Origin of the sequence: Nesterenkonia cremea, assembly GCF_014642675.1 — a bacterium.
Lineage (GTDB): Bacteria > Actinomycetota > Actinomycetes > Actinomycetales > Micrococcaceae > Nesterenkonia > Nesterenkonia cremea.
In genome coordinates this window covers 57,188-114,023 of the sequence record NZ_BMIS01000006.1, presented here as the reverse complement: position 1 = coordinate 114,023, position 56,836 = coordinate 57,188, and the positions used below count along the sequence as shown (strand labels likewise).

53 protein-coding genes, 1 tRNA gene and 1 pseudogene (2 of these 55 cut by a window edge) are annotated in these 56,836 nt (G+C 67.6%); 19 read left to right on the top strand and 36 right to left on the bottom strand.

All coding sequences use genetic code 11. The features are described 5' to 3' along the window. Together rpoB and IEW85_RS08110 are read right to left on the bottom strand one after the other, a co-directional pair. Positions 1-1,860 carry the 5' portion of a DNA-directed RNA polymerase subunit beta gene (rpoB, locus tag IEW85_RS08115; RefSeq protein WP_188684503.1) on the bottom strand. The gene continues 1,644 nt to the left of window position 1, outside the view, so only the first 1,860 of its 3,504 coding nucleotides appear in the window; its start codon is at positions 1,858-1,860; the stop codon falls past the left edge of the window. Positions 1,861-2,083: 223 nt separating this feature from the next. Further along, entirely contained in the window at positions 2,084-2,734 is a 651-nt protein-coding gene (locus tag IEW85_RS08110; protein WP_188684501.1) for a TetR/AcrR family transcriptional regulator, read from the bottom strand. A 192-nt stretch (positions 2,735-2,926) separates the two neighbouring features. Here IEW85_RS08110 and IEW85_RS08105 point away from each other — a divergent pair, with 192 nt between their 5' ends. Beyond that, complete coding sequence (locus IEW85_RS08105; protein ID WP_188684687.1) at positions 2,927-5,218, top strand: beta-glucosidase family protein; 2,292 nt, start codon at positions 2,927-2,929, stop codon at positions 5,216-5,218. 67 nt (positions 5,219-5,285) lie between these two features. Here IEW85_RS08105 and IEW85_RS08100 read toward each other — a convergent pair whose 3' ends face one another. The 3 genes from IEW85_RS08100 to IEW85_RS08090 are packed head-to-tail and all read right to left on the bottom strand — an operon-like array spanning position 5,286 to position 8,993. After that, positions 5,286-6,176 (bottom strand): sugar ABC transporter permease, encoded by an 891-nt coding sequence (locus IEW85_RS08100; RefSeq protein ID WP_188684499.1) that lies wholly within the window; start codon positions 6,174-6,176, stop codon positions 5,286-5,288. Next, entirely contained in the window at positions 6,176-7,798 is a 1,623-nt protein-coding gene (locus tag IEW85_RS08095) for an ABC transporter permease subunit (protein ID WP_188684497.1), read from the bottom strand. The genes IEW85_RS08100 and IEW85_RS08095 overlap by 1 nt, the downstream gene beginning before the upstream one ends. After that, positions 7,791-8,993 (bottom strand): sugar ABC transporter substrate-binding protein, encoded by a 1,203-nt coding sequence (locus IEW85_RS08090; RefSeq protein WP_188684495.1) that lies wholly within the window; start codon positions 8,991-8,993, stop codon positions 7,791-7,793. The genes IEW85_RS08095 and IEW85_RS08090 overlap by 8 nt, the downstream gene beginning before the upstream one ends. Before the next feature lie 158 nt (positions 8,994-9,151). Between IEW85_RS08090 and IEW85_RS08085 the strand changes: the two genes are divergently transcribed. Together IEW85_RS08085 and IEW85_RS08080 are read left to right on the top strand one after the other, a co-directional pair. Next, positions 9,152-10,180 carry a LacI family DNA-binding transcriptional regulator gene (locus IEW85_RS08085; protein ID WP_188684493.1) on the top strand — a complete coding sequence of 343 codons (1,029 nt, stop codon included), beginning with the start codon at positions 9,152-9,154 and terminating at the stop codon, positions 10,178-10,180. A gap of 33 nt (positions 10,181-10,213) precedes the next feature. Beyond that, positions 10,214-12,016 (top strand): glycoside hydrolase family 13 protein, encoded by a 1,803-nt coding sequence (locus IEW85_RS08080; RefSeq protein ID WP_188684491.1) that lies wholly within the window; start codon positions 10,214-10,216, stop codon positions 12,014-12,016. A 111-nt stretch (positions 12,017-12,127) separates the two neighbouring features. Here the strand turns inward: IEW85_RS08080 and IEW85_RS08075 are convergent. The 8 genes and pseudogenes from IEW85_RS08075 to IEW85_RS08040 all read right to left on the bottom strand — a co-directional run. Further along, positions 12,128-12,409, bottom strand: a pseudogene (locus IEW85_RS08075) (response regulator transcription factor); the annotation flags it as partial. Positions 12,410-12,479: 70 nt separating this feature from the next. Further along, positions 12,480-13,694, bottom strand: a complete 1,215-nt coding sequence (locus tag IEW85_RS08070) for an XdhC family protein (RefSeq protein ID WP_188684489.1) — start codon at positions 13,692-13,694, stop codon at positions 12,480-12,482. 26 nt (positions 13,695-13,720) lie between these two features. Beyond that, positions 13,721-15,013: a benzoate/H(+) symporter BenE family transporter gene (locus IEW85_RS08065; RefSeq protein ID WP_188684487.1), complete on the bottom strand. Its 1,293-nt coding sequence runs from the start codon at positions 15,011-15,013 to the stop codon at positions 13,721-13,723. Between the two features lie 43 nt (positions 15,014-15,056). Continuing rightward, positions 15,057-16,622 (bottom strand): class I adenylate-forming enzyme family protein, encoded by a 1,566-nt coding sequence (locus IEW85_RS08060; RefSeq protein WP_188684485.1) that lies wholly within the window; start codon positions 16,620-16,622, stop codon positions 15,057-15,059. A 1-nt stretch (position 16,623) separates the two neighbouring features. Continuing rightward, positions 16,624-17,784, bottom strand: coding sequence for a xanthine dehydrogenase family Fe-S subunit (locus IEW85_RS08055; protein WP_229658901.1), 1,161 nt, complete (start codon positions 17,782-17,784; stop codon positions 16,624-16,626). A gap of 89 nt (positions 17,785-17,873) precedes the next feature. Further along, a complete protein-coding gene (locus IEW85_RS08050; RefSeq protein ID WP_188684481.1) occupies positions 17,874-18,773 on the bottom strand; it encodes an FAD binding domain-containing protein in 900 nt (299 codons plus the stop codon). A gap of 1 nt (position 18,774) precedes the next feature. Continuing rightward, entirely contained in the window at positions 18,775-19,554 is a 780-nt protein-coding gene (locus tag IEW85_RS08045) for an enoyl-CoA hydratase/isomerase family protein (RefSeq protein ID WP_188684479.1), read from the bottom strand. Between the two features lie 42 nt (positions 19,555-19,596). Next, positions 19,597-22,029 (bottom strand): xanthine dehydrogenase family protein molybdopterin-binding subunit, encoded by a 2,433-nt coding sequence (locus IEW85_RS08040; protein WP_188684477.1) that lies wholly within the window; start codon positions 22,027-22,029, stop codon positions 19,597-19,599. Positions 22,030-22,206: 177 nt separating this feature from the next. On the opposite strand from IEW85_RS08040, the gene IEW85_RS08035 reads away from it, so the two are divergent. Both IEW85_RS08035 and IEW85_RS08030 read left to right on the top strand, forming a co-directional pair. After that, positions 22,207-22,737, top strand: a complete 531-nt coding sequence (locus tag IEW85_RS08035; RefSeq protein WP_229658900.1) for a PadR family transcriptional regulator — start codon at positions 22,207-22,209, stop codon at positions 22,735-22,737. 4 nt (positions 22,738-22,741) lie between these two features. Next, a complete protein-coding gene (locus IEW85_RS08030; RefSeq protein ID WP_188684473.1) occupies positions 22,742-23,473 on the top strand; it encodes an alpha/beta fold hydrolase in 732 nt (243 codons plus the stop codon). A gap of 69 nt (positions 23,474-23,542) precedes the next feature. Here IEW85_RS08030 and IEW85_RS08025 read toward each other — a convergent pair whose 3' ends face one another. Continuing rightward, a complete protein-coding gene (locus tag IEW85_RS08025) occupies positions 23,543-24,217 on the bottom strand; it encodes a LuxR C-terminal-related transcriptional regulator (protein WP_188684471.1) in 675 nt (224 codons plus the stop codon). Further along, complete coding sequence (locus tag IEW85_RS08020) at positions 24,214-25,608, bottom strand: ATP-binding protein (protein ID WP_188684469.1); 1,395 nt, start codon at positions 25,606-25,608, stop codon at positions 24,214-24,216. Before IEW85_RS08020 ends, IEW85_RS08025 begins: the two co-directional genes overlap by 4 nt. Positions 25,609-25,744: 136 nt before the next feature. Between IEW85_RS08020 and IEW85_RS08015 the strand changes: the two genes are divergently transcribed. Together IEW85_RS08015 and IEW85_RS08010 are read left to right on the top strand one after the other, a co-directional pair. Beyond that, the gene (locus tag IEW85_RS08015; RefSeq protein WP_188684467.1) at positions 25,745-27,262 is read left to right on the top strand and encodes a PspC domain-containing protein; all 1,518 of its coding nucleotides are present in this window, start codon (positions 25,745-25,747) and stop codon (positions 27,260-27,262) included. After that, the gene (locus IEW85_RS08010; RefSeq protein WP_188684465.1) at positions 27,259-27,753 is read left to right on the top strand and encodes a hypothetical protein; all 495 of its coding nucleotides are present in this window, start codon (positions 27,259-27,261) and stop codon (positions 27,751-27,753) included. The genes IEW85_RS08015 and IEW85_RS08010 overlap by 4 nt, the downstream gene beginning before the upstream one ends. 92 nt (positions 27,754-27,845) lie before the next feature. Here the strand turns inward: IEW85_RS08010 and IEW85_RS08005 are convergent, their stop codons facing one another. From IEW85_RS08005 to IEW85_RS07970, 8 genes are all read right to left on the bottom strand, one after another. After that, positions 27,846-27,989 carry a hypothetical protein gene (locus IEW85_RS08005; protein WP_188684463.1) on the bottom strand — a complete coding sequence of 48 codons (144 nt, stop codon included), beginning with the start codon at positions 27,987-27,989 and terminating at the stop codon, positions 27,846-27,848. Between the two features lie 165 nt (positions 27,990-28,154). Next, positions 28,155-28,541 (bottom strand): 50S ribosomal protein L7/L12, encoded by a 387-nt coding sequence (gene rplL, locus IEW85_RS08000; protein ID WP_188684461.1) that lies wholly within the window; start codon positions 28,539-28,541, stop codon positions 28,155-28,157. A gap of 58 nt (positions 28,542-28,599) precedes the next feature. Beyond that, complete coding sequence (gene rplJ / locus IEW85_RS07995; RefSeq protein WP_188684459.1) at positions 28,600-29,121, bottom strand: 50S ribosomal protein L10; 522 nt, start codon at positions 29,119-29,121, stop codon at positions 28,600-28,602. A gap of 537 nt (positions 29,122-29,658) precedes the next feature. Further along, positions 29,659-30,363: a 50S ribosomal protein L1 gene (rplA, locus tag IEW85_RS07990; RefSeq protein WP_188684457.1), complete on the bottom strand. Its 705-nt coding sequence runs from the start codon at positions 30,361-30,363 to the stop codon at positions 29,659-29,661. Positions 30,364-30,462: 99 nt separating this feature from the next. After that, positions 30,463-30,894, bottom strand: a complete 432-nt coding sequence (gene rplK / locus IEW85_RS07985; protein WP_188684455.1) for a 50S ribosomal protein L11 — start codon at positions 30,892-30,894, stop codon at positions 30,463-30,465. Between the two features lie 161 nt (positions 30,895-31,055). Continuing rightward, positions 31,056-31,763 carry a transcription termination/antitermination protein NusG gene (nusG, locus tag IEW85_RS07980; RefSeq protein ID WP_229658899.1) on the bottom strand — a complete coding sequence of 236 codons (708 nt, stop codon included), beginning with the start codon at positions 31,761-31,763 and terminating at the stop codon, positions 31,056-31,058. A gap of 48 nt (positions 31,764-31,811) precedes the next feature. Then, on the bottom strand, positions 31,812-32,240 hold the full coding sequence (gene secE / locus IEW85_RS14630; protein WP_188684453.1) for a preprotein translocase subunit SecE: 429 nt from the start codon (positions 32,238-32,240) through the stop codon (positions 31,812-31,814). 60 nt (positions 32,241-32,300) lie between these two features. Then, a tRNA-Trp gene (locus IEW85_RS07970) sits at positions 32,301-32,373 on the bottom strand. A 183-nt stretch (positions 32,374-32,556) separates the two neighbouring features. Here IEW85_RS07970 and IEW85_RS07965 point away from each other — a divergent pair. Together IEW85_RS07965 and IEW85_RS07960 are read left to right on the top strand one after the other, a co-directional pair. After that, positions 32,557-33,789 carry a pyridoxal phosphate-dependent aminotransferase gene (locus IEW85_RS07965; RefSeq protein WP_229658898.1) on the top strand — a complete coding sequence of 411 codons (1,233 nt, stop codon included), beginning with the start codon at positions 32,557-32,559 and terminating at the stop codon, positions 33,787-33,789. Between the two features lie 87 nt (positions 33,790-33,876). Beyond that, positions 33,877-34,908, top strand: coding sequence for a 6-phosphofructokinase (locus tag IEW85_RS07960; RefSeq protein WP_188684683.1), 1,032 nt, complete (start codon positions 33,877-33,879; stop codon positions 34,906-34,908). Between the two features lie 259 nt (positions 34,909-35,167). Here IEW85_RS07960 and ygfZ read toward each other — a convergent pair whose 3' ends face one another. Genes ygfZ through IEW85_RS07945 form a run of 4 tightly spaced genes read right to left on the bottom strand, consistent with a single transcriptional unit; the run spans position 35,168 to position 38,061 of the window. Then, positions 35,168-36,421: a CAF17-like 4Fe-4S cluster assembly/insertion protein YgfZ gene (ygfZ, locus tag IEW85_RS07955; protein ID WP_229658897.1), complete on the bottom strand. Its 1,254-nt coding sequence runs from the start codon at positions 36,419-36,421 to the stop codon at positions 35,168-35,170. Between the two features lie 38 nt (positions 36,422-36,459). Then, on the bottom strand, positions 36,460-37,056 hold the full coding sequence (locus IEW85_RS07950; RefSeq protein WP_188684449.1) for a nitrobindin family protein: 597 nt from the start codon (positions 37,054-37,056) through the stop codon (positions 36,460-36,462). 6 nt (positions 37,057-37,062) lie between these two features. Beyond that, positions 37,063-37,197: a hypothetical protein gene (locus IEW85_RS14565; protein ID WP_268234664.1), complete on the bottom strand. Its 135-nt coding sequence runs from the start codon at positions 37,195-37,197 to the stop codon at positions 37,063-37,065. A gap of 18 nt (positions 37,198-37,215) precedes the next feature. After that, positions 37,216-38,061 carry a hypothetical protein gene (locus IEW85_RS07945; protein ID WP_188684447.1) on the bottom strand — a complete coding sequence of 282 codons (846 nt, stop codon included), beginning with the start codon at positions 38,059-38,061 and terminating at the stop codon, positions 37,216-37,218. 354 nt (positions 38,062-38,415) lie between these two features. On the opposite strand from IEW85_RS07945, the gene IEW85_RS07940 reads away from it, so the two are divergent. The 9 genes from IEW85_RS07940 to IEW85_RS14350 all read left to right on the top strand — a co-directional run bounded on the left by IEW85_RS07940 (position 38,416) and on the right by IEW85_RS14350 (position 46,655). Further along, positions 38,416-39,132, top strand: a complete 717-nt coding sequence (locus tag IEW85_RS07940) for a winged helix-turn-helix domain-containing protein (protein ID WP_188684445.1) — start codon at positions 38,416-38,418, stop codon at positions 39,130-39,132. Between the two features lie 57 nt (positions 39,133-39,189). Next, positions 39,190-40,272, top strand: a complete 1,083-nt coding sequence (gene mshD / locus IEW85_RS07935; RefSeq protein WP_188684443.1) for a mycothiol synthase — start codon at positions 39,190-39,192, stop codon at positions 40,270-40,272. A 72-nt stretch (positions 40,273-40,344) separates the two neighbouring features. After that, positions 40,345-41,382, top strand: coding sequence for an NUDIX hydrolase (locus IEW85_RS07930; RefSeq protein WP_229658896.1), 1,038 nt, complete (start codon positions 40,345-40,347; stop codon positions 41,380-41,382). A 155-nt stretch (positions 41,383-41,537) separates the two neighbouring features. Then, positions 41,538-42,353, top strand: a complete 816-nt coding sequence (locus IEW85_RS07925) for a thymidylate synthase (protein WP_268234663.1) — start codon at positions 41,538-41,540, stop codon at positions 42,351-42,353. A 34-nt stretch (positions 42,354-42,387) separates the two neighbouring features. Next, entirely contained in the window at positions 42,388-42,933 is a 546-nt protein-coding gene (locus tag IEW85_RS07920) for a dihydrofolate reductase (protein ID WP_229658895.1), read from the top strand. After that, on the top strand, positions 42,930-43,229 hold the full coding sequence (locus tag IEW85_RS07915; protein ID WP_188684441.1) for an NF038396 family protein: 300 nt from the start codon (positions 42,930-42,932) through the stop codon (positions 43,227-43,229). The genes IEW85_RS07920 and IEW85_RS07915 overlap by 4 nt, the downstream gene beginning before the upstream one ends. A gap of 118 nt (positions 43,230-43,347) precedes the next feature. Beyond that, positions 43,348-44,511, top strand: coding sequence for an aspartate-semialdehyde dehydrogenase (gene asd / locus IEW85_RS07910; protein WP_188684439.1), 1,164 nt, complete (start codon positions 43,348-43,350; stop codon positions 44,509-44,511). Between the two features lie 297 nt (positions 44,512-44,808). After that, entirely contained in the window at positions 44,809-46,518 is a 1,710-nt protein-coding gene (locus IEW85_RS07905; protein ID WP_188684437.1) for a sodium:solute symporter family protein, read from the top strand. A gap of 5 nt (positions 46,519-46,523) precedes the next feature. Next, positions 46,524-46,655 carry a putative transporter small subunit gene (locus IEW85_RS14350; protein WP_229658894.1) on the top strand — a complete coding sequence of 44 codons (132 nt, stop codon included), beginning with the start codon at positions 46,524-46,526 and terminating at the stop codon, positions 46,653-46,655. A gap of 167 nt (positions 46,656-46,822) precedes the next feature. Here the strand turns inward: IEW85_RS14350 and IEW85_RS07900 are convergent, their stop codons facing one another. From IEW85_RS07900 to IEW85_RS07865, 8 genes are all read right to left on the bottom strand, one after another. Continuing rightward, entirely contained in the window at positions 46,823-47,860 is a 1,038-nt protein-coding gene (locus IEW85_RS07900; protein ID WP_188684435.1) for an aldo/keto reductase, read from the bottom strand. Positions 47,861-47,925: 65 nt separating this feature from the next. Further along, a complete protein-coding gene (locus IEW85_RS07895; protein ID WP_188684433.1) occupies positions 47,926-49,032 on the bottom strand; it encodes a UDP-N-acetylmuramate dehydrogenase in 1,107 nt (368 codons plus the stop codon). Further along, on the bottom strand, positions 49,032-49,532 hold the full coding sequence (locus tag IEW85_RS07890) for a MaoC family dehydratase (protein ID WP_229658893.1): 501 nt from the start codon (positions 49,530-49,532) through the stop codon (positions 49,032-49,034). The genes IEW85_RS07895 and IEW85_RS07890 overlap by 1 nt, the downstream gene beginning before the upstream one ends. Next, positions 49,529-49,996 carry an FAS1-like dehydratase domain-containing protein gene (locus tag IEW85_RS07885; RefSeq protein WP_188684430.1) on the bottom strand — a complete coding sequence of 156 codons (468 nt, stop codon included), beginning with the start codon at positions 49,994-49,996 and terminating at the stop codon, positions 49,529-49,531. Before IEW85_RS07885 ends, IEW85_RS07890 begins: the two co-directional genes overlap by 4 nt. Positions 49,997-49,998: 2 nt before the next feature. Continuing rightward, the gene (locus tag IEW85_RS07880) at positions 49,999-50,325 is read right to left on the bottom strand and encodes a hypothetical protein (RefSeq protein ID WP_188684428.1); all 327 of its coding nucleotides are present in this window, start codon (positions 50,323-50,325) and stop codon (positions 49,999-50,001) included. A gap of 11 nt (positions 50,326-50,336) precedes the next feature. After that, positions 50,337-51,914, bottom strand: a complete 1,578-nt coding sequence (gene glpK, locus IEW85_RS07875) for a glycerol kinase GlpK (protein WP_188684426.1) — start codon at positions 51,912-51,914, stop codon at positions 50,337-50,339. Between the two features lie 69 nt (positions 51,915-51,983). Continuing rightward, entirely contained in the window at positions 51,984-52,712 is a 729-nt protein-coding gene (locus IEW85_RS07870) for an MIP/aquaporin family protein (RefSeq protein ID WP_188684424.1), read from the bottom strand. A gap of 66 nt (positions 52,713-52,778) precedes the next feature. Beyond that, positions 52,779-54,584, bottom strand: coding sequence for a glycerol-3-phosphate dehydrogenase/oxidase (locus IEW85_RS07865; protein ID WP_188684422.1), 1,806 nt, complete (start codon positions 54,582-54,584; stop codon positions 52,779-52,781). A 110-nt stretch (positions 54,585-54,694) separates the two neighbouring features. Between IEW85_RS07865 and IEW85_RS07860 the strand changes: the two genes are divergently transcribed. Beyond that, the gene (locus tag IEW85_RS07860; protein ID WP_188684420.1) at positions 54,695-55,660 is read left to right on the top strand and encodes a sugar-binding transcriptional regulator; all 966 of its coding nucleotides are present in this window, start codon (positions 54,695-54,697) and stop codon (positions 55,658-55,660) included. Positions 55,661-55,707: 47 nt separating this feature from the next. Here the strand turns inward: IEW85_RS07860 and IEW85_RS07855 are convergent, their stop codons facing one another. Continuing rightward, positions 55,708-56,836: the 3' portion of a uroporphyrinogen-III synthase gene (locus tag IEW85_RS07855; RefSeq protein WP_188684418.1), read on the bottom strand. It continues 50 nt past the right edge of the window; 1,129 of the gene's 1,179 nt are visible here — the last part of the coding sequence; the start codon falls outside the window, past its right edge; its stop codon occupies positions 55,708-55,710.

Genomic DNA, 56,836 nt, shown 5'->3' with positions numbered 1-56,836 from the left:
CACGGGGGACTCGGACTCCAGCAGCGGCACTGCCTGACGCTGCATGTTCGCGCCCATGAGTGCACGGTTGGCGTCGTCGTGCTCGAGGAACGGGATCAGGGCAGTCGCCGCCGACACCATCTGGCGCGGGGAGACGTCCATGTAGTCGATCTCCTCGGCGACGGTGAGCACGGGCTCACCCTCACCGCCGCGCTGACGGCACAGCACGGTCTCCTCGACGAAGCTGCCGTCCTCGTTCAGCGGCGCGTTGGCCTGAGCGATCTGGGCGGCCAGCTCGTCGTCGGCGGTGAGGTACTCGATCTCCTCAGTGACCTTGCCGTCGACGACCTTGCGATAGGGGGTCTCGATGAAGCCGAAGGCGTTGATGCGTCCATAGGTCGCCAGCGAGCCGATCAGACCGATGTTCGGACCCTCAGGGGTCTCGATCGGGCACATACGCCCGTAGTGCGACGGGTGGACGTCTCGGACCTCCATGCCGGCGCGGTCACGGGAGAGACCGCCCGGGCCCAGCGCGGAGAGACGGCGCTTATGCGTCAGGCCGGCCAGCGGGTTGTTCTGGTCCATGAACTGGGACAGCTGGGAGGTTCCGAAGAACTCCTTGATGCTGGCCACCACGGGACGGATGTTGATCAGAGTCTGCGGGGTGATGGCCTCCACGTCCTGGGTGGTCATGCGCTCACGCACGACGCGCTCCATACGGGACAGACCGGTGCGGACCTGGTTCTCGATCAGCTCGCCCACGGCGCGGATGCGGCGGTTGCCGAAGTGATCGATGTCGTCCACGTTGATGGACAGCTCGATCTCCTCGCCGTCGCGCACGCCCTTGATGGTCTCCTCGCCTGCGTGCAGAGCGCACAGGTAGTGGATCATCGCGGTGATGTCCTCTTCGGTGAGGACGGAGGCGTCGGAGTCGGTGAAGTCCTTGTCCACGCCCAGCTTGCGGTTCAGCTTGTAGCGGCCGACCTTGGCGAGGTCGTAGCGCTTGGGGGTGAAGTACAGACCCTTCAGCAGCTGCTCGGCGGCCTCGACCGTCGGCGGCTCGCCCGGACGCAGCTTGCGGTAGATGTCCAACAGGGCGTCGTCCTGGGACTCGAAGGTGTCCTTCTCCAGGGTGGCGCGGATGGAGTCGTAGGTGCCGAACTCCTCCAGGATCCGGGACTCGGTCCAGCCCAGAGCCTTCAGCAGCGCGGTGACCGGCTGCTTGCGCTTACGGTCCAGACGCACCCCGACCTGATCGCGCTTATCGATCTCCAGCTCGAACCATGCACCTCGGGAAGGGATGACCTTGGCGGTGTAGATGTCCTTGTCGCTGGTCTTGTCAGGGCTGCGCTCGAAGTAGGCGCCCGGGGAGCGGACCAGCTGGGAGACGACCACACGCTCAGTGCCGTTGATGATGAAGGTGCCGCGGTCGGTCATGAGCGGGAAATCGCCCATGAAGACCGTCTGCTGCTTGATCTCACCGGTGTTGTGGTTCATGAACTCGGCCTTGACGTACAGCGGAGCGGCGTAGGTGGTGTCCCGCTCCTTGCACTCCGAGACCGGCATCTTCGGGTCGGCGAACTCCGGCTCCGAGAAGCTCAGGGACATCGTGCCCTGAAAGTCCTCGATGGGGGACATCTCCTCGAAGATGTCAGCCAGGCCGGAGGTGTCGGCGACGCCCTTGACGCCCTTCTGGCGCGCCTCCTCGACACGGGCGGCCCAGCGCTCGTTGCCGACGAGGCGGTCGAAGGAGTCGATCTGCAGAGCCAGCAGCTCCGGGACATCGAGGGGCTCGTGGATCTTTGCGAATGAGAGTCGGCCGGCGTATTCAGCAGTACGGGCCGAAGCAGCGGTTTGAGTTGAGGTGCTCGAGGCGACCAAGAGGGATCCTTCCACAGACCTTCGTAGCTTCCGTAGGAAATGCGCTCACACCAGGATGCCCACCGCTATTTGAAGGCACGAAAGTAGAGGGGAAGCGCAAAGGTACAGACTATACGAGAGCCGGCGATCTTAGCAAGCCCTGGGCTGCCTGTGAAAGACGACACGACGAGAGTACACGATCCTGGCCCCGCTGAGCATGCTCGCCGCGGGCGCGAGGCGCTCATCAGGCCTGCTGCCGCAGCTGCTCGACATAGCCGGCGACCAGCCCGGCCATGTCCACCGCGGGATCGTGCAGCCACTGCGCCTGGGCGCCGTCGGCCAAGGCCATCAGCGTCCGCGCCACCGCCTCCGGGTCCAGGTCAGCAGGCATCCGACCCTGCCGCTGCTCGGCGCTGATCGCCTGGACCAGACCCTGGCGCACCCGCTGCTGACGCTGCCGGAAATACTCCGCGGCCACATGGGAGGAGTCAGCCGCCTCCGCCTGCAGCCGCACGTAGAGATGCACCAGCCCGGGGACCACAGCGTTGCGGCGGATGATGTTCAGGAAGCGATCGACGCCGATGTCCTCCTGCCGCCCAGCCGGGGCTCCCCCAGCCTCGCCTTCGTCAGACCCAGCCTCCTCTTCTCCAGGCCCAGCTTCGCCGACTTCAGCCAGGCCGGCGTCCACCTCATCGCGGGCGCGCAGGACCTCCACGAAGAGCTCCTCCTTGGTGCCGAAGTGGTGCAGCAGCCCGGCCTGGCTGAGCCCCACCCGCTCGGCCAGCTCCCGCACGGAGGCGCTGGAGTAGCCGGTGCGGACGATGACCTCCAGAGCGGTGCGCAGAATCTCGCGCCGCCTGCTCAGCCCTTTGGCATAGGGACCCCGTCTCGCCATGCCGAGGAGTCTATCCAGGCCTCTTGTCCATGAAAACCGAGTGACATACAGTTTTCGCTGAGAGGGCCGTACGGACTCCGTTCCGCCGGCTCCCCATCCACGCCGACGACGCCGACGGAGGACCTCGTGTCTGCTGACCCCACTTCCGCTGAGAACCGCTCCCCCGACTTCGCATCCGCCGATCCCGCCGAGATGGTGGCCGGCCTGAGCCTTGAGCAGAAGGCCGACCTGGTCACTGGGGACACCTTCTGGACCACGGCAGGCATCCCCCGGTCGGGCAGGGCCCCAGAGATCCCTTCGATCATGCTGGCCGACGGCCCCCACGGGCTGCGCAGACAGGTCGCAGCCGCCGACCACCTGGGCCTGGAGCAGAGCGTGCCGGCCACCTGCTTTCCGCCGGCCGTGGCGCTGGGCTCCGCCTTCGACCGTGACCTCGCCCACCGCGTGGGCGCAGCCATCGCATCGGAGGCGCGCGCCGAAGGGGTCGGCGTCGTGCTGGGCCCGGGGCTGAACATCAAGCGTTCCCCGCTGTGCGGACGGAACTTCGAGTATCTCTCCGAGGATCCGCTGGTCTCCGGGGAGATGGCCGCTGCACTCACTCAGGGGATCCAGAGCCGCGGTGTCGGCGCCTCGCTGAAGCATTTCGCGGCGAACAATCAGGAGCATGACCGGATGCGCAGCTCCAGCGATGTGGATGCCCGGCCGCTGCGGGAGATCTATCTGCGCGGCTTCGAGCGAGCAGTGAAGCAGGCGCGGCCGTGGACGGTGATGAGCGCCTATAACCGGATCAACGGGGTCTCAGCCTCGGAGAACCGCTGGCTGCTCACCGAGGTGCTGCGCGAGGACTGGAGCTTCGAGGGACTGGTGGTCTCCGACTGGTTCGCCGTGGCCGACCGCGCACAAGCGCTGCAGGCAGGCCTGGACCTGGAGATGCCCACCACCGGCGGAGTGAGCCAGCAGCATGTGCTGGAGGCGGTGCGCTCCGGCGAGCTGGAGGAGACGGCACTGGACGACTGCGCGGAGCGCGTCATTCGGCTGATCCAGCAGGTGCTGCGCGGGGCTGAGGCCGGGGCTGAAGCCGACGACGCCGGTTCCCCCGCCTCCGCCGACGCCGCTGCGAGCGCAGGCGCCCACCACGAGTTGGCCCGGGAGGCCGCCGCGCGCTCCGCTGTGCTGCTGAAGAACGAGGGGCAGCTGCTGCCGCTGCACCCGCAGAGCTCCGTGGCGGTGATCGGCGAGTTCGCGCGCCGTCCGCGGTTCCAGGGAGCGGGCAGCTCGCAGATCAATCCGATCCGCGTGGAGGACGCCTACAGCGCCATCGCTGAGGTTGCCGAGGGCCCGGTGAGCTTCGCCCCCGGCTTCGCCCTCCCCGGGGAGGAGCCCGACGGCAGCCCAGAGGAATCCGACCCAGCCGGGCTCCGCGAGGAGGCCGCGGAGGCGGCGTCCAGCGCCGACGTCGCCGTCGTCTTCCTGGGGCTGCCCGCGGAGGAGGAGTCCGAGGGCTTCGACCGGGCGCACCTCGATCTTCCTGCCGAACAGCTGGAGCTGTTGGACGCGGTGCTCGCCGCGAATCCCAGCACCGCGGTGGTGCTCTCCCATGGCGGCGTCGTGGCGCTGCCCTTCGCCCACCGCGTTCCGGCCATTCTGGATGCCTGGCTGCTGGGCCAGGCCGGCGGGTCAGCCACGGCTGATCTGCTCTTCGGCGCGGCGAACCCCTCCGGCCGGCTGACCGAGACCATTCCGCTGCGCCTGGCGGACACTCCCGCCTATCTGGACTTCCCCGGGGAGCACGGGCACGTGCGCTACGGCGAAGGCATCTTCGTGGGCTACCGCTGGTATGACGCCCGGCAGATGGAGGTGGCCTTCCCGTTCGGGCACGGACTGAGCTACACCCAGTTCGAGTACGCGGATCTGCAGGTCGAGGCCGACGACGCCGGACTGCAGCTGCGCGTCACGGTCACCAACACCGGCGAGCGCAGCGGCCGGGAGGTCGTCCAGGCCTACGCGAGCCGCCCGGAGTCCTCGGTGGCGCGGCCTCCGCGGGAGCTGAAGGCCTTCGCCTCAGTGGAGCTCGCTGCGGGGGAGTCTCAGGCTGTGGAGCTGAGCGTCCCGCGGCAGGACCTCGCCCACTGGGACATCCGCCTGGAGGACTGGGCGGTGGAGGGCGGCCGCCATGTGGTGGCGGTGGGCGCCAGCTCCCGGGATCTGCGCCTGGAGACCTCCGTGGAGCTTCCCGAGGATGAGATCGCGCTGCCGCTGAGCGAGGAGTCCACCTTGGACGATGCCCTGGCCCATCCGGTCACCGGCCCGATGATCCGTTCCCAGCTGGAGCAGGCAGCAGGCGCCGACACCTCCGTCTTCAGCGCCGAGGGGACGCTGCGGATGATGAAGTCCTTCCCGCTGGGCCGGATCAGCAGCTTCGGCAACTCCGGGCTGGACGCCCAGAAGGCCCAGGAGCTCATCGCCCTGACCCAGAAGGACTGAACGTGCCGGCCTCGGGCCAGATGGGCTGAGTTCCGGAGGCCGAGTCCGACGACGCCGGCCGCTGCCCTCAGCCCTTCACCGCACCGGCGGTCAACCCTCCGACGATGTACCGCTGCAGCGCCAGGAAGAGGATCAGCACCGGAGCCGCTGAAATCACCGCCCCTGCCGCGAACAGCCCCCAGTTGGCGTCGAGCTCACCCGCCACCCAGCTGTAGAGGCCCACGGCCAGGGTCCAGCGCTCCTCGGAGACCAGGATCAGCCGGGCCAGCACGAAGTCGGAGAAGGTCGCGATGAAGGCCAGCAGCCCGACCACGGCGAGCACGGGCCGCACCAGGGGCAGGATGATCGTCCAGTAGATCTGGGCATGGCTCGCGCCGTCAATCCTGGCCGCCTCGTCCAGATCCCGGGGGATGGTGTTGAAGAATCCGTAGATCAGGAAGGTGTTCACGCCCAGCGCTCCGCCGAGGTAGACGAAGATCAGCGCCAGCTGACTGTTGAGCCCCAGCACCGGGACCACCTCGCGCAGCCCCAGGACCAGGATGAAGATCGCCACGAAGGCCAGCACCTGCGGGAACATCTGCAGCACCAGCAGCGTGGCCAGCCCCGCGCGCCGCCCGGTGAAGCGGAAGCGGGAGAAGGCATAGGCCGCGGCCGCACCCATGAGCACCGTCCCGACGGCGGTCACCAGCCCGATCACCAACGTGTTGACCACCCAGGTCCAGAAGTACGTGTCCCCCAGTCCTGCGTAGTGGCTGAAGGTGATGGTGCGGAAGAGCTCGTTGGAACCGGTCAGGGTTCCGCGCTCGGCCAGGGAGGCGGAGACGATGTAGATGATCGGGAAGACCGCGACGGCCGAGGCGATCACCGCCACCAGATGGCGCCAGCCCAGCTCCGCGAACCAGCGTGCGACGCCGCTGCGGCCCGATCGCCCGTGAGCAGACAGTGTGTTCTCAGACATCAGTTGATCTCCTCCAGGGATCGGGTCCGGCGGAAGCTGATCACCGCGATGACCGTGACGATCAGGAAGATCACCAGCGACATCGCTGCGGCCAGGCCGTAGTCGGTGGCCTGCCCGCTGGCCAGCCCCGAGATCTTGAAGACCATGGTGATCAGGATGTCGGTGTGGCCCACCGGAGCCTCCACGCCCTCCATCCGCGGACCACCCCCGGTGAGCATGTAGACCAGGTTGAAGTTGTTGAAGTTGAAGGCGAAGGTCGCGATGAGCAGAGGCGCGGTGGGGACCATCAGCATGGGCAGGGTGACCGACCACCAGCGGCGCAGCGCCCCGGCGCCGTCGATGGACGCCGCCTCCAGGGTGTCCTTGGGGATGGACTGCAGGGCGCCCATGCAGACCAGGAACATATAGGGGAAGCCCAGCCACGTGTTGACCAGGATGACGGAGAGCTTGGCCAGCCAGGGATCGGTCAGCCAGGGGATCGAGGCCCCGCCCAGCAGCACCTCGTTGATGAAGCCGAAGCGTTCGTTGAGCATGCCGGCGAACAGCAGCGCGGAGAGGAAGCCGGGGAAGGCATAGGGCAGGATCACCAGCACCCGGTAGATCCTCCGACCCCGCAGCCGCTCGTGCTGGAAGGCGATGGCCAGGAACATGCCCACCAGGTAGGTCAGCACCACCGAGGCCAGGGCGAAGACGAAGGTCCAGGCCAGCACCTCGAAGAACGGCCCGGCGGTCTGGGTGTCGGCGATGCCGGTGACGAAGTTGTCGAAGCCGACGAACACCCGCCATCCCACGGCCAGCTCCGTGCCGTCCTCGGCGGCGAAGAGCCCCTCCTCCGTGGGCGAGTAGACCGTCCCGTCCTCCACATGGGTCAGGGTCTCGGCCTCCTCGTCATAGACCAGGGTCTGCTCATAGACATGGGCGGTGCGCCCGTCCTGGGTCAGCAGCGCTCCCTCGGCCTCATCCTCGCCGAAGGGCACCCGCAGCTCCGCTATCTCGGTCTGCCGGTCCAGGACCTCCTCGCGGTCCAGCACCTGGTAGCCGGGCACAGAGGTGACCTGATCGCCGTCGACCTCGGCGCCCTCCGCCGGCCGCAGCGGCTGCTCGGCGGTGCCCACCAGCACGTCGGAGTCCACGACGACGGCGAAGCCCAGCTCCTCCTCGCCCAGCAGTCCGCCGTCCTCGCCCTCCGGCAGCACGACGGCGACCGGGTAGGACTCGCTGCCCTCCACCCGCTGTTCGTTCTGGGCCACGAGCTGATCGGCCGCGTCCTGCTGGGAGCCGATATGCCCGGTGCCGTAGTTGGTGAAGGCGATGCCGGCGGTGTAGAGGACCACGAAGACCTGATAGACCAGCAAGAACGCGAAGCCGGGGAGGATGTACTTCAGCGGCAGGGCCCGCCGGGAGAAGTAGACCCAGTCGGCCGCGACCAGCAGGACCGCCATCCCGGCCAGGATCCCCCAGCTCTGGGCCTGGGCCGCAGAGAGGATGATCATCACGCCGACGGCGTTGATGACCGCCATGACGGCCAGCTTCACCCAGAAGCCGCGGCCGTAGCCGGCATGTGACGTCCCTGCTGTCTGCCTCACTGCTGTCCCCTCAGTCGTCGGGCTGCGCTCAGTCATCGAGCTGCGATTGGATGGTGTCCACGGTCTGCTCCCATGTCACGGCCGGGTCCTGGCTGCGCCCGTCCACGATCTGCGCATGGGCCACGCCCCAGTAGTCGAAGACGATGGCCATCTCCGGGATCCCGGGCATGGGCAGGCCCTCAGCGCCCACCTGGGCGAATCCGTCCATCCGCGGGTCCTCTGCGGCGACCTCGGCCGCGGAGAGCAGCGCAGGCGTGCGCCCGCCGGCCTCGAACATGGACACCTGCGCCTCATGGCTGGCCAGATAGTCGGTCACCAGTTCGGTGGCCAGCAGCGGACTCTCCGTCTGGGAGGAGATGTAGAAGCCCTGAGCCCCGACGAACGGCACGGCCTCCTGGTCCCCGGGGCGCGGGATGGGCTCCACGGCCACGTCCAGGTGCTCCACCTCCGGCAGCGCCCACGGCCCGGAGATCAGGTACGGGGACTCCCCGTTGGCGAAGGCCTCCTGGGCGATGTCGAAGGTGACCGTGGTGTCCAGCACCCCGGCCTCGCCCTGGGTCTGAAGCCACTCGGCGAACTCCGCCCCGGGCTCCCCGCCCATGGCCATCTGCGGCTCATAGCTGCCGTCCTCGGTACGCTCGAAGACCTCCGCGCCGAAGGAGGTCTGCATGGGGTACATGTTGTAGGGATCGCCCTCGGTGTCCATCTGCAGCAGGATCGGGTAGTCGGCGTCGAGCTCCTCCCCCACCTCCACGGCCTCGTCCCAGGTCTCGGGGGTCACGTCGGTCATCTCTGTGTTGCGGATCAGCGCTAGATTCTCGATCGCATAGGGGACCGCCCAGATCTGGCCCTCATAGGTGAAGGCCTCCAAGGAGACCGGCTCCATCTCCTCAGTCATCTCCCCGGGTTCGATCGGGCTGATCACCCCGTTGAGGGCCAGCTCGCCCAGCCAGTCATTGGCCCCCACGGTGATGTCGGGGCCCTCCCCGGTGGGGACCTGGGAGATGAAGTCGTTGCGGATCTCCTCATAGTTGCGCAGCACGATCTCCACCTCGACCCCGGTGTCCGCGGTGAACTGCTCGACGGCGCGGGTCACCGGCTCCTGGCGGTCGTCATCCACCCAGACGGTCAGGCTGCGGCTCTGGTCCTCCAGCGCCACACCGTCCCCAGCACAGCTGGAGAGGGCGAGCAGCGCAGCGGCGGCGGATGCGGCGACGATTCCTCGTTGCATCAGGACTCCCGGAGTCGAGGGCGGTCAGGTCGATCGGCGCAGTGGCGCTGATCACATTGAGCCGACCATAGCACCGCCCGGAATCCTTGTGCAAAATTTTTCAGAAACTTTCGTGCAACGTGTGCAGCCTCTAAGCTGATCCCGACCGAAGGAGATCTATGCGCCTCACCGACATCGCCGCACGGGCAGGTGTCTCCACCGCCACCGTCTCCCGCGTGCTCAACGGGCGCCCCGGCGTCGGGGAGGAGACCAGAGCTGCGGTGATGACCGCCGTGGAGGAGCTGGGCTACACCCGCGCGGAGGCCGGACGGCCGCGCCACCGCCCCACCGGGCTGATCGGCTTGATCGTGGGAGAGATGTCCAACCCGATCTTCCCCGCCTTCGCCCAGGGGATCGAGCATGCCGCGGCAGGAGCCGGCTATACCCAGCTGCTGTGCACCGGCTCCCCCGGCGGGATCAGCGAGCACGACTATCTGGACATGCTCCAGCGTCACCAGGTGGACGGGATCGTCATCGTCTCCGGACAGCATTCGGACACCGAGGCCGACCTGAGCCGCTACCGGCAGCTGGACGACCTGAGCATCCCGCTGGTGGTCATCAACGGAACCCAGGAGGAGATCCGGGTACCGGCGCTCTCCACCGACGAGCACGCCGCCATGGACCTGGCCGTACGGCACCTGGCCACCCAGGGGCACCGGCGGATCGGGCTGGCCACCGGGCCCACCCAGTTCGTGCCCACCCTGCGCAAGATCGAAGGCTTCCAGACCGCCGTCGCGCGCCACCTGCCCCAGGATCCCGACGGCGGGGAGCTGGCGAACTCGCTGTTCACCCTGGAAGGCGGCGTCGCCGCGGGAGGCGACCTGATCCAGCGGGGCTGCACCGCCGTGGTCTGCGGCTCCGACGTCATGGCCCTGGGAGTGATCCGGGCGGCCCGCTCCGCCGGGCTTCAGGTGCCCCGGGACCTCTCCGTGATGGGCTTCGACGACTCCGGCATGGTCGCCTTCACCGACCCCCCGCTGACCACGCTGCGCCAACCGGTGGACGCGCTATGCCGCTCCGCCATGGCCACCCTGCTGCGGCAGATCCAGAACAGCCCAGCTGAGGCGCCGCAGCCCGCCGCCGCAGAGCTGCTCTTCGAACCAGAGCTGGTGGTGCGCGGCTCCACCGCTGCGGCCCCCACCGACTGAGACCCGTACCGACCCCTCACCCACAGGAGCGATATGTCCCCCCTGCCCGACGCTGACCAGCACCTCCACCTCCAGGCACCCGAGCAGACCGAATGGTGGCGCCATGCGGTGATCTACCAGATCTACCCGCGCTCCTTCGCCGACGCCGACGGCGACGGTATGGGCGACCTGCCCGGCATCACCTCCCGCCTGGACCACCTAGCGGAGCTGGGCGTGGACGCCGTCTGGATCTCCCCCTTCTACCGCTCCCCGCAGAAGGACGCCGGCTACGACGTGGCCGACTACCGGGACATCGATCCGCTCTTCGGCACCCTGGAGGACGCCGATGCGCTGATCGCCGAGGCCCACCGCCTGGGCATCCGCGTGGTGGTGGACCTGGTGCCCAACCACACCTCTGACCAGCACGGATGGTTCCGGGCCGCCCTGGCCGCCGGACCCGGCAGCCCGGAGCGGGACCGATACATGTTCCGTGAGGGCAAGGGTCCCGGCGGAGACCAGCCGCCCAACGACTGGGAATCCATCTTCGGCGGAGCGGCCTGGACCCGGGTCCGCGAGCGCGAGGACGCCCCGGGCTCCGCCTGGGCCGAGGACGGCCAGTGGTACCTGCACCTCTTCGACACCTCCCAGCCAGACCTGAACTGGGAGAACCCCGAGGTCCGCGGCGAGTTCGACAGCATCCTGCGCTTCTGGCTGGACCGCGGCGTGGACGGCTTCCGGGTGGACGTCGCCCACGGCATGGTCAAGGCTGAGGGGCTGCCGGACTGGTCAGGCCATGTGGAGATGGTCGCCGGCACCGAGGAGACCCCCGGCGGCGATGCGGCCCGGCCCCCCGGGGACAACCCGGGCATGCCGCCCTACTTCGACCAGGACGGCGTCCACGAGATCTACCGGCACTGGCGCACCATCCTGGACGAGTATGAGGGCCAACGGATTCTGGTGGCCGAGGCATGGGTGGATCCGCTGGAGCGGCTGGCCCGCTACGTCCGCTCCGATGAGATGCACCAGGCCTTCAACTTCGCCTTCCTGACCCAGCCCTGGGAAGCCTCCGCGCTGCGCGCGACCATCGCCGAGTCCTATGCGGTCAACGATTCGGTGGACGCTCCGACCACCTGGGTGCTCTCCAACCACGACGTCGTCCGGCACGCCTCCCGGCTGGGCTTCGCCGAGGGTGCCGCCTCCGGCCCGAACAAGGGCATCGGCCCGCAGGATCCCCAGCCGGACCGGGAGCTCGGACTGCGCCGGGCCCGTGCGGCGTCGCTGCTGATGCTGGGACTGCCCGGCTCCGCCTACCTCTACCAGGGCGACGAGCTGGCGCTGCCCGAACACACCACGCTGCCCGCCGAATCCCGCGAGGACCCCACCTTCCACCGGACCGGCGGCGAAGAGCGCGGCCGCGACGGCTGCCGGGTCCCCATCCCATGGGAGGCGGGGACCCCGGCCTATGGCTTCTCCCCCACCGGAGAGTCCTGGCTGCCCCAGCCCGATGATTGGGACGCCTATGCGGTGAGCTCCCAGCGCGGCGACGCCGGCTCCACGCTGGAGCTGCACCGTCAGGCGCTGCGGCTGCGCCGGGAGTACGGCCTGGGGACCGCTTCCCTGGCCGATGAGCCTCAGCTGGCCGGTGCCGGAGGTGTGCTGGCTCTGGTGAGCAGCGACCCAGCCGGCGAGCGCCCCGACGTGCTGCTGCTGACCATCACCGGCACCGAACCGGTGGAGCTGCCGGCGGGCTGGTCCGTGGTGCTGAGCTCCGCGGCAGATGCTGCGGCCGGGAGCAGCAGCGGCACGGACGGCGTCGTGGTCCCTGCGGACACCACCGTGTGGGCCGTGCGCGGCTGAGCTGCGCCCCAGGGCACGCCACCGCCTGCCCGATGTGTTGAGGTCCCGGGAACTCCCTCCCTGAGAGGGTCAGATCCCGGGACCTCAACACATCTGGGGCCGTTCAGAGCATCAGACGATCCGCCGGCGCTCCGCCCAGCGGGTCAGCTCATGCCGCGAGGACAGCTGCAGCTTCCGCAGCCCCTTGGCGACATGGGTCTCCACCGTCTTGATCGAGATGAACAGCTCGGAGGCGATCTCCCGGTAGGTGTAGCCCCGGGCGATCAGCCGCATGACCTCTACCTCCCGGGCGGAGAGCCGGTCCAGCTCCTCATCCCGCACATCCTCGGCCAGCCCGGAGGTGCCGCAGGCGTCCAGCACGAAGCCGGCCAGCCGGGGAGAGAAGACGGCGTCGCGGCGTGATGAGGCTGTGGAAATTTTAGCTGAGCGCGTCAGCGCTCGGGGGACGGCGCATCCACACCGGCTATCCCTTGAGTTCTGACACCTCTGCGGAACGATGGATGGGACCGTGGCGCTCCCGCAGGGGCAGCCCGCTGCCGCCGCGGCGGGAGGCGACGATCTCGGCGGCGATGCTGACCGCCGTCTCCGCCGGTGTGCGCCCGCCCAGGTCCAAGCCGATGGGGCTGGAGAGGCGCTCAAGCTGCTCCTCCCTCAGACCGGCCTCCCCGAGACGCCGCAGCCGTTCCTCATGGGTGCGCCGAGAACCCATGACGCCGATGTATCCCAGCGGCGGCCCGGACAACGCCTCCTGCAGGACGGGGACATCGAACTTGGCCTCGTGGGTGAGCACGCAGAGGACGGTGCTGCCATCGATCCGGCCGGCCTCCTTCTCCTGCCGGAGGTATTCGTCCGGCCACTGCACCACGACCTCCTCGGCGTGAGGGAAGCGTTCCGCCGTGGCGAAGACCGGCCGGGCGTCGCAGACGGTGACACAGTAGCCGAGGAAGGCTCCGATCTCGGCGACCGCGGCGGCGAAGTCGATGGCTCCGAAGATGATCATCCGGTCCCGCGGGGCGAAGGAGGAGACGAAGATGCGCTGCCCAGGCCCCTGCCGCTCCCCCGCCGGACTGTATTCCAGAATGCCGCTGCGGCCGGCCTCCAAGAGAGCCCGTGCGTCCTGGAGGACGGCATGCTCGGCCCTCTCATCCTCCCAACCGAAGGAGAAAGCAGGGGCGAGCCCCCCAGAGACGGGGTTCCCCGGGGAGGAAGCGCCCAGAGCCTCGCAGCCGGGACCGGGGTCCTCCGGACGCAGCACGGCCCGCCTGCCCCGCTGGGCGGCGTCCGGGTGGTCGACGACAGTCGCCACCGCTACCGGCCGCCCGGCCTCCATATCAGCGAGGACGCCGCCCAGCTCCGGGAACTCCCGTGGAGAGACCCGCTCCACAAAAATCTCCAGTGTGCCGCCGCAGGTGAGCCCGACGGAGAAGGCGTCGTCGTCGCTGACTCCGTAGCGCTCCAGCCGCGGAGCACCCGTCTCCAGGACTTCCCGGCCGGTCTCGTAGAGAGCGCCCTCCACACAGCCGCCGGAGACGGAGCCCACCACCTCCCCCTGTGCGGTGACCAACATGGAGGCGCCGGGGTCCCGCGGGGCGGAGCGGAAGGTGGAGACCACCGTGGCCAGGGCGACGGGCTCTCCCGCCCCCCAGGCGTCACGGAGCCGACTGGCGAGTTCACGCATGGATGTCCTCTCAGGGTGCGGACGGATCAGGCGCTTCCGGCCTCTTCCTCCTCGCGGCGTGCCCGGAAGTCCCGTGGCTCCAGGAGCAGGGAGGCCAGCACGCCGCCGATCAGCGCCCAGAAGGGGGCGGAGATGTTGAACATCGCAATACCGCTCATGGCGATGACGAGGGCGAAGAAGGCCCCGAGCTGAAACCGAGCTTCAGAGAAGCTCGCCCTGAAGGACCTGACCAACACTCCAATCATCGCCAGGCCGGCCACCATGGCGGTCAGCTCAGCGGGCATCACCGTGACCAGAGCCACCGTCACTCCGGCGAAGATGCCGAAGAGCGCGAACAGTACTCCGTTGACCACAGTGGCGGCATAACGTCCGGAGCGCTCCTCACCAGCCTGGTCGGAGGAGCAGATGGCCGTCATCGGCCCGGCGATGTTGGCGTTGTGCCCGCCGAAGAGCGGTGCGAGGATCCCGCCGACCCCGCTGATGATGGTCATGACGTTGAAGGGAGGCTTGTACCTCTCGGCCATGAGAACTCCCATGGCTTGTGCATTCTCCGCACCGATGACCAGCAGGGCCAGCGGAATCGCGACGGCGAGCATGGCGCCCAGGTCGAAGGAGGGCGCGACCAGCTCCGGAGCGGTGAGACCCAGCCCGCCCTCAAGGCTGCCGAAGCTGCCCATCACGCCCGCGGCGATGAGCCCCAGGACCAGCGCGCCGAGCACCCCGGGAACCTTCGGGAGGAAACGGCTGAGCAGGACGAAGCCGAGCAGAGCCGCGCCGGCGACGGCAGGCGCAGCAGCCGCGGAGTTCACGATGTCCACGCCGAAGCGGATGAGGGCACCGGCTATCATCGCCATCACGATGGGGAATGGAATCCAATGGGCCACCTTACGCACCAGGCCGGTCACCCCGACCAGCAGCACGATCAGCCCCGCCATGAGGAAGGCGCCAACCATCTCGGGGAAGGTGAAGTTGGGAAGCGCGGCGGTGACCAGAGCCGCTCCGGGGATGGAGAAGGCACCGGTGATCGGCTGCTTGTAGTGCAGCGCCATGATGATGGAGATGAGGCCGCCGAAGACATAGATCCCGAAGATCCATGAGGCGATCAGCCCGGCGCTGAGGCCGGCCTCGTTGGCGCCGTTGATGACGATGAGGGCTGGGCCGGTGCAGCCGAAGATCGTTGCGATGAGGCCGGCGCCGATGGTCGCCGAGTTGAGATTCCCCGGGAGATCGCGGAGGCCGGATCGGAAACCTGGCCCCCGCTCCAGGAGATGCTTCTCTTCTACGGTCTCTGCTCTCTGAGGGGTGTCGGGTACAGCCATGATGGCCACCTTCTTCGGTTCAAGTGATGAGACTTCCTGAGCGTCACGATGGATTGCTGTTCCGGGACTCGTACTCTCCGGCTTCCCCGGCCACAAGCTTGCGGCGGAGAATCTTACCCACGGGGGACTTGGGGATGGCATTGACGATGTGGACTCGCTTGGGCCGTTTATAAGGGGAGAGCGGGGCCTCGGTGCCGGCCCATTCCCTGATCTCTTCAGCCAGGGCGGCAGCATCCTTGGTCTCGTCATGGAGCACGACGAACGCGGTGACCGCCTGGCCCCACTTCTCGTCCTGCAGGCCGACGACCGTCACCTCGGCGATCTCCGGATGGTGGGAGAGCACGTCCTCCACCTCTACGGGGTGGACGTTCTCTCCGCCGGTGATGATCATGTCGTCGACCCGGCCATCCACCCAGAGATCGCCGTCCTCGTCGAGATGGCCGAGGTCCCCGGTGTGGTACCAGCCGCTGCGCAGGGATTTGGCATCGGCATCGGGCCGCTTCCAGTACCCCTGGAAGGACTCGTCAGACTCCAGCGAGGCGACGATCTCCCCGACCTCGCCGACGGGCAGCTGGCGATGCCCGGACTCCGTCTGTGGGTCCACGACCATCAGCCGCGAGTGCAGCCCGGCCCGACCCGCGCAGCCAGGTTTACGGGTGGCGTCCTCCTCGATGGAGAAGGTATAGATCTCGCTGGAGCCGTAATGGTTGACGAAGACCTCCGGCTTCAGCTCCGCGATGAGCTTTTCGCACAGGGCGGAGGTCATCGGAGCCCCGGCGAAGGCCAGCTTCTTCACGGTAGAGGAGATGCGGCCGAGCTCCCCGGTCTGCGCCAGCGCCCAATAGGCGGTGGGGACCAGGTAGAGGGCGCTGATCCCCTCGGAGACGATGAGCTCCAGAGCCCGGCGCGCCTCATAGGCCGGCAGCTCCACGAACTTCCCTCCGATGACCACCATGGACAGCAGCGAGCGCAGCCCCATGGTGTGATACATGGGCATCGCCCCCAGCGTGGCCTCTCCGTAGGCGTATTGACACTGCATGATATGAGCCACGGAGGCCGCATACTCGTTGCGCTGGGTGCGCGGGACACCCTTGGGCTTGCCGGTGGTGCCGGAGGTGTAGAGCATCACGCTGGGATCGGATTCCTCCACTGCGATGCCGGGGGCGGAGGAATCGGCCTGAGCCACCAGCGTCTCGAACTCCTTCGCCCCCTCCACCGGTGACGAGCCGGCATGGAGCACGCGGGGGCTGTACCGGCTCTGTCCCAGGGCCGCTTGTGCCACTTTCCTGGCATGATCATCGGTGATCACCAGCGAGGGTTCGGCGTCGTCGAGGCAATAGGCCAATTCCGGCGGGGAGAGCCGGATGTTCAGCGGCGTGGACATCACTCCGAGCTTCTGCAGCGCCAGGTGGGTGGAGGCCATGACCTCCGTATTGGCCAGGAAGGTGGCGACGCGGTCTCCGCGCCGGATCCCGGCGGAGCTGAGCGCATTGGCGATCTGGTTGGTGCGCCCGTCCCACTCCTGATAGGTCATTCGGCGCTCTCCGGCGAACCCGGTGCGCTCCGGGAAGCGGGCTGCCGTCCATTCCAAGGTGCGGCCTAACTGCATGTCATCTCCTTCTCAGGCGGCCCACCAGCGCCTTCGCGCGGGTGGACATCAGGCGGGTGAACATTGCGACAGAGCTGGGCGCTTGGGTGTCGGTCGGTTCCTCCCCTCGAGCCGTGGCATCGAGGGCCCTGGTGAACTGGGCGAACATGTCGGCGCTGACGTCTCCGGCCAGCGAGCGGCCCATCTGGGCGATCTTCCCGACCATGAACAGGTCGGCGTCCGCGCTGAGCAGGCTGCCTCCCTCGTGCGGCTGCGCGGAGAGGGCGACGCCGGCCTGCACACTGCCTCCGGCGGCGTCCTCGGCCTGGGCCAGCGCCCGGATGGAGCGGTTCTCCTCACTGCGTTCGGTGACATGGATGTCTCCGATGAAGGAGAGTTTCACCGGCCCCAGGGCGACTCTGATGCGTCCCAGATACCGGTCCTCACCGAAATCTTCGATGAGCTCAGCCCCTGGCAGGCACCGGGCCACACGGTCTGTGTCCTGCAGCACCTCCCAGATCTCCTCCGGGGTGGCGCGGATATGCTCCTCCACACCGACTGTGACCGTGGGTTCGGAGCTGGGGAGGGTGATCTCTGCCGGTGCGCGGTGCTGCAGATCCTCTTCAGCCGTCGATCCGGGACCTCCGGCGGTGGTGCGGGGCAACAGCTGCGCGGTGCCGCAGTTCCGGGGTGCCGGAGCACCTTCAGGGTGTTGCTCGGCGACGTCGGAGACCGCGTCCATGATGTGCCGGTAGCCCGTGCAGCGGCAGAGCACCCCGGACATCTTCTCCGGCAGCTCCTCCTTCGGCACCCCAGGCTCATGGTCGAGGAGCTCATAGGCGCTCATCAGCATGCCGGGGGTGCAGAATCCGCACTGCAGGGCATGGTGGCGGCTGAACGAGTCCTGCAGCGGGTGGAGGTCGTCTGGCGTGCCGAGGCCCTCCACCGTCATGATCTCTGCACCCTCGAGCTGGCAGGCCAGCAGCAGACAGGCGCGTGCGGCGTCGCCGTCGACGATGACGGTGCACATCCCGCAGACCCCGTGCTCGCACCCGATGTGGGTGCCGGTCAGGGAGAGGTGGTCGCGCAGGGCGTCGGAGAGCGTCACCCGGGGTGCGACGTCCACCTCGGCCGGCCGGCCGTTGACCGTGAAGGAGACCCGGACGGTCTCCTCGGCCTCCACGCGCAGGGTCTCCTCTCCTGCACTGCCCCGGCCGTTCCGTAAGCCCTTCAGGGGGTTTTTCAGTGTCCTTCTGAGTGTGGCGCTCCGGCTCATCTCTTCGCTCTCCTCCTGCTGTCGGCGCAGGCCCGCACCAGCGCCCGGGTGCCGAGGACCCGGATGAGGCGCCGGCGGTAGTCCTGCGAGGCATGCGCGTCTCCGGCGGTGACCACGTCCTCCGCCATCTCGCTGACTGCCTCGGTCATAACTGCGGTGAGGGCCTTCTCGTCCTGGCCGTGCCGGCTGACCGCCTCGGCCAGCGGCCCGGTAAAGTCCTGAGAACGGGCGCGGTCCGCGACGCCGAAGCCGACCAGCTGGGCCTCGACGACCCCTCCCCCGTCCAGGCGGACCCGCGCGGCGGCCCCGGCCAGGGCGAAATCCCCATGGCGCCGGGCCATCTCCCCGAAGCCGAATCCCTCGCCTGCCCGCGGTGCCGGGAAGCGGACCGCGGTGACCAGCTCTGTTCCGCCGAGCACAGTGGACATGGCTCCGGTGAAGAAGTCCGCCGCCGGGACCTCTCTGCTGCCCCGCGAGCCGGTGACGGTGAGCACGGCACCAAGGCAGAGCGCGACGGCGGGCAGTTCGGCGGAAGGGTCGGCATGGGCGAGCGATCCGCAGACGGTGCCGCGGCTGCGGATCTCCCGGTGTCCGATCCACGGCAGTGCGTGACCCACCAGGGGGATCCGTTGAGCGGCTTCCCGCTCGACCTGCCGCTGACGGACGGCGGCTCCGATGCGTATGCTTCCGCCCTCTTCCCGCAGACCGGCCAGCTCCGGAACCCTGGTGATGTCCACCAGGGTCCTCGGCCTGCCCAGGCGCATGGCGAGCACCGGGAGCAGGGACTGCCCTCCGGCGATCACCTTGCCGCTGCCCGCGCTCTCCGCCTCCTCAAGCTCTCCGACGACGTCGTCGAGCCGGGTGGGGCGGACGTAGGAGAAAGGTGCAGGCTTCACGTCAGCGGCCTTCGAAGCGGGGGGTTCGCTTCTCATTGAAGGCTGCGACGCCTTCACCGAAGTCATGGGTGGCGCGCAGCATGGCGTAGGACTTCCGCTCCAGCTCGATGCCGGAGTAGAGCGGAGCATCGATTCCGCGGTCCAGCACCTCCTTGACGGTCCGCAGCGCAACCGGGGAGTAGCCAAGCAGTGTTGAGACCACACGCTCGACCTCGGCCTCCAGCCCATCGGCATCCTCGCTGACGGAGGCTGCCAGCCCCCAGTCCAGTGCCTGCCGCGCCTTGATCCGCTCAGCGGTCATCACGTGGTACTTGGCCCGGGAGAGCCCGATCAGCCGGGCGAGGCGCTGGGTCCCGCCAGAGCCGGGGATCATGCCCAGACGCATCTCCGGCAGGGCGAACTCCGTGCGGTCGGTGATCAGACGGATATCGGTGGAGAGCGCCAATTCGAAGCCCACCCCGAAGCAGTAGCCGTCCACCGCGGTGATCACGGGCTTCGGGGAACGTGCGGGGGCGGTGATGTCCTGGCCGAGGTCGGTGAGGTCGAAAGGCTCAACCTCCATGAAGCCGGCGATGTCGCCGCCGGAGGTGAAGTGCTCCCCCTCGGCACGGATGACGACGGCCTGGATGCGATCGTCGGCGTCGATCTCTGCGAACCGCTCCGCCATGAGGCTGCGGGTCTCCAAGGTGATGATGTTGAACCGGCCGTGGTCCAGAGTGAGGTTGGCGACTCGGCCGTCGTGGCTGCGCTCGAGCCGGATCTCTCCACCGGTGAGGGGCATCTTCCTTCTCCTTCTTCCTTGGGGCTGTTGCTCGGGAGCGTGTCAGGGTGTGGCGCGGGTGAGCAGGTCGTTGATGACATTGCCGTGCAGCGGCAGCGCGGTGATCTCGATCCCGTGGGCCGAGAGGGCGTCTTCCACCGCACTAGCGACGGCGGCCGGGAAGCTCATGCTGCTTCCCTCTCCGGAACCCTTGGCTCCGAGCTTGGTCACCGGTGAGGGTGTCACCACCCGATCTCCGGTGAGGGGGAAGTCCGCCTCGGCAGAGGTCGGCACGAGGTAGTCCATGAAGGTGGAGGTGGGCTGGCCGCTGTCGGTATAGGACATCTCCTCGTAGAGGGCGCCGCCCAGCCCGTGGACCATGGCCCCGTGCACCTGGCCCTCGATGAGCAGCGGGTTCAGCACGGTTCCGGCGTCGTGGACGGCGTTGACCTGCTGGATGGAGATCTCATAGGTCTCCGGATCGATGCGCACCTGGACCACCTCGGCGACGAACCCGTAGCACAGCGAAGAGTTGATCTGGTCGGTGCGGGAGGGGGCGGTGGACTCCGGCGGAGTGAAGGCCGCTTCTGCGTAGAGCTGGGCGTCCACGCCGTCGGGCAGCGCTCCCGGGTCCCAATGCACCAGCCCTGCGGCATGGCGGAAGGCGACCGAACGCTCTTCGGCCCCGGCGACCCGCACCAACCCGCCGTCGAGCTCAAGATCCTGCGGGGGCGCTTCCAGCAGCACGCCGGCGGCCACCTTGATGGTCTCGGCCACACGGTCCGCCGCCTCCACCAGCGCAGAGGTCAGCAAGGGTGAGAAGCGGGAGGAGTAGCTGCCGGAGGTGACCGTCCAAGGGGTGCTGTCGGTGTCCATGTCGACCTTGGGGACCACCTTCTCCAGCGGCAGGCCCAGACGGTCGGCCACCACCTGCCGGGCCACGGTGGCATGACCCTGACCCTGAGGGACGGTGCCCAGGAGCACCGAGACGGTGCCGGAGGGGTCAACGGTGACCCGCACATGTTCGGTGGAGCCGGATTTGTCCCGGCCCGGGGGTCGTTCCTCAGCAGGGGTGGCCAGACCGACGTAGCCGATGTTGGTGGCCGAGGGCTCGACGGCGAGCGCGATGCCGGTGCCGACGAGTTCCCCGCGGGCCCGGGCCTCTTCCTGCTCCTTCCGCAGCTGCTGGTACCGGCTGGACTCCAGGACCTTTGCCACCGCCTGCTCGTAGTCACCGGAGTCGTAGATGCCGCCGGTGGGAGTGGCGTAGGGGAAGGCCGCGGTGGGGACCAGATTGCGGCGGCGCAGCTCAGCCGGGTTCTGGCCGAGGGTGCGGGCGATCCTGTCCATCAGCCGCTCCAGGCCGAAGTACAGCTGTTGGCCGCCGAATCCTCGGTTGAGACCGGTGGGTGCCTTGTTCGTGACCACCGCCCGCGAGCGCAGCCGGACGTTGTCGATCCGGTAGGCCCCGGTGATGTTCCCGAAGCACCGGTAGAGGGTCGCCGGCTCCGGGGGACGGAGGTAGGCGCCGACGTTCTCCCGGAAGTCGACGTCGAGTGCCTGGACGATGCCTTCCGCATCCACTGCCGCGGAGAAGCGCATCACCCGGTCGGAACCGGCGGAAGAGGCGAGCAGGTGCTCGATGCGGTCCTCAGTCCAGCGCACCGGCCGTCCTGCGTATTTGCTGGCCACCGCCATCAGCGCGACATAGGGATAGATGCCGGCCTTGATCCCGAAGCTGCCGCCGTTGTCCTGGGGAATGATGAGCCGGAGCTGGGCTGCCCCGATGCCGAGAGCCCCGGCCAGCACCGGCACCATAGAGAAAGGACCGTGGAAATTGGACCATGCCGTCACCTGCGGCCCCCCGGCCTCCTCCCGCCATTCGGAGATCACCGAATAGCACTCCATAGGGGTGGAGGAGTAACGGGGAAAGCTGTATTCGCCGGCGACCACGTGGGCGGCTGCCTCGAAGGCGGAGTCGACCTCACCGAAGTCGAAGAGCCGGTCGCTGGCGATGTTGCTCCCGGCGGAGTCATGCAGCAGCGGGGCGTCCTCCCGCACGGCGTCGGCGGTCTCGACCACGGCCGGCAGCAGCTCGTAGTCGATGTGGACCAGCTCGGCGGCGTCCTCAGCGGTGTAGCGGTCGGTCGCGACAACGACGGCGACGGGCTCACCGACGAAGCGGACCTTGTCCGTACCCGTCGGGTAGTAGGGCATGGGAGTCTTCAGGGAAAGCGGGAAGGGCCGGAGGGTCTCCAGCACCTCCTCCGGGCCGATCACCGCGGCCACACCCGGGTGCCGGCGGGCACGCTCCAGGTCCACGCCCCGGATGCGGGCGTGGGGATGCGGGCTGCGCACCACGGCGGCGACTAGGGTCCCGGGGAGCGGATCGAGGTCATCGAGAAAACGTCCTCGACCGGTCACCAGAGCAGGGTCCTCGATGCGCGCCAGGGGCTGCCCGACGTAGGACCCGGTGCTGCTCTCGGCTGATGCCATCGATGCCCCTTCTCGGTCAGGAGACCGGTTGAAGCTGCAGTCCAACCGACCTTCTATTACATACGTTCTGTTTCATACTATGTGACTTAAGTTACAGCATTGTGGCCGGAAGCACAATTCCGTGTGTGACGGAGTCTCCGGAGAGACTTCCGGAAAGGTGACAGAATGAACCTCGATATGGTTCGACTCACAACGACGTCGTACGTCGTGCTTGGCCTCCTGGGCCTGCGCGGCCCTTCGACGTCCTATGACCTCAAGCGCGCGGTGGGGCACTCCGTGGGCTACTTCTGGCACTTCCCCCACGCGCAGCTCTACTCTGAGCCGCGCCGACTGGCCGAGGCAGGGCTGCTGGACATCTGCACGGAGGACGGGGGGCGGCGGAAGCAGACCTTCTCCCTCACCGAGGAAGGCCGTCGCGCACTGCAGCACTGGCTGGCCGAGCCGGAGACCGAACCGATGCAGGTCCGCGATGTGGCCGAGCTGAAGCTCTTCTTCTCCGAGCTCGCCCAGGAGGGGGACATGCTGACCCTGGCACAGGAGCAGATCCGCCAGCACACGGAACGGATCGGCACCTATGAGGAAATGCAAGAGCGTTTCGGCTCCGTCGACACTGTCGCGCCGCGCCTCGTCCCGCTCAAGCTCGGCCTGGCCATGGAGCGTGCCGCCCTCGACTTCTGGAAGGACCTGAGCTCCGAGCTGGAAGGGTGAGCTGATGACTGCTGAGATCGCCGTGCGGAGCCTCGGCGAGGGGCCACGGGTGGTGATGCTGCACTGCGACGCCTCGACCGGTGCCGCCGACTGGCGGAAGCAGGAAGTCTTGGCCGAGCGATGGCAGCTGATCATCCCGGACCGTCCCGGCTACGGAGAGAGCCCGCGGGTGCGGGTGGACTTCCTCGTTGAAACCGAGGCTCACCGGCCTCTGCTCGGTGACGGCGCCCACCTGGTAGGACACTCCTACGGCGGCGTCGTCGCCCTGCTGCTCGCCGCCCAGAATCCTGACCGTGTACGTTCGCTGACTGTGATCGAGCCGCCCGCCTTCGGGATCACCGAGCATCCCGCCGTCGTCCGCACCCGCCACGAGCTGAATGCCCTCTGGACCGAGGAGCTCCCGACCCTCGAGTTCTACCGGCGCTTCTCACGGGCCATCGGCGAGCGCGAGTGGCCCGACCGTCCGCTCCCGGCTGCCCTCGAGGACGGAGTCGCCTCCCTCATGCGGGAAAGAGCTCCGTGGCACGCCCACCCCGACTTCGAGGCCCTAGCCGCCGCACCCTTCCCCCTCCTCAGCATCTCCGGAGGACATCATCCCGCCTTCGAAGCAGTCTGCGACGTGATCGCTGAGCGCACCGGCGCGGAGAGGACCATCCTCGGGGGGAAGCGGCATATGGTCCCGCAGGTGGGATCCGCCCTCAACGAGGTCCTGGAAGACTTCTGGCACCGCAGCTGAGAGCCGGCTGCACACTGTCGCACCGGGCTGCGTCCGACCTCACGGCCCGCAGCACCGGTACCGCGGGTCTCAGACGATCCGGCGGCGCTCCGCCCAGCGGGTCAGCTCGTGCCGTGAGGACAGCTGCAGCTTCCGCAGCACCTTGGAGACATGGGTCTCCACCGTCTTGATGGAGATGAACAGCTCCGAGGCGATCTCCCGGTAGGTGTAGCCGCGGGCGATCAGCCGCATGACCTCCACCTCCCGGGCCGAGAGCCGGTCCAGCTCCTCATCGCGCACATCCTCGACCAGTCCGGAGGTGCCGAAGGCGTCCAGGACGAAGCCGGCCAGCCGGGGCGAGAAGACGGCGTCGCCGGTGGCCACCGATTCCACCGCATCGGCCAGATCCGCCGTGCTGATGGTCTTGGTGACATAGCCGCGGGCCCCCGCACGGATCACCGAGACCACATCTTCCGCCTGGTCAGAGACGCTGATGGCCAGGAAGCGGACCTCCTCCAGCAGGTCCCGGCAGCGGGTGACCACCTCGGCCCCACCGCCGCCGGTGCCGCCGGGCAGGTGCACATCCAGCAGCACCACCTCGGGCATACGCTCGCGCACTGCGGCCGCGGCCGTCTCCACGTCATGGGCCTCGCCCACCACATCCACGCGGCCCTGCATCTCAGCCTTCAGACCGGCGCGGAAGATCCCGTGATCATCCACGATCACCACACGCCGCAGCGACTGGGCGCCCGTCGTCGAACTCATGACTCCGTCTCCTCCTGGACTCGTGCCTCAGCGGGCAGGAACAGCTGGACCTCGGTGCCGCTCTCCGAGGAACGGATCCGGGCCCGGCCGCCGGCTCGCCGCATCCGGCCGATGATCGATTCGCGTACGCCCAGCCGGTCCTCCTCGATGGCATCCACATCGAAGCCCTGCCCGCGGTCGCGGATGAACACCGCGTCCTCGCGCGCATCCGACTCCGCATAGACCGAGGCCGGCCCGGCATGCTTGAGTGCGTTGACGATCGCCTCGCGAGCGGCCGCCACCAGCGCCTCATGGTCCTCCCGGTGAGACTCTCCCACGGTCACCACCTCCACCGGAACCGTGTATAGCTCCTCCAGCTCGGCGGCCGCGGCCATCAGCTTCTCGCGCAGACTCTGCGGCTGCTGCCCGACGCCGTCCGCGCCCGGCTGAGAGCCCTGCGCACCGGCTCCCTGCCTGCTCGGGCCCTGTCCGCGGGCCTCCTGCTGCCGATAGAGCCAGTCGCGCAGCTGACGCTCCTGGCTGCGGGCCAACTGACCCACCGCCGCCGGATCGTGGCGCTGCTTCTGGATCATCGCGAGGGTCTGCAGCACCGAATCGTGCAGATGCGCCGCGATATCGGCCCGCTCGGCCTCCGCGACGGCGCGCGCCCGCTCCACCGACATGGTCCGGTACATCTTGATCAGCCAGGGTGCGATCACCAGCGCGACGCCGGCCAGCAGCATTCCGGCCAGCACCAGGCTCAGGATCAGCTCGCCCGCGGGGACGAAGCCTCCGGCCATGACCAGCAGGGCCACCAGCACCAGGAAGGTTCCGGCGGCGAACTGCCACAGAACCGACTGACGGCTGCGGGTGGTCCCGGCGCCCTCTCCGGCGTCCACCTGGGACCAGGCCAGCAGCAGTCCGACCACCAGGATGGCCGGCGGGCCGATCAGCCACCAGTCCACCCGGATGCCCACCAGCTGCAGCATCATGATCCCGGCGATACCCAGCAGCAGGCCTCCGGCCAGCACCTCCGGGGAGCGGGTGATCACATCGAGGCCGCGGCGCAGACGTGCGGAGACGTCCTCCTCGCCGGGGCCTGTTCCTGAAGCTGCGGAGGCGGCGTCGAAGCCGGCGTCCGAGGTGTGGGTGCCGGCGTCGGGACTCTCCACCGCCGGACCGGAGAGCCCGCGGCGAGCCGCCTCAGGCTCCGGCTCAGTCTCCACCGGAACGAAGGCCCAGAGCCAGCAGTAGAGGATCAGGCCGATGCCCCCGGCGACGGTCAGCGCGATCATCACGGTACGCATCACCGGCACCGAGACGCCCAGATGACGAGCCAGACCCAGGCACACTCCGGCCACGGGAGTGTCCAGGCCGCGCCGCAGCGGGGGCCGGCTCGCAGGGATGCTCATGGGCCCATCCTGCCACGTCCCGGTGCCCCTGAATCCCGGATCCGCCCGGATATCCGGGGATCCCAAGGCACAATCAGGGTCATCTCAGGGTGGACCCCAGTAGCGGCGGTCAGGCTGCGCACAGGAAGCTGGAGGCATGGAACAGCACACCAACACTCAGCCCTCTGAGGAGAAGCCGGAGACCGGCCGCCAGTTCTTCGACTGGCTGCGCTCCACGGGCGTCCGCCGCGCCGACGGCGGCTGGATCGGCGGCGTCTTCTCCGCCGTCTCCCAGCGCACCGGATGGGACGCCACGCTGCTGCGCGGCATCGGCGTCATCGCTCTGATCCTCGTCGCCTCCCCCACAGCCATGCTCTACGGCCTGGCCTGGCTGCTGGTCCCCGATCAGCGCGGCCGGATCCACGCCGAGTCCGCGATGCGCGGCCAGTTCAACGGGGCCGTGGTGACCTCAGGCCTGCTGGCGGTGCTGGGCGCGGCGAATGTCTTCACCCCCATCAACATCGGCGGACCCTTCGCCATCCTGATCAACCTGCTGGTGATCGGCGCAGTGGTCTGGGGCGTCTATGTTTTCATCAGCAGGAACGGCGGCTGCGGTCGGCACCAGGACGGCGAGGATGCCGACGGTGCTGGCGGTGATGGCTCCGGCGCTGACCAGGCCGGTGGTCGGGGAAAAGCACAGGGGCCGGCGACATCCTCGAAGGGCGGGTCTGCTGAGGCTCCCTCCCGCGCGGACGGCAAGCCGGCCTGGTACCCCAAGGACTCCGAGCCCTCCTCCGGATCCGGTGCTGGGCAGGGCGCTGCCTACGGCGCTGAGTCTGGGCAGACCGCCGGGAAGTGGCAGAACGCCGGTTCCGGCTGCGGAGCCGAGCACGGAGGCTCTGCCGCGGCGTCGGCGTCGTACCCTGCCGCGGACTACCAGTACAGCTATGACTACAGCTATCAGTACCCGACGCCGGCCTCAGAGAGCCCGCAGGAGCGGGCCGAGCGCCGCCGACGCCGGATGCTCACCTGGGGGCTGCTCCTGCTGGTCATCCCGGTGACCGTGGCGCTGTCCATCGTCAGCGGGTGGTTCGGCCTCTCCACACTGAGCGTGCTGGCCCTGGGCACCGCCGCCCTGGTGGTCCTGCTGGCCTTCCGGCACATGATCTCCGCGGCGCGCGGGAAGAAGGGCAACGGCTTCGTGTTGGGCATGGCCGCCAGCGTGATGGTGGGGCTGACCCTGCTGGCCCCTGGCCCGGGTTCGAGCACAGGCCCCAGCGACGGCTCGGACCACTTCCTCTTCGGCAACTACTCCACCAGCGGCTCCTCGACCAGCACCGCCTTCTCCAACACGTTGGTGGATCTGCGGGACCTGGACGCGGCGCCGGAGGACGGCGCCGAAGTTCACCACGCTGAGGTCAACATGGCCTTCGCCAACGCCACAGTGGTCGTTCCGGACGAGGCCCGAGTGCTGGTGGACAACGGCCACGCCATGGGCAGCCTGAACGTCCGCACCCAGGACGGCTGGTTCGACGAGAGCGGGATCGCCGGCGCGGACCACGAGCTGGGACCTGAAGATGCCGAGAGCGTGATCGAGCTGGACCTGAACTCAGGCTTCGGCAATGTCGAGATCTACGACGCCACCACTTACGCAGAAGAGGTCGAAGGACGATGAGCCCCACCCAGAACCCCTCCGAGGAGCCGACCCGTCAGGTGCGCAGGCCGGCGCCCCAACAGACCGACCCCGCCGCCACGATGCCGATGCCTCCGGAGCCGGAGAACATCGATGAGCTGCTGGCCGACTCGCTGAAGGCCCAGTCCGAGCAGGACTTCACCTGGAAGGAGCCGGAGAAGAAGCCTCGCTGGTGGCAGCGCGCCGAGGCGGAGCAGGGCACCGAGGCTGGAGACTCCGGGGGCGCGCTCTCGACGGCTCAGCACTCGGCCCCTATGACCGCGCCGGCGTCGTCGTCTTCGCAGAAGTCGGGGCCGCGGCTGGGTCAACTCGTCTTCGCGGCCATGTGCCTGATCCTGGCCCTCTGGACGGTGATGACCGTGCTGTTCGGCGTCTTCCTGGACCCACTGCTGGTGGCGCTGGGCATCTGCACCCTGGCCGGTCTGGCGCTGGTGGTGGGAGGACTGCTCCCCCGCAGCGGCCGGCGCATCTAGCGCCGCCGCCCTCCCCTGCCGATGCATGGGGGTTCTGTCTCTGGACAGCCCGCCTAGGACATTCAGGCGCAGAACCACCGTGCATCGGCATTTCACTGCCGCTCAGCGGTGAGGGGCCCGTACTGCTCCTGCAGCTCGTCGTACCGCGTGGAGAGGTCCGCCGATCGGTCGGCATCGGCCAGCTGATCCAAGAAGGCCTGCCATCCGTCCAGGGCGTATTGCCTGAGGCGCTCCACGCATCCGCCAGATCGGCGCTGAGCATCCCCAGCGCTCTCGACGACGCCTGCCCAGGTCAGGCTGCTCGGAGAAGTGCTGCAGATGCAGAAGGACCCCGGAGGTTCACCTCCGGGGTCCTTCGATGCAGCTTCAGAAGCTGGAGAATGCGGCTCAGGCCGCACAGATCACTTGAGGGTGATCTTGGCGCCTGCGCCCTCCAGGGTCTCCTTGGCCTTCTCAGCAGCGTCCTTGTCCACGCCCTCCAGGACGGGCTTCGGAGCGCCGTCGACGAGCTCCTTGGCCTCCTTCAGACCGAGGGAGGTCAGACCGCGCACCTCCTTGATGACGCCGATCTTCTTGTCGCCGGCGTCCTCGAGGACGACGTCGAACTCGGTCTGCTCCTCAGCAGCCTCAGCCTCGCCGCCACCGGCTGCCGGAGCGGCAGCGACAGCGGCCGGAGCTGCTGCGGTCACGTCGAAGACCTCTTCGAACTCCTTGACGAACTCAGAGAGCTCGATCAGGGTCATCTCCTTGAACTGCTCGATCAGTTCTTCGTTGCTCAGCTTAGCCATGAGAGTGGCTCCTTAATGTTGCTAGATGCGGATCTTGCGATGTTGATGCGCTGAAAGCTCAGGCTGCTTCTTCCTGCTTGGCACGCAGCGCCTCAGCCGTACGAACGGCCTTGGACAGCGGTGCCTGGAAGGTAGCCGCAGCCTTGGACTGGGCGCCGATGAGAGCGCCAGCCATCTTGCTCAGCAGAACCTCACGGGATTCAAGATCCGCGAGCTTCTTCACTCCCGCTTCATCGAGAATGGCGCCATCCATGTAGCCGCCCTTGACGATGAGTTCGGGGTTGTCCTTGGCGAAGTCACGCAGTGCCTTGGCCACGTCGATGGCGTCGCCGTGCACGAAGGCGATAGCGGACGGGCCGGTCATCTTGCCTGCGAAGGCCTCGATGCCGGATTCCTCAGCCGCAATCTCGGTGAGCGTGTTCTTCACCACGGCGTACTGTGCGTTCTCCCGCACGGACCGCCGCAGGGTCTGCAGCTTGTCCACGGAGAGGCCGCGGTATTCCGTGAGCACTGCGGCGGTCGAGCTGCTGAAGAGTTCCTTCAGCTCCTCGACGGCGGCAGCCTTCTCAGGATTCGCCATGGCACTCCTTCCGGTCAGTGGGCCGGTCGATCCTGACGGACGCAAGGCATAAAAAATGCCCCGATGCGCAGGCGCATGGGGCTCATCTCATCTCTTCCGCAGGACAGAGTCCCAACAGAGAGATCCAATGGCTTTCATCGCACCTGCGCAGGTCGCCCGAAAGGGTCTTTACAGTTGCGTCGCAACTCTGGCGGTGCCAGATGACCGTGCTTCTCAGTGCCACTGATCTGCACACGACGACAACGACCGGCGGTCTTTGGTCAGATGCAACTATACACGCAGATGCGGGGCCGTCATAATCGAGGACCCTGCATCTCTCAGTGCCTCAGTGCCGCAGCGCCCGGAGCCTCATGCTCACCCATGACTTCGATCAGTCTTCCGGCATGTGGACACCTTCCTGGACACGGGCATGACACCTCTGTGCACCTCAGCGGATCCATGGGGAGACGTCACACGCCAGATACGACAGAGGCCCCGTTCCCTGCGAAGGGAACGGGGCCTCTGCGTGCGGATCTCCGGTCAGGAGATCCTAGAGGCTCACTCGGAGACCACCTTGGTCACGTTCGGGTCCACGGCGATGCCGGGGCCGAAGGTGGTGGAGACGGTGACCCTCTGGATGTAGCGACCCTTGGAGGCGCTGGGCTTCAGACGCAGGATCTCGTCCAGAGCAGCGGCGTAGTTCTCCGCCAGCTGCTGCTGATCGAAGCTGGTCTTACCGACGATGAAGTGAAGGTTGGAGTGCTTGTCGACGCGGAAGTCGATCTTGCCGCCCTTGATGTCGCCGACAGCCTTGGCGACGTCGGGGGTCACCGTACCGGTCTTCGGGTTCGGCATCAGGTTGCGGGGACCCAGCACCTTACCGAGGCGGCCGACCTTACCCATCATGTCCGGGGAGGCCACGGCTGCGTCGAAGTCGGTCCAGCCGTCGGCGACTTTGGCGATCAGCTCATCGCCGCCCACGAAGTCGGCGCCGGCCTCCTCTGCCTTGACCACGTTGTCACCCTGGGTGAAGACGACCACGCGGGCGGTCTTACCGGTGCCGTGGGGCAGGTTCACGGTGCCGCGCACCATCTGGTCGGCCTTGCGGGGGTCGACCGAGAGGCGCATGGCGACCTCGACGGTGGCGTCGGTCTTGGAGGGGTTGATCTCCTTGGCCAGTGCGACTGCCTCAGCCGGGGAGTAGACGACGTCCTCGCCGATCTTCTCGAGTGCCGCCTTGTATGCTTTGCTGCGCTTTGCCATCTGCGATGTTCTCCTTAGCAGTTGTGGTACGCGGACCGCGCTCGGCCCTTCCCACCGGCCCGACGGCGTCGGGCCTTCCTATATGTCTGGTACGGCTGTTCAGCCGTCGACGGTGATGCCCATGGAACGAGCGGTGCCGGACACGATCTTGGATGCGGCGGCGATGTCGTTCGCGTTGAGGTCTTCCATCTTGGTCTGAGCGATCTCCTCGACCTGGGCCTGGGTCAGCTTGCCGACCTTCTCGGTGTGCGGAACACCGGAGCCCTTCTGCACGCCTGCGGCCTTCTTGATCAGCTCAGCTGCCGGCGGGGTCTTGGTGATGAAGGTGAAGGAGCGGTCCTCGTAGACCGTGATCTCCACAGGGATCACATTGCCGCGCTGGGACTCAGTCGCGGCGTTGTAAGCCTTGCAGAACTCCATGATGTTGACGCCGTGCTGACCCAGTGCGGGACCGATGGGCGGAGCCGGGTTCGCGGCACCTGCCTCGATCTGCAGCTTGATCAGACCGGCGACCTTCTTCTTGGGGGCCATAATCTGTCCTTACTCTCCGTGCTTCCTCCGGCCTCAGGAGCGAGGGCGGAGGGGTCGGCCGCTGTGGCGCAGCGACCAGCTCGACGCCGCAGGCCAAAGCGAACCTGCGACGTCGGACATCTGTAGTTGTGCTGGAACGCAGCCCAGCCGAGAGGATCAGATCAGTAGATCTTCTCGACCTGGTTGAAGTTCAGGGTCACCGGGGTCTCACGCTCGAAGATCGAGACCAGGACCACCAGCTGGCGGGAGTCCGGCTGGATCTCGGAGATCGTGGCCGGCAGGGTGGCGAACGGACCATCGGTGACGGTCACGGACTCGCCGACCTCGAAGTCGACCTTCACATCCGATGCCGGTGCGGCGGTGCCTTCGCCCTCCACCGTCTCTTCGCCGTCGACGACGGCCTTGCGCGGAGCGTCCGGCTTGCCCAGCAGGTGCTCGGCCAGCATGTCGAAGACCTCGTTGGTGGTCAGCGGGTGCGGGTCATGGGCGTTGCCCACGAAGCCGGTCACACCGGGGGTGTGGCGGACGACGCCCCAAGAGGCGTCGGTGAGCTCCATACGGACCACCACGTAGCCGGGGATGCGCACGCGGTTGACGACCTTGCGCTGGGTGCCCTTGATCTCCACGACCTCTTCCATGGGGACCTGGATCTCGAAGATGTAGTCCTCCATGTCCTGGGTCTGGATACGGGTCTCCAGATTGGACTTCACGCGCTTCTCGTAGCCGGCGTAGGTGTGGACGACGTACCAGTCGCCGAGCTGACGGCGCAGCTTAGCCCTGAGCTCCTCGGCGCGCTCCTCGTAGGACTTCTCCTCCTCGGGAGTCGCCTCCTGCTCGGGAGTCTCCTGCGAAAGATCCTGCTCAGACACTTCTCTCCTGCTTTCCGTGATGCTCAGCTGACGCAGCGATCTGCTGCATCACTCGGCGGCGTCGTCGCCCTCGGGCTCTTCCATCTCCAGCTGCTCGCCGTCCTCGCCACCTTCGATGTCGAGGTCTTCGAGGTTCATATCCTCGAGATCCTCAGGGGCCAGCTCCTCGCCGGGGGCCTGCTCCGGACCGGGAGCGGGGGCGTCGACACCCTCCTCCTCGATCGGGCCGTCCCCACCGAAGATCCAATCTGCGCCGGTGCTGAACACACGGTCCAGGCCGGAGACGATCAGGATGACGATGATCACGAACACCAGGACGACCAGCGTGTAGTTGGTCAGCTCCCTGCGGGTCGGAACAACGACCTTCTTGAGCTCATCGATCACCTGGCGGAGGAACAGCCACACCTTGCCGAACGGGCCCTTGGGGTCGCCTCCAGCAGGGGAGCCCTGCTCATCAGTCGAAGGCGTCTGCGACACGAAGGCTCCATCTGTCAGAACGGATCGGGTGGTGTTTCCGCCGAGAAACGAGACTCAGCGCAGGGCAGACAGGACTCGAACCTGCAACCTACGGTTTTGGAGACCGTTGCGCTACCAATTGCGCCACTGCCCTTCGGGGTCCTGCTCCAGCGTCACGAGCCTACATCAGCAGGCACGGTCAGTAGAGGTGTTCAAGACACCGGTGAAACAGTCTACGCCGAAGCTGTCCGGAACGACAAACCGCGATCCTGACGCCGCTTCACCGATCCCGGTAGGGTGGTTGATGATGACCTCCTCGAACGACGAAGGAACCACCATGCCTGTTGCCTCCCGCATCTCCGACCGCATCGGCTCCATCGCCGAATCAGCGACACTCGCCGTCGATGCCAAGGCCAAGGCCATGAAGGCCGCCGGCGAAGACGTCATCGGCTTCGGCGCCGGAGAACCGGACTTCCCGACGCCGGAGTATATCGTCGACGCCGCCGCTGAGGCCACACGGAACCCCAAGCACCACCGCTACTCCCCCGCAGCGGGTCTGCCCGAGCTGCGCGAGGCCCTGGCCGAGAAGACCACCCGCGACTCCGGATACCGGATCGACGGTCAGCCGCTGGCCGCCTCCAACGTCCTGGTCACCAACGGCGGCAAACAGGCGGTGTACAACACCTTCGCCACGCTGCTGAACCCCGGCGACGAGGTCATCGTCCCAGCACCGTACTGGACCACCTACCCCGAGTCCATCAAGCTGGCCGGCGGCGTCCCCGTGGACGTCTTCGCCGGACCCGAGCAGGGCTACCGCGTCACCGTGGACCAGCTCGAGGCCGCGGTCACCGAGCGCACCAAGGTGCTGGTCTTCGTCTCCCCCTCCAACCCCACCGGTGCCGTCTACTCTCCCGAGGCCGTGGCAGAGATCGGCCGCTGGGCGGCGTCGAAGGGCCTGTGGGTGGTCACCGATGAGATATATGAGCACCTGACCTACGACGGCGCCGAGTTCACCTCCATCGCCTCGCTGCCCGAGCTGGCCGACCAGGTGGTCGTGCTCAACGGTGTGGCCAAGACCTACGCCATGACCGGCTGGCGCGTAGGCTGGATGGTTGGACCCGCAGACGTCATCAAGGCCGCCTCCAACCTGCAGTCCCACGCCACCTCCAACGTCGCCAACGTCTCCCAGGTCGCCGCGCTGACCGCCGTGACCGGACCGCTGGATGCGGTGGAAGAGATGAAGACCGCCTTCGATCGGCGCCGTCGTGCCATCGTGGAGGGCCTCAACGCCATCCCGGGCTTCGACTGCCCCACCCCGGAAGGCGCCTTCTACGCCTATGTGGACGTCCGCGGGGCACTCGGCGAGGACGGCACCGCCGCCGGGATCGCCGGAAAGACCCCCACCACCTCCGCCGAGCTGGCGGAGCTCATCCTCGAGGAGGCCAAGGTGGCCGTGGTGCCCGGAGAGGCCTTCGGCCCCAGCGGCTTCCTGCGCCTGTCCTACGCTCTGGGCGATGAGGACCTGGCACGCGGCATCGAGCGGATCCGTTCGCTCATCGCCGGAAGCTGACGAGGATTAGACTGAACCCCGGAAGATTCTCCAGCCTGCCGACGTCGCCAGGACCATTCGTCATCTGATGAAGGGATGAGCACAAGTATGCGCATCGGACTGCTGACCTCCGGCGGGGACTGCCCCGGTCTCAACGCCGTGATCCGCTCCGCCGTTCTGCACGGCATCAAGAGCTACGGCGACGAGTTCGTCGGTTTCAAAGGCGGCTGGCGCGGCCTGATCGAGGGCGACTACACCGAGATCACCCGCCACGACGTCCGCGGCCTCGCACGCGAAGGCGGCACCATCCTGGGCACCTCCCGCACCCACCCGTACAACCATCCCAAGGGTGGCCCGGAGAACATCGCCAAGCAGATGAAGCGTCACGACATCGACGCCGTCATCGCCATCGGCGGCGAGGGAACCCTGGCCGGCGCCAAGCGCCTGGCCGACGACGGGGTCCCCGTGGTCGGCGTGCCCAAGACCATCGACAATGATCTGAAGGCCACCGACTACACCTTCGGCTTCGACACGGCGATCTCCATCGCCACCGACGCCATGGACCGGCTGCGCACCACCGGCGAATCCCACCACCGCTGCATGGTCGCCGAGGTCATGGGCCGCCATGTGGGCTGGATCGCCCTGCACTCCGGTATGGCCGCCGGCGCCCACGCCATCCTCATCCCCGAGCAGAAGGTCGACCTCGACCAGGTCTGCGAATGGGTGGAGCAGGTCCACTCCCGCGGCCGCTCCCCACTGGTCGTGGTGGCCGAGGGCTTCATCCCCGAGGGCGACGACGAGGCCCTTGCCGGCAAGGGCCACGAGGCCGACGGACGCCCCCGCCTGGGCGGCATCGGCGAGTGGCTGACCGGGCGCATCGAAGAGCGCACCGGCATCGAGACCCGCAACACCACGCTGGGCCACATCCAGCGCGGTGGTAACCCCACCGGCTACGACCGCGTCCTGGCCACCCGCTTCGGCATGAAGGCCCTGGACCTGGCCCATGAGAAGGCCTGGGGCCACATGGCATCGCTGCGCGGCACCGAGATCGTCCAGGAGGACCTCGCCAGCGCGCTGGACGGCCTCAAGGCGGTCCCCGCCGAGCGCTACGAAGAGGCCAAGATCCTCTTCGGCCGGTGATCTGCCCGAACTGAGAGAGGCCGGGGAACCCTTGTGGTGCCTCGACCTCTTCGCTGTGCACCGGAGTTCCCCACGCCGGCGACCTCTCCTTCTCTGTGAGGTCGCCGGCGTCGTCGTATCTGGGCCCGCCCTCTGTCGGATGAATAGTGCGGGGCGGCGTGACTGGCAGTCGGGGCAACGAGGTGTGATCAGATACGCGCGTAATGACCGCCGAATCTGGCGATATGACGGCCTTATCTGATCACACAGTGGGAGAGACTCAGCGGGTTCCGGTGCCTGAAGGGCGGCGGGGCGCGCGGACGAAATCGCCCTGCGGACGGCCGACAGTCTTGCCGGCGTCGGGACGGACGATCAGCTCCTGAGCCGCGGCGTAGAAGGTGGGTGCGGGCGCCTCCTCCGCGAGACCCTCAGCACTGGCCTCCTCAGCGCCCTCCTGCGGCTCGGCGGCGCTCGCGACGGCGTCGCGGACCACCAGCCCCGCTTCCGGGTCCACACGGCGCTTGACCAGGGCCAGAGCGATCGGACCCATCTCGTGGTGCCGGACCGCAGAGGTCACCACGCCCACGGCGCGCTCAGCTGCCAGAGCCTCGGCGTCGGCGGTGGGCTCCTTGGGGGCCAGCACCTCGGCGCCCACGGCGGGCAGCGTGTGCTCGGAGCCGTCCAGGTGCAGGAAGACCAGGCGGCGCGGCGGATGCCCCAGATTGTGCACCCGAGCCACAGTCTCCTGGCCCTTATAGCAGCCCTTGGAGAGGTGGACGGCGGTGCGGATCAGGTCCAGCTCATGCGGGATGGCCTTCTCATCGACCTCACGGGCAAGGCGCGGACGCCAGGCGGCCACGCGCAGGGCCTCGGCTGCGAAGGTCCCGGCCAGCGTCCAGTCCTGGGCCTCCAGGCCCTCGACCACGGCGGCCAGGCTCTCCCGCGGGATCACCGTCAGATGCCAGGACCAGTCGGCCCCGGGATGACCCGTCTCCTCCACAGCGGCATAGCTGGCGGCACCCGGCCCCAGCTGGGGCCACGGGTCCTCCCAGCGGGCGGCCGCGGAGACGGCGTCGGGAAGTTCCTCAGGAAGCGGCTGCACCGAGCCCAGCACGGCGTAGTCGTCCGTGCGATCGGTGATCTCCACCCGCAGCATGAACTTCATCGCGTCCAGCCATTCGGCCAGGACGCCGCCGTGGGTGTTCTCAGTGATCAGCCAAGCGGTCTCGCCGTCATCGGTGATCACCGCGTCGTGCTCGATGCGCCCGGAGATGTCCAGCAGCAGCAGCTCGGAGGACTCCCCCGGCTTCAGTCCGTCCACCTTCTGCGAGGACAGGGTGGTCAGCCAGCTCAGCCGGTCCGGACCGGTCACCGTCACCACGGAGCGGTTGGAGAGATCCACCGCTGCGCGACCCCGGTCCAGAGTCCGCTGCTCCTTGGTGGGGTCCCCGTAGTGGGCGGCCAGGCCGGCGTCGTCGCCGGAGTCTGCCACAGCACCGGGACGCTGCAGAAGAGGGGAGGAATACTCGGTCACAGGACGGCTCCTTGGAGGTCTGGGAGACCAGGCGTTGCTCAGACGCGGTCGAGGATGGCGGAGGCGTGGGCGGTCATGCCCACACCCTCCTGCACATCCCAACGCCAGAACAGCTGGTTGTTCACCAGTCCGAACATGCGCGTGGCGCCCGGGTATTCCGCCGCCTGCTCACCGCGCATCACAGCGTCGGTGGCGATCTGCAGCTGCGGGCCCTTGATGCGCCCGTAGTAGAGCTCGGTGATGCTGCCCGGATGCGAGATCGTCGCCGTGATCGGGTAGGAGCCGTCCTCATTGGCCAGCTCCTCCACCTCGGAGGCACTCTTGAAGGCGGGGACCACATCGGCGGGGTCCAGACCGGGCCCGACGTCGGCGTCGGTGCGCTGGCGGTCCAGGGACCAGAAGCCGGTCTCCACGCTCAGCGGGCGCAACCGGGTGCCGTCGTGATCGGTCAGCCAGGATTCGGCGCGGTACTCGACGAATTCCAGCCCCGAGTCACGGAAGGTGACCTTCTGGGTGAAGGTGGGGTCGGACTCCTCACCTTCGCCCAGCCGTCCCTGGCCTTCCCACTCGCCCAGCAGCCAGTACAGCGGTGCGAGCTCAGGAGTCAGGTCAGTGGGCAGCTCCATAGGTGCCATAGAAGGTCAGCGCTGTCCCTTGTACAGGCGGGAGACGACGACCCAGGAGATACCGGCGACGATCAGTGCGCACAGCACGATCAGCCCGATGAAGAAGATCTCCATGGCCAGAAGCGAGACGTTCTGCAGTGCGAAGTTCATAGTCAGCAGTGTAGCTGGTCACACCAGCAGGACGCGTTCCGTGAAGTAGATGAGAACACCTGTTGCGGCGATGGGCGCCGCACCCACGGCCGTCCCGGAGAGCAGGCCCGACGGCGCCCCCTGTTGGATCAGGAAGCGGCGGAAGCAGGCCAGCAGCGCACCGGCACTGAGCCCGATGATCCCGGCGAAGAGCAGCGTCAGCTCACCCCAGAACACAGCCAGCCCGACGGCGGCGGCCGCACTGCCCAGCACCACCAGCGGCAGGCTCAGCGCGTCGCGCCAGGGAAGGCAGGCGATGAGCGAGCCGATGAACAGCGTGGCCGCGGCCAGTCCCACCACGCTCAGCTCGCCGCCGGGGCCGGTCACGCCCAGCATGCCCCAGTCCTCGTAGGGCATCAGGCCGCGCACGCTCAGGAAGCCCATGACATCGGACTGCTCGCCGCCCTCGGCCAGGCTGGCCGGGTAGCGCAGGCCGGCCACCCAGCCCGCAGCGGTGGTGGTGACGACGACGCCGGCGCAGGCGCCCAGCGTGGACTCCAGCCGGTGCGGCCGGCCGGTGCCGCGCAGCACCTGGATCAGGAAGACGGCGATGATGCCGAAGGCCAGGGAGACTGAGGACCAGAAGAAGAGGGTGTCCACCGCCGCGGCGATGGACGCGCCGACGGCGGCGACGATGCCGGCGGCGGCGATCACCGCGGACAGGGAGCCTCGGGCGGTGACCCCCATCAGCTGAGGCCAGCCCAGTGCGACGACGGCACAGATCAGGCACACCACCACGGTGAGTGCGGCGGTGCCCAGCCAGGAGGTCAGCGCGAGCGCCGCCGCGGAGATCAGAGCGGAAGCGGCCACTGGTAGATACTTCACAGGAGACCATCCTGCCAGAGGGGGCTGAACGGCTCGCTCAGCGCTCATGCCGGGGATGGGACTTCCGCCGCCCGGATCAGGGCTCATGAGTCCTGTGGGACAGAGGGCGACGGAGGCGACATCACCTCGGCTATACTCCTTGACCAGTCCCGCGGCGCGCATCGGCGCGTTGGAGACCTGTAACGGCGCTGTAACAACGGGACTGGTTTACTCGGACCCGGCATCAACGGTGCATGACGTCCAGATGAACCGGGCTCGATGCCCCGCTGTGAGGCAACTCACGGACCTATGGCCACCATGGGGAGGGGCTCAGCCGCCACACTGGTGACAAGCAGTCGAGAGGGAGGACGACGGATGGCACAGGTGTTGCTGCTCTCTGACGCCCCCGACGACGCTCTGCCCTCCTTGGAGCTGCTCAATCACCGGGTTCGCTCCTTCCCTTCTGAGGCTTCGAGCATCGTCCGCGCGCCGAACGTAGACATCACGTTGATCGACGCAAGGAAGAACCTGGCCCACGCACGATCGCTGTGCCAGCTGGTCAAGTCCTCGATGCTCTCCCCAGTGATGGTGATCGTCTCCGAGACCGGCCTGCCCACGCTCAACGAGTCCTGGCACACCGATGACTTCCTGCTCACCGACTCCAGCCCCGGAGAGATCGACGCACGCATCCGCCTGGCCGCCGTCGAGGTGGAGGATGAGGCGCCCAGCGGCGAGATCCGCGCCGGCGCCATCAGCATCGATGAGACCACCTACATGGCCACGATCAACGGCCGGCTGCTCAACCTCACCTATAAGGAGTTCGAGCTGCTGAAGCATCTGGCCCTGCACCCGGGCCAGGTCTTCACCCGTGACCGCCTGCTCCACGACGTCTGGGGCTACGACTACTTCGGCGGCACCCGCACCGTGGACGTCCACATCCGACGCCTGCGCGCCAAGCTCGGCTCCGAGCACGAGACGCTGATCGGCACCGTCCGCAACGTGGGCTACCGCCTGGTGGTCTCCGGAAGCGATGACAACGGCGAGGGCGAAGATATCCCTGCCGCAGACAGCCTCTCCTCAGATACTGTGTAAGTCCATGACACAGTGCCCCTCGCCCGGAGGGGCAGCGGCGCAGGGAGTGTGAGATCCATGAGCACCGAGGCTCAGAGTCAGGCCGAGAGGGCCCAGCCCCAGGACATCACCGTGGAGACGCTGCGCGAGGCACCCAGCCGCGAGCGCGTGGAGGCGCTGAACGAGCTGGCCCGGGCGGCCGAGGACGCCGACGGCAACCCTCCTTTCTCCGAACAGACGCTCATCGAGCTGACCAAGGCCCTGGAGAGCGACGTCGGCGAGGCTCCGCTGACCATCGCCTACGCCTGGGCGGGCGCAGACACCGCCGCTGAGACCGAGGTCCGCACCGACGACGCCTACCGCGGACTGCTGGCCGGGGCCGGCGTCGTGGTCATGAGTGATCCCCAGGACGGCCAGGAGAGCCCGGATGTGCTCGAGATGGTGGTCCGCCCCGACTGCCGCAATCAGGGCATCGGCGGAATGCTGGCCGCCGCGCTCTCCCAGGGCACCCTCTCCCCCACCACCGGACGGCTGCAGCGCGCGTGGGCCCACGGTGAGCATGCTGCGGCGCAGCGGCTGGCCTCGCGGTTCAGCTGGACCCCGGTCCGCGAACTCTGGCGGATGCGGCTCTCCGCAGTGGACCAGATGTCCTCCGAGGACCTGCCCAGCGCACAGCTCCCCGAGGGCATGGAGATCCGCCCCTTCCGCCCCGGTCAGGACGAGCAGGCCTGGCTGCGCACCAATGCCGCAGCCTTCGCCGATCACCCCGAGCAGGGTCGGCTGACGCTGGAAGATCTGCAGGCGCGCATGGCCGAGGACTGGTTCGATCCGGCCGGCTTCCTGCTGGCCTGGGAGAAAGGTGCCGACGGCGAGGAGACGCTGCTGGGCTTCCACTGGACCAAGGTCCACCACCCCGAGGAGGGGGCCGAGGAGCACGAGACCGTCGGTGAGGTCTATGTGGTCGGCGTCGCGCCTGAGGCGCAGGGACGCGGCCTGGGGCGCTCACTCACCCTGGCCGGCATCGAGCATCTGCACCGCGAGGGGCTCAGCGCCATCATGCTCTACGTAGATGCGGACAATGAGCCTGCGGTGGGGCTCTACCGGACGCTGGGCTTCACCCGCTGGGACGTGGACACCCAGTTCGCGCCCTCCTATCAGTAGGCCTGCTGCTATGAGCCTCTGCGTAGGTCTCTGCGTGACGCCCGGAGTGCACCGGGCTGGTATCTTTCAGGTGTGAGCACCGGAGCACTTCTGCATCAGGGCCCCCGCCGCCGAACCGCTGATTCCGCCGATGACGGCACCGATGCGCAGATCCTGGCCGCCGGGGCTCTCTGCTGGCGGCTTCATCGCGGCGAGCTCGAAGTCCTGCTGATCCACCGTCCGCGCTATGACGACTGGTCCTTCCCCAAGGGGAAGCTGGACGATGACGAGACCCTGCCCGAATGTGCCGTGCGCGAGGTGTCCGAGGAGATCGGGCTGAAGGTTCGGCTGGGCATCCCGCTGCCGATCACCCGCTATGACGTGGTCAAGGCGCGCAGCGACGACGCCCAGGGCAACCCTCGGGCGGAGAAGCGGCGCAGCAAAGCGGTCTGGTACTGGGCCGCCGAGGTCAAAGAGGGCACTCCGCGCCCCGACGCCGAGGAGACCGACGAAGTCCGCTGGGTGACCATCGACGCCGCCCGAGAGATGCTGACCCAGAGTGGCGACATCGTCCCGCTGGATGCCCTGGAGCGTCTGCACGATGAGCAGCGGCTGCGCACCACACCGTTCGTGGTGCTGCGCCATGCCAAGGCCAAGCCCCGCTCCTCCTGGTCCCGTGCCGAGGGAGAGCGGCCGCTGGCCGCCACCGGCAAGCGGCAGGCCAAGGCGGTGGAGCGGCTGCTGGCCGCCTGGCGACCCCGCCACCTGGAGTCCAGTCCGTGGAAGCGCTGTGTGGAGACGGTGGCGCCCTATGTGAAGCAGCACCGGCACAAGATCAAGTACCGGAAGTCGCTGACCGAGAAGCGGGCCCAGGAGAATCCGAAGAAGCCGCAGAACCGGACGCATAAGTCCCTGGAGCTGCTGCAACCCAGCTGCCTGTGCACCCACCGGCCGGTGCTGCCGCTGGTGCTGGAGGAGCTGCGCGGCTGGATCAAGGATGAGTTCATCCGCGAGGCCCTGCCCGCAGAGGACCCCTATCTGGCCCCGGGCGCGGTGATCGTCGCCCAGCAGGCCACCGACCGCAGCGGAGAGGTCGTCTCCGTGGAGGTCTACGACCCCTTCGACGACTGAGCGGGCTGGCTCCGGCCTCCGGCCCTGGGGCCGCCCCACCTGCCGAATTGCGTACCTCATTGTCGAGATTGAGGTACGCGATCCCCGTATTCGCCACATTCCGGTACACGATCTGCGTCGATCCGCGTCCAGGCCCCGGGCGGTAGACTGGCTGCGTGAGCTCAGCTGATGCAATCCCCACGCCCTATGAGGACCTGCTGGCCGATGTGATGGCCAACGGCACCCATAAGTCGGACCGCACCGGCACCGGGACGCGCAGCGTCTTCGGCCGCCAGATCCGGTTCGACCTGGCCGAGTCCTTCCCGCTGATCACCACCAAGCGGGTCCACTTCAAGTCTGTGGCCCTGGAGCTGCTCTGGTTCCTGCGCGGCGATTCCAACGCCACCTGGCTGCAGGAGCGCGGTGTGCGCATCTGGAACGAATGGGCGGACCAGGACGGCGAGCTCGGCCCCATCTACGGCGTGCAGTGGCGCAGCTGGCCCACTCCCGACGGCGGCTCCCTGGACCAGATCAGCCAGGTCATCGAGCAGCTGAAGTCCAGCCCCGACTCCCGCCGCCATGTGGTCTCCGCATGGAACCCGGGCCAGCTCGAGGAGATGGCCCTGCCGCCCTGCCACATCCTCTTCCAGTTCTACGTGGCCGACGGCAAGCTGTCCTGCCAGCTCTACCAGCGCAGTGCAGACATGCTCCTGGGCGTGCCCTTCAACATCGCCAGCTACTCGCTGCTGACCCTCATGGTGGCCCAGCAGGTGGGCCTGGAGCCCGGTGAGTTCGTCTGGACCGGCGGCGACTGCCACATCTACGACAACCACGTGGAGCAGGTCCAGGAGCAGCTCTCCCGCGAGGCCTACCCCGCCCCGCAGCTGAAGCTGGCCCGCACCCCGGAGACGATCTTCGACTACGAGCTGGAGGACTTCGAGGTCCTCGACTACCAGCACCACCCCGCCATCAAGGCCCCCGTAGCCGTCTGAGGCGCCTGAGGTCCGCACCGAGGGAAGGAGCACTGTGAAGACGCAGCTGGTCGGAATGATCTGGGCCGAGGCCGCCGAGGGCGTCATCGGCCATGAGGGCGGCATGCCCTGGCACCTGCCCGAGGACCTCGCCTACTTCAAGAAGATGACCGCCGACTGTCCGGTGATCATGGGGCGGAAGACCTGGGAGTCGCTGCCGGAGCAGTTCCGGCCGCTGCCCAAACGCACCAATGTGGTCATCAGCTCCGACGCCGGCCGCGCCGCCTCGCTGCGCTCCGAGGGTGCACTCACCGCCTCCTCGCTCAAGGAGGCGGTCGATCTGGCCGGGCAGAAGGCGCCCAAGGCCCATATGACGTGGATCATGGGCGGCGGACGCATCTACGCCGAGGCCATGGAGAAGGATCTGGCGGATCTGGCCTCCATCACCCGGATCGACCTGCAGACCGCGGGCGACACCTACGCGCCCCAGCTGGGTGAGGGCTGGGCCGGCGTCGTGAAGGTCCCTGAACAGGGGTGGAAGACCGCTGAGAACGGTACGCGCTATCGCTTCGAGACCTACCGCAGAGAGGGTCGCCCATGACTGACAAGCCGGAACTCCAGCACGACGCCGCCCAGGCGGGATTCGCCAACGCCGTGGTGCTGGGCCTGGCCGCCTATGTGGTCTTTCCCGTGCTCGCACTGATCACCGCTGTGATGGGCCTGGTGCTCATCCTCAACGACCGGCTGGTGCCGGGGCTGATCTTCCTGGCCGTGATCCTGCAGGCCTGGGTGGTCGCCGGGCTGTGGACCCATTTCCGCCGCACAAAGATCCTGAACCGGGACACCCGCGTGGTGGAGCGCCAGACCCGCGAGGAGCGCGAAGAGCGCGAGTCCTGATCCGGCGTCGGGTTGACCTGGCCTCTTGAGCGGGGACGAGCTGAGCGGCTGATCGAGGCCGGGCTGAACTGTCAACTCCAAGAACGGGCGGCTGCGCTTTTTCGATACGCTGGAGAGCATGACTTCCACCGTTTCTTCCGTAGGCCTCATCGGCTGGCGCGGCATGGTCGGCTCCGTGCTGGTCCAGCGCATGCTCGACGAAGGCGACTTCGCCCACATCAACCCGGTGTTCTTCTCCACCTCGAACGCCGGCGGCCCCGCCCCGACCTTCGACGGCGTGGAGGCCGAGGAGACCAGCCTCCAGGACGCCTATGACATCGAGACGCTGAAGAAGCTCCCGATCATCGTCACCGCACAGGGCGGCGACTACACCAAGGCCGTCTACCCCAAGCTGCGCGAGGCCGGCTGGGACGGCATCTGGATCGACGCAGCCTCCACGCTGCGCATGGAGGACACCTCCATCATCACCCTGGACCCCATCAACCGCGACGTCATCGACGCCGGCCTGGCAGCCGGGGTCAAGGAGTTCGTGGGCGGCAACTGCACCGTCTCCTGCATGCTCATGGGCCTGGGCGGCCTGTTCAAGCAGGACCTGGTCGAGTGGGGCACCGCCATGACCTACCAGGCGGCCTCCGGCGGCGGCGCGAAGCACATGCGCGAGCTGCTGAACCAGTTCGGCGACCTGAGCTCCGCCGTGGGCACCGAGCTGGCCGATCCGGCGTCAGCCATCCTCGACATCGACCGCAAGGTGCTCCAGACCCAGCGTGAGGGCCTGGACGCCTCCCAGTTCGGCGTGCCGCTGGCCGGGTCGCTGATCCCGTGGATCGACGCCGACCTCGGCAACGGCGTGGCCAAGGAGGAGTGGAAGGCCGGCGTCGAGACCAATAAGATCCTCGGCCGCGGCGACAACCTGGCCCCCGGCGTGGACCGCCGCGGGGACGCAGTGCCCTTCGACTCGCTCTGCGTGCGCGTGGGTGCCCTGCGCTCCCACTCCCAGGCGCTGACGCTGAAGCTGCGCGAGGACATCCCGGTCAGCGAGATCGAGGACATCGTCGCCAAGGGCACCGACTGGGCCCAGCTGGTGCCCAACGAGAAGGAGGCCACTATGGAGCAGCTGACTCCCGTGGCCGCCACCGGCTCCCTGGACATCCCGGTGGGCCGCATCCGCACGCTCGAGATGGGCCCGGAGTACATCTCCGCATTCACCGTGGGCGACCAGCTGCTGTGGGGCGCGGCCGAGCCGCTGCGCCGCATGCTGCTGATCGCCGTCGGCAAGCTCTGAGGCGCTCTCCCGCCTCCACGACGAGAGATTCCTGTGGCATATCCCACAGGACCACAGAAGGCCCCGGCGCTCTGAACTGAGCACCGGGGCCTTCTGCATACCTTGGGGCACCTGAGGAGGAGCAACTCCAGCCGAGGCCCCGAACACCCCTTCTGACCTTCTGAACCGGCCCACCCTGCACAGAACCAGTCCCTATGATGCCCAACGGCCCAGAACTGACGAATCAGTCGGAACTGGCTGGACAGACACTGGACACACTGGTTCACCACACACCGCAGGGTATGACGAAAGGAAGGTATGGAGGACTCCGGTTCACCCATCCTCAGCACGGCTACCGTCGTCGTGCTTCTGATCCTCTTCTACGGGATCACGCTCTATGTGGCGCTGAGGATCCGCCGCAAGAAGGAGAACGCGGACGCCTATATGACCGCGGGCAACAAAGTCGGTTTCGGCGTGGCAGCCGCAAGTATGACTGCCACGTGGATCTGGGCGTCGTCGCTCTACGCATCAGCCACCTCCGGCTACAACTACGGGATCTCCGGCCCCATCCACTACGGCCTCTGGGGCGCCCTGATGATCCTGTTCATCTACCCGTTCGGCCGGCGCATCCGACAGATCGCCCCGCGGGCTCACACACTGGCAGAGATCATGCGCGCACGGCACGGCAGCTCCAGCCAACTGCTGCTCGCCGGCTCCAACGTGGTCGGAAGCATCATGAGCCTGATGACGAACTTCGTGGCCGGCGGCGCCCTGATCGCCATGTTCTCCCCGCTGAGCTTCGTCCACGGCGTCATCGCCGTGGCCACAGGCGTGCTGCTCTACACCTTCTGGTCCGGCTTCCGCGCCTCAGCCCTGACCGACGTCATGCAGGTGCTGGCGATGCTCCTTCTGGTGGGAATCATCATCCCCATCATCTTCTTCGCCGCCGGCTTCCCTGAAGCTTTCGAATCCGGATCGGCCAACCTCAGCCCGGAGCAGGGCAACTTCTTCTCCTCCGAGGCCTTCCTCAACCAAGGTGCGCCCTACATCGCCGCCGTCCTGGCCTATGCGATCGGCAACCAGACCATCGCGCAGCGCCTCTTCGCCGTGCGGGAGGACCTGATCAAGAAGACCTTCGTGACAGCCACTGTGGGCTACGGAGCGATGGTCATCGGCGTCGGGATGCTCGGAGTCCTGGCCCTGTACCTCGGTGTGGAGCCGGCCGGCGGCGACAGCAACAACCTGGTGCCGCAGATGGCGGCCGAGTACCTGCCGACCGCACTGATCGCACTGTTCCTGATCATCATCATCGGTGCGCTCTCCTCGACTGCGGACTCGGACCTGTCCGCGCTGTCCTCGATCGTCATGGCCGACATCTACGGACAGAACATCGCGAAGCGCGGCCGGGCCAACCCTCAGACGATGCTGTTCGTCGGACGCATGACCATGGTGCTGGCCACCGCTGCGGCGGTGATCGTCGCCGGCCTGCAGCTCGACATCCTGGACATGCTGGTCCTCGTCGGCGCCCTCTGGGGTGCACTCGTGTTCCCGGTGATCGCCAGCTTCTACTGGCAGAAGGTCACCAACCGGGCCTTCGTCACCGCAGTGCTGACCGCCCTGGCGGTCTTCCTGCCGGTGCGCTTCGACTGGCTGCCGATGGAGACTGCCTTCTTCGCTGTGATGGTCGACCTGCTCAACGCGGTGGGCATCGGCGTGATCCTGGGGCTCATGGCCTTCGGCTTCTTCGGTCTCCGGGCAGGACAGGTCACCGGTGTGCTGGCCACGGTGATCAGCCTGCCGCTGACCTTCGGCTGGATGCACGAGTACACCGTCCTGAGCGCCTCCCTGGTGGCCTACGCCGTGAGCACCCTGGTGTGCATCGGCATGTCCGTGCGCAGCGGCGCCAGCTTCGACTTCTCCGTGATCAGTCGGCGGGTCGGAGACTTCGACGAACGCCGGTCTGAGACGGATCAGGATGCACCGGATGACGCCGATGCCGACGACCGCGAGACCGCAGAGAGGAGCTGAACGACGTGGAGACCATTCTGCTGACGCTCTATGTGCTGGTGTGGCCGGTCATCGTGCTGGCCGTGATGTCACTGCTCGTCAAGGGATTCGTCGCGGACTGGCGCGAGGCCCGCCGCGAGGGCCGCACGCTGCTCTGACTTCCCGGCGCTGAGCCGCTGGGTGAGGCCATAAGGTCCCGGCATCCCATCCAGGGGTGCCGGGACCTTCTGCAACCGCCATAGACTCAGCAGAGACGGAGGTCATCAGAAAATCCGCCCCGTCCGAGGAGCGCCGGCACCAGCACTGACCAGAGAGGGCCGCGCCCTCAGCTGCGCGGGATGAGCCCCTCGCGGCCGCCGGAGACCCAGTCCACCTTGAAGCTGCGCTCACCCCGGACCTGCTCGGCCAGGGCGTCCAGGCGCGCGATGACGCCGGCATCGAGCTCGACGCCGGCCCCTCCGGCGCCCAGCCCGGCCTGCAGCTCGTCCCAGTGCTCGGCATAGCGGGTGCCCGGGATAGGGGAGATCTCCACGCCCAGGCCGTGGGCCTTGGCGAAGAGCCAGGCCAGCGCCAGCCCCGCCGCGGGGACGTCCAGCGCGGCCGCCTCAGCAAGCACCTGCTCGGCCAGCTCCTGGTTCAGCGGCAGGTTCTCCGCCTGGAACCAGGGGAAGTTATGCCGGCCATCGCCCTCACCCAGCGCATCCGGGGTGAAGTGATCAGTGATCAGCCCGCGGCCCACCGGGGAGTAAGGCACAAACCCGACCCCCAGCTCCGCGCAGGTGGGCAGCACATAGGTCTCCACGTCCCGGGAGAAGATGCTCCATTCGGACTGCACCGCGGTCACCGGGTGCACGGCGTGGGCGCGACGGATCTCCTCGCCGGTGGCCTCGGAGAGCCCGATGGCGCGGACCTTGCCTGCCTCGACCAGCTCGCTCAGCGCCCCGGCGCTCTCCTCGATGGGCACCTCCGGGTCCACCCGGTGCAGGTAGTAGAGGTCCACATAGTCGGTGCCCAGCCGCTTCAGGCTCAGGTCGATCTGCTCACGGATATAGGCGGCATCGCCCCGGGGGCGGCGCTGTCCGACGCCACCGCCCTTCTCGATCCCCACCTTGGTGGCCAGCACGAAGTCGTGGCGGCGCCCGTCGAGGAACTTCCCCACCACCTGCTCGCTGACCCCGTCGCCATAGATGTTGGCGGTGTCGATGAAGTTCACACCGCGCTCCTCCACGTGATGGAGCAGATCGATGGCGGCGTCCTCGGCCATGCTCCCGTAGGCGCCGGCGATGGACATCGCCCCATAGCCGATGGAGGTCACGTTCAGGGCGTGGTCGCCGCTGCCCAGGCGGACATCCGCGACAGGCATATGACAGTCCTTCCGAGATCGTTGCATGAGGTCGCCGCAGCTCTTCAGATCAGGCCGGCAAGACGCTAAAGGGTGCATCCCAGCAGCACCGGCTCCGGGCGGAGCTCGACGCCGAACCGTTCCTTCACCGCGTCGCGCGCGGCGCGGGCCACCGTCAGCAGGTCCTCGGCCGAGGCCGTGCCGCGGTTGGTCACCGCCAGAGTGTGTTTGGTGGACAGCGAGGCCCGGCCCCCGGTCAGCTCAGCACCGAAGCCCTTCGCGCAGCCGGACTGGTCGATCAGCCAGGCTGCCGAGAGCTTCACCAGCTCCTCACCGGACTCGCCCTGCCCGGCGGGGAACCGCGGGGCGCCCTCGGGCAGTCCGGCCGCGGCAGAGGCCGGGACGATCGGGTTGGTGAAGAAGGAGCCGGTGGAATAGGTGTCCGGGTCGGCGTCGTCGAGGACCATGCCCTTGCCCGCGCGCAGCGCCAGGACCTTTGCCCGGACGTCCTGCAGCGGGGCGCGGCGCTCGTCCTCGGCCGCGTTGGCCTCCAGGCCCAGGGAACGGGCCAGCTCGCCGTAGCGCACCGGTGCCGAGAGGGTCTCCTCCCCGCGGTGCTCCAGGGCGAAGCGCACCGAGAGCACCACATAGCGCGGCGAACCGCTGAGCGTGGTGCGCTTGAGCAGCGAATTCCGGTAGCCGAACTCCAGCTGCTCGGCCTCCAGGGTGATCAGCTCGCCGGCGGCCCGGTCCCAGGCCCGGATGTCGAGCAGCGTCTGGGAGACGTCGGCGCCATAGGCACCCACGTTCTGCACCGGCGTGGCCCCCGCCGAACCGGGGATCCCGGAGAGCGCCTCCAGGCCGGAGCAGCCGTGGTCCACGGTCCACGCCACCGTCCGGTCCCAGTTGGCTCCGGCGGCCACGGTCACCACGGCGGTGTCTGGGGAGAGCTCGGCGGAGATGCCGGTGAAGGCCAGCTGCAGCACGGTGCCGCCGAAGCCGGCGTCGGAGACCAGCAGATTGGATCCTCCGCCGAGGACCAGCAGGCTGTCCTGTCCGGCGGCCCGCTGCTCCTGCGTGGGCAGCGGGTGCTGCTGCAGGACGGCCAGCGCCTCCTCCTCGGTGCGGGCGATGATCCACTCCCCCGCGGAGCCACCGACCCGTGCCGTGGTGTTCTCGGCGAATTCAGTCATCAGGCGAGCTTCACCACAGCCTGAGACTTCGCCAGCACCTTCTGCGGCTTGGCGTCCTCGGTCTCGGGCTCCTGCGGCAGCAGCTCCACGCTCAGGTCGACCCGTGCGGTGCCGGCCTCAGCGTCCACCGCGCCGATCTTCCCGCTGATCCGCAGCGTGGCCGTGGGGGTGTCCGGACCGCCCTGCTCGGCGTCGGGAACCGGGACCGGCTTGGTGAAGCGGGCCTGGTAGTCCAGCACTGCACCCGGATCCCCGGCCCAGCTGCTGACCAGGTCCACGGCCGAACCCATGGTGAGCATGCCGTGGGCGATCACGCCGTCCAAGCCGACCTCGCGGGCGAAGCGCTCGTTCCAGTGGATCGGGTTGTGGTCGCCCGAGGCGGCGGCATAGGCGATCAGATCAGCGCGCGAGAAGGTGATCTCGCGGGAGCCGATCTCTTGGCCCTTCTCCAGGGTGTCGATGTCAGGGGTGCTTGGGGAGCTGGTGCTCTGGTCGCTCACGCGGCGGCCTCCTCATTCTCCTCATCGGCACGGACCAGCAGGCTGGAGGTGACCGTGGAACGCAGATCACCCTCCGGCGTCGTGATCTCCACCTTGGTGGTGACCATGGCGCCCGCGCCCATCACACGGATGCGGTCCACGGTGACCTGGGCGTGCAGGGTGTCGCCGGCCAGGATGGGGCTGTGGTGGGAGAAGCGCTCATCGGCGTGGACCACGCGGCTGAAGTCCACACCCAGCTCCGGGTCCTCGATGGCCGCGGCCTCAGCCCGCTGGGCGACGACGACGGCGAAGCTCGGCGGTGCCACCAGGTCGCGGTGGCCCAGGAGCTCGGCGGCATCGACCTCATAGTGGGCCCGATGCTCCGCCTTCACCGCGACGGCGAACTCGCGGACAGCCTCGCGGCTGACCTGGTACGGCTCTGCGGGTGGGTACTGGTGACCCTCCCGTGCAGTGTTCACGCTCATGCTCAGGAGCCCTTCTTCTTGGATTTGTTCGCGCCCGTGCCCTTGGCCCGCTGGGCCTGCTGACGTTCACGGTGGGCCTGGATGATCTCCTTGGCCTGACGGCGGCGCAGCAGGATGGAGATCAGGTGGCTGAAGATCCCGACGCCGACCAGCAGGATCCCGAAGGTCCGCAGCGTCCCCTCAGCCGACCCGCCGCTGATCGCAGCGAGCACCAGCAGGATCACGCCGCCGAAGGTACAGGCCATCCCGGTCACCAACGTGCGGCGATAGGCCGGCGTTCCGTTGGTCCACGGGTCGAACCGCGGAGGCTGGTTGGGCGCAGTGTTCATCGCTGGTCATATTACCGGCCAGGCTGGGCGACGTCCTGATCGACCCAGTCGAAGGACTTCTCCACCGCTTTGGACCACTGGTGCAGCAGCTGCTCCCGGGCCGCGGCCTCGATCTGTGGGCTCCAGCGGGTGTCCTCGGCCCAGTTGGCTGCGACCTCCTCGGTGGACTCCCAGAAGCCGACAGCGAGCCCGGCCGCATATGCTGCGCCGAGCGCTGTGGTCTCGATGACCTTGGGCCGGACCACATCCACGCCGAGCACATCGGCCTGGAACTGCATCAGCGTCTCATTGACCACCATGCCGCCGTCGACCTTGAGCTCTGTGAGCTCATCGGAGGCATCAGCACCCATCGCCTCGACCACTTCGGCCGACTGGTAGGCCACCGACTCCAGGGCCGCCCGGCAGAGGTGGTTCTGGTTGACATACCGGGTCAGCCCCACGATCACACCACGGGCATCAGGGCGCCAATGCGGTGCGAAGAGCCCGGAGAAGGCCGGGACGATATAGGCTCCGCCGTTGTCTTCGACCTTCTTGGCCTTGGATTCGACCTCCTGCGCCGAGGAGATCAGGCCGAGGTTGTCCCTCAGCCACTGCACCAGCGAGCCGGTCACTGCGATGGAGCCCTCCAGGGCATAGATCGGCTTCTGTCCACCGAGCTGGTAGGCCACAGTGGTCAGCAGTCCGTTCTCTGAGCGGACGATGTCTTCACCAGTGTTCATCAGCATGAAGTTGCCGGTCCCATAGGTGTTCTTGCCCTGTCCGGGTTCGTAGCAGGCCTGCCCGAACGTCGCAGCCTGCTGATCCCCCAGGATTCCGGTGATCGGCGTGTCGATCAGCAACGACTCTCTGCGGCCGTAGCCGTACACTTCCGAGGAGCTGCGGATGTGCGGGAGCATGCTCAGCGGAATGCCCATCGCCTCAGCGAGATCGCCGTTCCAGTCGAGGGTGTCTATGTTCATCAGCAGCGTCCGCGAAGCGTTGGTGACATCGGTGATGTGGACTCCCCGGCCTTCCCCTTCCGGGGAACCGGCACCTCCAGTGAGGTTCCAAATCACCCAGGTGTCCATCGTCCCGAAGAGCAGGTCCCCGTTCTCGGCACGCTCCCGGGCGCCGTCGACGTTGTCCAGGATCCAACGGATCTTCGGGCCGGCGAAATAGGTGGCCAACGGCAGACCGGTGGACTCCCGGAAGGCAGCACTGCCGTGGGAGTCTTCGAGCTCATCGCAGATGACCTGGGTGCGGGTGTCCTGCCAGACGATCGCATTGTAGACCGGCTTGCCGGTATGCCGGTCCCAGACCACCGTGGTCTCGCGCTGGTTGGTGATGCCGACCGCGGCCAAAGAATGCCGGTTCACATCAGCGTCCGCCAGGGCCAGACCGATGACTTCCCGGGTATTGCGCAGGATCTCCTCGGCGCTGTGCTCCACCCAGCCCGGCTGAGGGAAGATCTGCTGGTGTTCACGCTGACCCGAGGAGATGACCCGACCTGCGTGATCGAATACGACGGCACGGGTCGAGGTGGTGCCTTGGTCGATGGCCAAGACGTACTGGTCGTCGGTGGGGCGCTTCGAGTGTGGGGCCTGAGTCATAGATCTGCCTTTCAGGATTGTGTGGGATTCACGTCCGCCGGTGAGAGCTGGGAGGGTGCGTGCTGGCGCCTATCCAGCGAGCATGACAGGCGCTGTGAGCCCGGCGGCGACGGCGCCGGTCAGGGGGCCCGCGATGGGGACCCAGGCGTAGGCCCAGTCGCTTCCGCCCTTGTGGCGGATGGGCAGCAGGGCGTGGGCAAGCCGGGGACCGAGATCCCTGACCGGGTTGATGGCGTAACCGGTGGGGCCTCCCAGGCACGCGCCGATGCCGACCACCAGCAGCCCCACCTGCAGCGGGCCCAATTCCGTCGGGGTCGCGCCGAAGAGCAGGACAACCAGCACGAACGTGTAGGTGGCGATGCTCTCAGTCACCCAGTTCCAGCCATAGCTGCGCTCGGCGGGATCAGTGCAGAAGGTCGATTTGATGACAGCCGCGTCTTCGGCACCGTCGTACTGCTTCTTATATGCCAACCAGGCGACCACCGCCCCGAGGAAGGCCCCGATCAGCTGGGCTGTGAAGTAGACGAGCATAGTGGGGACATCAGCGGCGATGCCCGGGGCGAACTCGCTCTCGCGGGAGACGAACAGCCCCACCGTCACCGCGGGGTTGAGATGCGCACCCGAACCCCACCCCACATAGACGCCGGCGAAGACCGCCAGCCCCCAGCCCCAGTGGATCATCAGCGGGCCGCCGCCGTTGCCCTTCGCCCCGGGCAGCAGCGCGTTGGCGACCACGCCGGTGCCGAGCAGGACCAGGGTGGCCGTACCCATGATTTCGAACAGGAAGATGGTCTCCACCGAATGACTCCTTTGTCATGATGCTCAGGTGTGAGCAGATCGTTGCTTCTTGGTTCCCCGACGCAGTCAGGAGGTCTTGAGAGTCTGCTGAACAGGCAGCGCCCTTCTCATGAGCTCGGCGGCCTCGGAATCTGAGGAGGAGCACTCTGCCGCCAGGTAGGCCTCGACATAGCTGGTGTAGGCGCGGCACTCATAGTCGACCCGTTCCTCATCCCAGCCGAGCTCCTCGGCGACGAGGGCTGCCACATGCACGGATGCCTCAAGCCCGCGGTCCGAGACTTCGTGGAACAGGCGGGTGCGTCGTTCCAACAGATCTTCCAGGTGCACGGCGCCCTCGTACCGGGCAGCATAGACGTACTCGACACCCAGGTAACCGGCGGCACCGGGAACCGGCTCGCCGAGCTCGGGGCGCTGGTCGATCAGGTCCAGGACCTCGGCCAGCAGGCTCCCGTACCGGCCCAGCAGACGCTGCACGGTCTTCGGCGAGAAGTTGTACTCCACAGCGATGTCATCTGCCCGGCCGGTCCACTCCCCGTAGCCCTGAGCGCCCAGCAGAGGCAGATGCTCAGTCAACGACGCACGGTCCCGATAGTGCTCAGCGATCGCAAAATCGACGGCGTCCTGAGCCATCGAACGGTAGGTGGTGAGTTTGCCCCCGGCCACCGCGGACAGACCTGGAGCCATACGCATCACCGTGTGTTCCCGTGAGACCTTCGAACTGCTGGCCCCATCAGCATCGACCGGCTGCAGCAGAGGCCGCAGCCCCGCCCATGTGGCGATGACGTCATCCGTGGTCAGGCCCGTCTGAAGAACCGCATTGGCATGTTCGAGCACATAGGCGATGTCGGCCGCGTTCGGAGCCGGAACATCCACCGGCTCATGCCAGGCGGTGTCCGTGGTCCCCACCGACCAGTAGTCGCCCATCGGAATGATGAACAGAACCGACTTCTCCGTCTGGGTGATCACTCCGACATGCTCCTGAGCCGGGATGCGGTCCTTGGGAACAGTGATGTGAATGCCTTTGGACGCCAGCACCTTCAACGCAGGACCCGATCCGTCCTGGGCCTCAGCATGGGCCAGCTTCTCCTGCTCTCCGGTCCACACTCCGGCAGCCATGATGGTCTCGCGGGCATAGACGGTGTGCTCGACTCCGGTCTCCCTGTCCAGGAGCACCACACCGATGACCTCGTCCTCACCATCGTGGGTGTGCCTGAGGTATTCGGTGACCTCCGTGCGCACCGCCACATGTGCGCCCAGGCTGGCGGCCGAACGGGCAAGTGTCATCACCAGGCGTGCGTCATCGACCTGCGCGTCGAAATACTCCAACGCCCCGACGAACTTCTCACCGTCCAGTCCTGGGAACCTCTTCTGCAGTCCCTTCCGGCTCATATGGCGGTGCAGCGGGGCACGGCCGGCACTGCTGAAGACCGACTTCAGCCCGTTTCCCAATGCCGAGGCTGCCGTCGAGAGCCCGTCATAGAGCGTCACCCCGGAGCCGATGAACGCCCGGTCAGCAACGCGATGTTCGAAGGGAAAGACGAAGGGCAGCCCCTTGACCAGGTGAGGAGCTGTGCGAGTCATCATCAGGTTGCGCTCACGCAACGCCTCCGCTACCAGCTTGAAGTCCAGCATCTGCAGATACCTCAGCCCACCGTGGACCAGCTTGGAAGAGCGCGAGGATGTCCCCTGAGCCAGGTCACGCGCCTCGATCAGCCCGACCCGAAGCCCTCGGGTGGAGGCGTCGAACGCAGCGGCCGCACCGACCACACCGCCTCCGACCACCAGAACATCCAGAGGGTCCTCCGGCGTCGTCCCGCTCAATGCTTCAAGGGCGTCCTGGCGAGTGGCGGAGTTCATCGGCGAGGGCTGCATGGCGCACCATCCTGAGATTCGGAAGTGAGTGTGACCTCCATGACATATCAGGACGACCTTTTTCTCAAAGGGAGTGCACATGTGTGCATTTCTGGGGCAGACTGGCCCCCATGAGAGGTTCCTACCGGGAAAAGATCGAGTACACAGCTGCACAGATGTATTACGGCGAGAACCGAACCATGCAGTACATCGCACGCGAGTTGGAGATCTCGCGGTCCACAGTGTCCCGCCTGCTCGCAGAGGCCAGAGACCAGGGAATAGTGCGGATCAGCCTGCATCCGCCGACCGACCGCCCCAGCGCACTGGAGCATCGCATCGCCGAACAGCACGGCATCACAGTCCATGTGGCACACACCGGCGGCAGGAAAGCCGCCCCCCAGGATGCCGTTGCCCGGCTGGCCGCAGGCGTGATCGACGCGATGGTGGAGCCCGAGACCGTCATCGGCGCGGCGTGGGGAGCGACGATGACCTCCGTGGCAGAGCACCTCCCCGACCGTCATGTTCCCGGGGTCCAGGTGGTCCAGCTCAACGGCTCGGTGAACTCTCAGCCCGTGGCCGCCGAGGCGACGGGGACAGGGCTGGGGATGGGAGTGGTGGAGCGCTTCGCCGAGGCCTACGGGGGACGTCCGCACCTGTTCGCCGTCCCTGCCATCTTCGACTATGAGCAGACCAAGCAGCTGCTCTGGCGTGAACGCTCGACCTCCCGCGTGCTGAATCTGCAGCGCCGCACCTCTGTGGCTGTGTTCGGAGTCGGCGCCTTTGCCGATGGAAGACCCTCTCAAGTCTATGCAGACGGCTATCTGAGCCGCGACGACCTCAACCAGCTGGCCGATGAGGAGGTCGTCGGCGACGTATGCACAGTCTTTCTGCGCGCCGACGGATCATGGCGCACCATCGAGCTGAACAGCCGCTGCTCCGGAATGCGCCCGGATGAGCTGAGCCGGATCCCACGCCGCGCATGCGTGGTCAACGGCCCCCATAAGGTGCCCGCGCTGCGGGGAGTGCTGGCAGCCGGGCTGGTCACCGATCTGGTGATCGACCAGGCTTCAGCGAATCTGCTGGCCCATGGGGAATAGGGAGATCGTCCTCCCCCGGTCGTGGCAAGCCCTTAGGACGACTGCGTTCAGACCGTGATGCGGTACCCGCGCTTGACCACGGTCTGGACCACATCTGCCGGGATGGCTCTGCGCAGACGCGAGACCCACATCTCCAATGCGTGTTCGGAATCGCAGCACCGGACCTCAGCCAGCAGCTCTTCGCGGGAGAGGACCGCCCCTTTCGCCTCCATCAGAGCGCGCAACACCGCCAGCGGGCCGGGAGCCAGACGGATGGACTCCTCGCTGACCTCGGGCATGCTCAGCTCGGCCCCGCGCAGCTCGGCCGGGCCATGCTGCGTCTCCAGGCGCATGGTGTGGTGCTGCTCCAAGTGGTCACAGACCTTCTTGATCATCGCGCCCAGCCGCCAGCGGTTGGGGATGACAGCCTCGACGCCGGCGTCGGTCAGCGGCCCTGCGGTCACCCCGCCGACGGCGGCGGAGATGACGTCGGTCTTCAGCGCCTCCAGCAGCTCCTCATGCCGCCCATACTGCTGGGCCACGCCCAGGAAGGCGTCCACAGCCGGCGCCGCGGTGAAGGTGACGATGTCCAGCTGGCGCTCGATGACGGCGTCGATCATGCGCAGCAGCTCGTTGTCTTCCTCCGGCTTGGCCCAGGTGTAGGGCATCACCGTGACCACGCGCGCCCCGGCGTCCTCCAGCCGGCGGATCTGCTCGTGGTCCAGCAGCCCGTGCAGCTGGAAGGCCACCGTCTTGCCGCTGATGTCGCGCTCCAGGAGCATGTCCAGGACGGTGTCGGTCCGCTCATCCTCGGCGGCGCCGTCGTCGTCCATCCCGCAGGCGCGCACTGCGCCGCGGGCCTTGGGGCCGCGCACCAGGATGGCGGCCTGCTCCAGCGCCTCGTACAGCTCGTTCCAGACCCCGTAGGTCTCGGCGGCCTCCGCCCAGCGGCGCATCCCATAGGCGGTGGTGATGATCGCGAAGTCGGGCTGGGCGGCGATGACCTCATTGGTGTCCTGCTGCAGGGTCACCGACTCGGTCAGCGGAGCGATCCGCAGCGCCGGAGCGTGCATCACCTCGGCCCCGCGGCGCTCGAAGGCAGAGATCAGCTCATCGCTGCGCCGGTCCGAGGTCACCCCGATCCTGAAGCCGGCCAGGGTCTGCGGCAGCACCGGCACCGCCCCGAGGTCCGGACTG

Bases quoted from the DNA above. Each gene is read 5' to 3' on its own strand.
- IEW85_RS08110 (WP_188684501.1), bottom strand. From the start codon at position 2,734: ATGGCGAGACGGGGTCCCTATGCCAAAGGGCTGAGCAGGCGGCGCGAG.
- IEW85_RS08105 (WP_188684687.1), top strand. From the start codon at position 2,927: ATGGTGGCCGGCCTGAGCCTTGAGCAGAAGGCCGACCTGGTCACTGGG.
- IEW85_RS08100 (WP_188684499.1), bottom strand. From the start codon at position 6,176: ATGTCTGAGAACACACTGTCTGCTCACGGGCGATCGGGCCGCAGCGGC.
- IEW85_RS08095 (WP_188684497.1), bottom strand. From the start codon at position 7,798: ATGACTGAGCGCAGCCCGACGACTGAGGGGACAGCAGTGAGGCAGACA.
- IEW85_RS08090 (WP_188684495.1), bottom strand. From the start codon at position 8,993: ATGCAACGAGGAATCGTCGCCGCATCCGCCGCCGCTGCGCTGCTCGCC.
- IEW85_RS08085 (WP_188684493.1), top strand. From the start codon at position 9,152: ATGCGCCTCACCGACATCGCCGCACGGGCAGGTGTCTCCACCGCCACC.
- IEW85_RS08080 (WP_188684491.1), top strand. From the start codon at position 10,214: ATGTCCCCCCTGCCCGACGCTGACCAGCACCTCCACCTCCAGGCACCC.
- IEW85_RS08070 (WP_188684489.1), bottom strand. From the start codon at position 13,694: ATGCGTGAACTCGCCAGTCGGCTCCGTGACGCCTGGGGGGCGGGAGAG.
- IEW85_RS08065 (WP_188684487.1), bottom strand. From the start codon at position 15,013: ATGGCTGTACCCGACACCCCTCAGAGAGCAGAGACCGTAGAAGAGAAG.
- IEW85_RS08060 (WP_188684485.1), bottom strand. From the start codon at position 16,622: ATGCAGTTAGGCCGCACCTTGGAATGGACGGCAGCCCGCTTCCCGGAG.
- IEW85_RS08045 (WP_188684479.1), bottom strand. From the start codon at position 19,554: ATGCCCCTCACCGGTGGAGAGATCCGGCTCGAGCGCAGCCACGACGGC.
- IEW85_RS08040 (WP_188684477.1), bottom strand. From the start codon at position 22,029: ATGGCATCAGCCGAGAGCAGCACCGGGTCCTACGTCGGGCAGCCCCTG.
- IEW85_RS08035 (WP_229658900.1), top strand. From the start codon at position 22,207: ATGGTTCGACTCACAACGACGTCGTACGTCGTGCTTGGCCTCCTGGGC.
- IEW85_RS08030 (WP_188684473.1), top strand. From the start codon at position 22,742: ATGACTGCTGAGATCGCCGTGCGGAGCCTCGGCGAGGGGCCACGGGTG.
- IEW85_RS08025 (WP_188684471.1), bottom strand. From the start codon at position 24,217: ATGAGTTCGACGACGGGCGCCCAGTCGCTGCGGCGTGTGGTGATCGTG.
- IEW85_RS08020 (WP_188684469.1), bottom strand. From the start codon at position 25,608: ATGAGCATCCCTGCGAGCCGGCCCCCGCTGCGGCGCGGCCTGGACACT.
- IEW85_RS08015 (WP_188684467.1), top strand. From the start codon at position 25,745: ATGGAACAGCACACCAACACTCAGCCCTCTGAGGAGAAGCCGGAGACC.
- IEW85_RS08010 (WP_188684465.1), top strand. From the start codon at position 27,259: ATGAGCCCCACCCAGAACCCCTCCGAGGAGCCGACCCGTCAGGTGCGC.
- rplL (WP_188684461.1), bottom strand. From the start codon at position 28,541: ATGGCTAAGCTGAGCAACGAAGAACTGATCGAGCAGTTCAAGGAGATG.
- rplJ (WP_188684459.1), bottom strand. From the start codon at position 29,121: ATGGCGAATCCTGAGAAGGCTGCCGCCGTCGAGGAGCTGAAGGAACTC.
- rplA (WP_188684457.1), bottom strand. From the start codon at position 30,363: ATGGCAAAGCGCAGCAAAGCATACAAGGCGGCACTCGAGAAGATCGGC.
- rplK (WP_188684455.1), bottom strand. From the start codon at position 30,894: ATGGCCCCCAAGAAGAAGGTCGCCGGTCTGATCAAGCTGCAGATCGAG.
- IEW85_RS07965 (WP_229658898.1), top strand. From the start codon at position 32,557: ATGCCTGTTGCCTCCCGCATCTCCGACCGCATCGGCTCCATCGCCGAA.
- IEW85_RS07960 (WP_188684683.1), top strand. From the start codon at position 33,877: ATGCGCATCGGACTGCTGACCTCCGGCGGGGACTGCCCCGGTCTCAAC.
- IEW85_RS07950 (WP_188684449.1), bottom strand. From the start codon at position 37,056: ATGGCACCTATGGAGCTGCCCACTGACCTGACTCCTGAGCTCGCACCG.
- IEW85_RS14565 (WP_268234664.1), bottom strand. From the start codon at position 37,197: ATGAACTTCGCACTGCAGAACGTCTCGCTTCTGGCCATGGAGATCTTC.
- IEW85_RS07940 (WP_188684445.1), top strand. From the start codon at position 38,416: ATGGCACAGGTGTTGCTGCTCTCTGACGCCCCCGACGACGCTCTGCCC.
- mshD (WP_188684443.1), top strand. From the start codon at position 39,190: ATGAGCACCGAGGCTCAGAGTCAGGCCGAGAGGGCCCAGCCCCAGGAC.
- IEW85_RS07915 (WP_188684441.1), top strand. From the start codon at position 42,930: ATGACTGACAAGCCGGAACTCCAGCACGACGCCGCCCAGGCGGGATTC.
- asd (WP_188684439.1), top strand. From the start codon at position 43,348: ATGACTTCCACCGTTTCTTCCGTAGGCCTCATCGGCTGGCGCGGCATG.
- IEW85_RS07905 (WP_188684437.1), top strand. From the start codon at position 44,809: ATGGAGGACTCCGGTTCACCCATCCTCAGCACGGCTACCGTCGTCGTG.
- IEW85_RS07900 (WP_188684435.1), bottom strand. From the start codon at position 47,860: ATGCCTGTCGCGGATGTCCGCCTGGGCAGCGGCGACCACGCCCTGAAC.
- IEW85_RS07895 (WP_188684433.1), bottom strand. From the start codon at position 49,032: ATGACTGAATTCGCCGAGAACACCACGGCACGGGTCGGTGGCTCCGCG.
- IEW85_RS07885 (WP_188684430.1), bottom strand. From the start codon at position 49,996: ATGAGCGTGAACACTGCACGGGAGGGTCACCAGTACCCACCCGCAGAG.
- IEW85_RS07880 (WP_188684428.1), bottom strand. From the start codon at position 50,325: ATGAACACTGCGCCCAACCAGCCTCCGCGGTTCGACCCGTGGACCAAC.
- glpK (WP_188684426.1), bottom strand. From the start codon at position 51,914: ATGACTCAGGCCCCACACTCGAAGCGCCCCACCGACGACCAGTACGTC.
- IEW85_RS07865 (WP_188684422.1), bottom strand. From the start codon at position 54,584: ATGCAGCCCTCGCCGATGAACTCCGCCACTCGCCAGGACGCCCTTGAA.
- IEW85_RS07860 (WP_188684420.1), top strand. From the start codon at position 54,695: ATGAGAGGTTCCTACCGGGAAAAGATCGAGTACACAGCTGCACAGATG.